General features: G+C 36.5%; 40 protein-coding genes, 13 pseudogenes and 1 riboswitch (1 of these 54 cut by a window edge). Of the genes and pseudogenes, 35 read left to right on the top strand and 18 right to left on the bottom strand.

Going from position 1 to position 57671, the window contains the following annotated elements; genetic code table 11:
* Positions 1-25: 25 nt before the first annotated feature.
* The 3 genes and pseudogenes from AC01GB_RS12185 to AC01GB_RS12195 all read right to left on the bottom strand — a co-directional run bounded on the left by AC01GB_RS12185 (position 26) and on the right by AC01GB_RS12195 (position 2596).
* On the bottom strand, positions 26-1177 hold the full coding sequence (locus tag AC01GB_RS12185; RefSeq protein ID WP_474452019.1) for a tyrosine-type recombinase/integrase: 1152 nt from the start codon (positions 1175-1177) through the stop codon (positions 26-28).
* Positions 1178-1388: 211 nt separating this feature from the next.
* A pseudogene (locus AC01GB_RS12190) lies at positions 1389-1677 on the bottom strand (tyrosine-type recombinase/integrase); the annotation flags it as partial.
* Positions 1678-2119: 442 nt separating this feature from the next.
* Positions 2120-2596, bottom strand: coding sequence for an OspG family effector kinase (locus AC01GB_RS12195; RefSeq protein ID WP_474452020.1), 477 nt, complete (start codon positions 2594-2596; stop codon positions 2120-2122).
* Between the two features lie 734 nt (positions 2597-3330).
* Between AC01GB_RS12195 and AC01GB_RS12200 the strand changes: the two are divergent.
* The 4 genes and pseudogenes from AC01GB_RS12200 (at position 3331) to AC01GB_RS12215 (ending at position 7048) form a co-directional block, all read left to right on the top strand.
* Positions 3331-3849: pseudogene (locus tag AC01GB_RS12200) on the top strand (lytic polysaccharide monooxygenase).
* 420 nt (positions 3850-4269) lie between these two features.
* Positions 4270-4653 (top strand): structural protein, encoded by a 384-nt coding sequence (locus AC01GB_RS12205; protein ID WP_474452021.1) that lies wholly within the window; start codon positions 4270-4272, stop codon positions 4651-4653.
* A 932-nt stretch (positions 4654-5585) separates the two neighbouring features.
* Positions 5586-6425: pseudogene (locus AC01GB_RS12210) on the top strand (N-acetylmuramoyl-L-alanine amidase).
* 401 nt (positions 6426-6826) lie between these two features.
* Positions 6827-7048: a hypothetical protein gene (locus AC01GB_RS12215; RefSeq protein ID WP_474452022.1), complete on the top strand. Its 222-nt coding sequence runs from the start codon at positions 6827-6829 to the stop codon at positions 7046-7048.
* 227 nt (positions 7049-7275) lie between these two features.
* Here AC01GB_RS12215 and AC01GB_RS12220 read toward each other — a convergent pair.
* Positions 7276-8357, bottom strand: a pseudogene (locus AC01GB_RS12220) (porin).
* A gap of 783 nt (positions 8358-9140) precedes the next feature.
* Here AC01GB_RS12220 and AC01GB_RS12225 point away from each other — a divergent pair.
* From AC01GB_RS12225 to AC01GB_RS12245, 5 genes and pseudogenes are all read left to right on the top strand, one after another.
* Entirely contained in the window at positions 9141-9359 is a 219-nt protein-coding gene (locus AC01GB_RS12225) for a hypothetical protein (protein ID WP_474452023.1), read from the top strand.
* A 566-nt stretch (positions 9360-9925) separates the two neighbouring features.
* Positions 9926-10483 carry a cytochrome b gene (locus AC01GB_RS12230; protein ID WP_474452024.1) on the top strand — a complete coding sequence of 186 codons (558 nt, stop codon included), beginning with the start codon at positions 9926-9928 and terminating at the stop codon, positions 10481-10483.
* Between the two features lie 27 nt (positions 10484-10510).
* Positions 10511-11072: pseudogene (locus AC01GB_RS12235) on the top strand (YceI family protein).
* A 297-nt stretch (positions 11073-11369) separates the two neighbouring features.
* A complete protein-coding gene (locus AC01GB_RS12240; protein ID WP_474452025.1) occupies positions 11370-11717 on the top strand; it encodes a DUF6694 family lipoprotein in 348 nt (115 codons plus the stop codon).
* Between the two features lie 174 nt (positions 11718-11891).
* Positions 11892-12064, top strand: a riboswitch (M-box (ykoK) riboswitch).
* Positions 12065-12137: 73 nt separating this feature from the next.
* Complete coding sequence (locus AC01GB_RS12245; RefSeq protein ID WP_474452026.1) at positions 12138-13202, top strand: magnesium transporter; 1065 nt, start codon at positions 12138-12140, stop codon at positions 13200-13202.
* A 26-nt stretch (positions 13203-13228) separates the two neighbouring features.
* On the opposite strand, the gene AC01GB_RS12250 is transcribed toward AC01GB_RS12245, so the two are convergent.
* Positions 13229-13735 carry a SprT family zinc-dependent metalloprotease gene (locus tag AC01GB_RS12250; protein ID WP_474452027.1) on the bottom strand — a complete coding sequence of 169 codons (507 nt, stop codon included), beginning with the start codon at positions 13733-13735 and terminating at the stop codon, positions 13229-13231.
* A gap of 190 nt (positions 13736-13925) precedes the next feature.
* Positions 13926-15080 carry a methionine adenosyltransferase gene (gene metK / locus AC01GB_RS12255; protein WP_474452028.1) on the bottom strand — a complete coding sequence of 385 codons (1155 nt, stop codon included), beginning with the start codon at positions 15078-15080 and terminating at the stop codon, positions 13926-13928.
* Between the two features lie 657 nt (positions 15081-15737).
* Between metK and speA the strand changes: the two genes are divergently transcribed.
* The 4 genes from speA (at position 15738) to AC01GB_RS12275 (ending at position 19989) form a co-directional block, all read left to right on the top strand.
* Entirely contained in the window at positions 15738-17645 is a 1908-nt protein-coding gene (speA, locus tag AC01GB_RS12260; RefSeq protein ID WP_474452029.1) for a biosynthetic arginine decarboxylase, read from the top strand.
* A gap of 148 nt (positions 17646-17793) precedes the next feature.
* Complete coding sequence (gene speB / locus AC01GB_RS12265) at positions 17794-18717, top strand: agmatinase (RefSeq protein WP_474452030.1); 924 nt, start codon at positions 17794-17796, stop codon at positions 18715-18717.
* Between the two features lie 358 nt (positions 18718-19075).
* Positions 19076-19642 carry an anthrax toxin-like adenylyl cyclase domain-containing protein gene (locus tag AC01GB_RS12270; protein ID WP_474452032.1) on the top strand — a complete coding sequence of 189 codons (567 nt, stop codon included), beginning with the start codon at positions 19076-19078 and terminating at the stop codon, positions 19640-19642.
* A gap of 17 nt (positions 19643-19659) precedes the next feature.
* Complete coding sequence (locus AC01GB_RS12275) at positions 19660-19989, top strand: hypothetical protein (RefSeq protein ID WP_474452033.1); 330 nt, start codon at positions 19660-19662, stop codon at positions 19987-19989.
* A 33-nt stretch (positions 19990-20022) separates the two neighbouring features.
* Here AC01GB_RS12275 and mutH read toward each other — a convergent pair whose 3' ends face one another.
* The 6 genes and pseudogenes from mutH to AC01GB_RS12305 form a co-directional block, all read right to left on the bottom strand.
* Positions 20023-20712, bottom strand: coding sequence for a DNA mismatch repair endonuclease MutH (gene mutH / locus AC01GB_RS12280; RefSeq protein ID WP_474452034.1), 690 nt, complete (start codon positions 20710-20712; stop codon positions 20023-20025).
* A 725-nt stretch (positions 20713-21437) separates the two neighbouring features.
* Positions 21438-22034, bottom strand: a pseudogene (leuD, locus tag AC01GB_RS12285) (3-isopropylmalate dehydratase small subunit).
* A pseudogene (gene leuC, locus AC01GB_RS12290) lies at positions 22031-23460 on the bottom strand (3-isopropylmalate dehydratase large subunit). The pseudogenes leuD and leuC overlap by 4 nt, the downstream one beginning before the upstream one ends.
* Positions 23461-23562: 102 nt before the next feature.
* Positions 23563-24148 (bottom strand): annotated as a pseudogene (locus AC01GB_RS12295) (isocitrate/isopropylmalate family dehydrogenase).
* Positions 24136-24555 carry an isocitrate/isopropylmalate family dehydrogenase gene (locus tag AC01GB_RS12300; protein WP_474452035.1) on the bottom strand — a complete coding sequence of 140 codons (420 nt, stop codon included), beginning with the start codon at positions 24553-24555 and terminating at the stop codon, positions 24136-24138. Before AC01GB_RS12300 ends, AC01GB_RS12295 begins: the two are co-directional and overlap by 13 nt.
* A gap of 149 nt (positions 24556-24704) precedes the next feature.
* Positions 24705-25712: pseudogene (locus AC01GB_RS12305) on the bottom strand (2-isopropylmalate synthase); the annotation flags it as partial.
* Between the two features lie 789 nt (positions 25713-26501).
* On the opposite strand from AC01GB_RS12305, the pseudogene leuO reads away from it, so the two are divergent.
* The 19 genes and pseudogenes from leuO to lpxC all read left to right on the top strand — a co-directional run bounded on the left by leuO (position 26502) and on the right by lpxC (position 49207).
* Positions 26502-27406: pseudogene (gene leuO / locus AC01GB_RS12310) on the top strand (transcriptional regulator LeuO).
* A 385-nt stretch (positions 27407-27791) separates the two neighbouring features.
* A complete protein-coding gene (locus AC01GB_RS12315) occupies positions 27792-29600 on the top strand; it encodes an AMP-dependent synthetase/ligase (RefSeq protein ID WP_474452036.1) in 1809 nt (602 codons plus the stop codon).
* 133 nt (positions 29601-29733) lie between these two features.
* Positions 29734-30741, top strand: a pseudogene (gene cra, locus AC01GB_RS12320) (catabolite repressor/activator).
* 647 nt (positions 30742-31388) lie between these two features.
* The gene (gene mraZ, locus AC01GB_RS12325) at positions 31389-31847 is read left to right on the top strand and encodes a division/cell wall cluster transcriptional repressor MraZ (RefSeq protein ID WP_032115232.1); all 459 of its coding nucleotides are present in this window, start codon (positions 31389-31391) and stop codon (positions 31845-31847) included.
* Between the two features lies 1 nt (position 31848).
* Positions 31849-32802 (top strand): 16S rRNA (cytosine(1402)-N(4))-methyltransferase RsmH, encoded by a 954-nt coding sequence (gene rsmH, locus AC01GB_RS12330; RefSeq protein WP_474452037.1) that lies wholly within the window; start codon positions 31849-31851, stop codon positions 32800-32802.
* Between the two features lie 2 nt (positions 32803-32804).
* Complete coding sequence (gene ftsL / locus AC01GB_RS12335; protein ID WP_474452038.1) at positions 32805-33122, top strand: cell division protein FtsL; 318 nt, start codon at positions 32805-32807, stop codon at positions 33120-33122.
* Between the two features lie 22 nt (positions 33123-33144).
* Entirely contained in the window at positions 33145-34914 is a 1770-nt protein-coding gene (ftsI, locus tag AC01GB_RS12340) for a peptidoglycan glycosyltransferase FtsI (RefSeq protein WP_474452039.1), read from the top strand.
* Complete coding sequence (murE, locus tag AC01GB_RS12345) at positions 34901-36388, top strand: UDP-N-acetylmuramoyl-L-alanyl-D-glutamate--2,6-diaminopimelate ligase (RefSeq protein WP_474452040.1); 1488 nt, start codon at positions 34901-34903, stop codon at positions 36386-36388. The genes ftsI and murE overlap by 14 nt, the downstream gene beginning before the upstream one ends.
* On the top strand, positions 36385-37767 hold the full coding sequence (murF, locus tag AC01GB_RS12350; protein WP_474452041.1) for a UDP-N-acetylmuramoyl-tripeptide--D-alanyl-D-alanine ligase: 1383 nt from the start codon (positions 36385-36387) through the stop codon (positions 37765-37767). The genes murE and murF overlap by 4 nt, the downstream gene beginning before the upstream one ends.
* Positions 37761-38843, top strand: a complete 1083-nt coding sequence (mraY, locus tag AC01GB_RS12355; RefSeq protein WP_474452042.1) for a phospho-N-acetylmuramoyl-pentapeptide-transferase — start codon at positions 37761-37763, stop codon at positions 38841-38843. Before murF ends, mraY begins: the two co-directional genes overlap by 7 nt.
* A gap of 2 nt (positions 38844-38845) precedes the next feature.
* Positions 38846-40151 (top strand): annotated as a pseudogene (gene murD / locus AC01GB_RS12360) (UDP-N-acetylmuramoyl-L-alanine--D-glutamate ligase).
* A 2-nt stretch (positions 40152-40153) separates the two neighbouring features.
* The gene (gene ftsW, locus AC01GB_RS12365) at positions 40154-41344 is read left to right on the top strand and encodes a cell division protein FtsW (RefSeq protein ID WP_474452043.1); all 1191 of its coding nucleotides are present in this window, start codon (positions 40154-40156) and stop codon (positions 41342-41344) included.
* Entirely contained in the window at positions 41341-42408 is a 1068-nt protein-coding gene (gene murG / locus AC01GB_RS12370; RefSeq protein ID WP_474452045.1) for an undecaprenyldiphospho-muramoylpentapeptide beta-N-acetylglucosaminyltransferase, read from the top strand. Before ftsW ends, murG begins: the two co-directional genes overlap by 4 nt.
* A gap of 103 nt (positions 42409-42511) precedes the next feature.
* Entirely contained in the window at positions 42512-43945 is a 1434-nt protein-coding gene (murC, locus tag AC01GB_RS12375) for a UDP-N-acetylmuramate--L-alanine ligase (protein WP_474452399.1), read from the top strand.
* A complete protein-coding gene (locus AC01GB_RS12380) occupies positions 43938-44858 on the top strand; it encodes a D-alanine--D-alanine ligase (protein WP_474452046.1) in 921 nt (306 codons plus the stop codon). Before murC ends, AC01GB_RS12380 begins: the two co-directional genes overlap by 8 nt.
* A 1-nt stretch (position 44859) precedes the next feature.
* Positions 44860-45666 (top strand): cell division protein FtsQ, encoded by an 807-nt coding sequence (gene ftsQ, locus AC01GB_RS12385; RefSeq protein ID WP_474452047.1) that lies wholly within the window; start codon positions 44860-44862, stop codon positions 45664-45666.
* Positions 45667-45715: 49 nt separating this feature from the next.
* On the top strand, positions 45716-46972 hold the full coding sequence (gene ftsA, locus AC01GB_RS12390) for a cell division protein FtsA (RefSeq protein WP_180558732.1): 1257 nt from the start codon (positions 45716-45718) through the stop codon (positions 46970-46972).
* Positions 46973-47026: 54 nt separating this feature from the next.
* Complete coding sequence (ftsZ, locus tag AC01GB_RS12395) at positions 47027-48193, top strand: cell division protein FtsZ (protein ID WP_474452048.1); 1167 nt, start codon at positions 47027-47029, stop codon at positions 48191-48193.
* Positions 48194-48289: 96 nt separating this feature from the next.
* Positions 48290-49207 (top strand): UDP-3-O-acyl-N-acetylglucosamine deacetylase, encoded by a 918-nt coding sequence (gene lpxC, locus AC01GB_RS12400; protein WP_474452400.1) that lies wholly within the window; start codon positions 48290-48292, stop codon positions 49205-49207.
* Positions 49208-49294: 87 nt separating this feature from the next.
* Here lpxC and AC01GB_RS12405 read toward each other — a convergent pair whose 3' ends face one another.
* The gene (locus AC01GB_RS12405; protein WP_474452050.1) at positions 49295-49819 is read right to left on the bottom strand and encodes a DUF721 domain-containing protein; all 525 of its coding nucleotides are present in this window, start codon (positions 49817-49819) and stop codon (positions 49295-49297) included.
* 34 nt (positions 49820-49853) lie between these two features.
* Between AC01GB_RS12405 and secM the strand changes: the two genes are divergently transcribed.
* The 3 genes from secM (at position 49854) to mutT (ending at position 53692) form a co-directional block, all read left to right on the top strand.
* Positions 49854-50357, top strand: a complete 504-nt coding sequence (gene secM / locus AC01GB_RS12410; RefSeq protein WP_474452051.1) for a secA translation cis-regulator SecM — start codon at positions 49854-49856, stop codon at positions 50355-50357.
* A gap of 134 nt (positions 50358-50491) precedes the next feature.
* Complete coding sequence (secA, locus tag AC01GB_RS12415) at positions 50492-53203, top strand: preprotein translocase subunit SecA (protein WP_474452052.1); 2712 nt, start codon at positions 50492-50494, stop codon at positions 53201-53203.
* Positions 53204-53290: 87 nt separating this feature from the next.
* On the top strand, positions 53291-53692 hold the full coding sequence (mutT, locus tag AC01GB_RS12420; RefSeq protein WP_474452053.1) for an 8-oxo-dGTP diphosphatase MutT: 402 nt from the start codon (positions 53291-53293) through the stop codon (positions 53690-53692).
* A gap of 105 nt (positions 53693-53797) precedes the next feature.
* Here the strand turns inward: mutT and yacG are convergent, their stop codons facing one another.
* From yacG to AC01GB_RS12445, 5 genes and pseudogenes are all read right to left on the bottom strand, one after another.
* A complete protein-coding gene (gene yacG / locus AC01GB_RS12425) occupies positions 53798-54010 on the bottom strand; it encodes a DNA gyrase inhibitor YacG (RefSeq protein WP_474452054.1) in 213 nt (70 codons plus the stop codon).
* Positions 54011-54018: 8 nt separating this feature from the next.
* A complete protein-coding gene (gene zapD / locus AC01GB_RS12430; protein ID WP_474452056.1) occupies positions 54019-54771 on the bottom strand; it encodes a cell division protein ZapD in 753 nt (250 codons plus the stop codon).
* Entirely contained in the window at positions 54764-55387 is a 624-nt protein-coding gene (gene coaE / locus AC01GB_RS12435; RefSeq protein ID WP_474452057.1) for a dephospho-CoA kinase, read from the bottom strand. Before coaE ends, zapD begins: the two co-directional genes overlap by 8 nt.
* 123 nt (positions 55388-55510) lie before the next feature.
* A complete protein-coding gene (locus tag AC01GB_RS12440) occupies positions 55511-56698 on the bottom strand; it encodes a type II secretion system F family protein (protein ID WP_474452059.1) in 1188 nt (395 codons plus the stop codon).
* Positions 56695-57671: pseudogene (locus tag AC01GB_RS12445) on the bottom strand (ATPase, T2SS/T4P/T4SS family) (it continues 462 nt past the right edge of the window). The gene AC01GB_RS12440 and the pseudogene AC01GB_RS12445 overlap by 4 nt, the downstream one beginning before the upstream one ends.

The following is a 57671-nucleotide window of genomic DNA, read 5'->3' on the forward strand; positions in this document are numbered from 1 at the left end:
TCGTTTTTCTCTTAGATAATCATACCTATCGTAGTGTTTTGCTAACACCCCCTGGCCTTTTGTGATTTTGAAGTCTATCACGCATTTCCGCACTAATGCCCATATCTCCTGCCAAGGTTTTAAAGGTACGGCGAATATCTCTGGGTGTGAATTTATCAAAACCGGTTAATTTGCAGAATTTACGGAGTTGTTTACTGTACTCAGCGGACAGCAAATGCCCTTCTTTCGTATTGCCTGGAAAGAGAAACACCGCGTCTGGATATTTTTTTCTCTGTTGTTCCAGAATCTCAGTAGCGCTTTGATTCAGTGGGATAATATGGAAATCACTATTTTTTGATATGTGAGGGGGTACTCTCAGGGTTTTATTTTTCTCATCCCATTGATTGCGAGTATTGGTCATTATTTCCCACGGGCGTTGCTCAGAGCTAAAGATACACAGCAGAGTCAATTGAGAAAAGTCTGGATGAATGGGGCAGGCTGATTCCGTGACCGCAAGCAATCGTAATAGCTCGCTGAGTTCGTCCCATGACAAAAAACGATCAAGCGCCTTATCTACACGTTTTTGAGGTGGAATGACGCTTACCGGGTTTCGGTCAAGCCCGTAAATGGTTTTTCCGTTAATGTTAGCCGGATCGTTGTCCGCGAATAGCCCAAAGTTGAATACGTCATGAAGGTTAGCTCTGATCTTATTTGCTCCGGCGTTTGCGCCACGCTCTATAAACTCTGCAAGAACACGTTTGATCTGAATGGATGTTATTTCCTTAGCGGGTGTAGCAGGATTAATGTACTTACTGGTTAACACTTGGTTGAGTCTGTTGTTTGTTTTGTCATAAGAGCGATTCCCCAGCTTTTTTTGAGTGCTGATGTAATCGTCAAACAATTGTTTTATAGTTGCATGTTCAGCAATAGACGTTTCTGGCGCGGTGATATTGGCAGAGGCGGTGAGGGCTTTTGCGGTTGCTTCTGCGAGGGTTACTGTGGGATAATCTCCCAGTGAAAGGAATTTTCGAGCACCATCTTTATGGTACTTGTAAACAAACATCTTTCTGCCGGAAGGGTAAATTTTTAGACCCAAGCGCCCTGTACCTCTGGTGGCTGATGACTGCCATACGTAATACGCTTGCTCTTTGGGTTTAATACCTTTGATCTTGCTATCAGTGAGTAATATTCCTGTCATTACGGGTGCTCTTACGGGTGTCGTTATGGTGAAATACTATGTTATAAAGTGAAATCATACAACATGTAAAATTCTTTTTATTATAGCAAGTTGAAACTGAATGAAATCATTTGTTATGAGTTAAAATAAGAAGTTATCGCCCTTCTAAGCCGTAGGTCACAGGTTCGAATCCTGTAGGGCGTACCAGTTATTTCAATGGGTTACATCAAATTTAACTTTTCAGTTTTTTAAAGTGGGACAAATTTGGGCCACGATTTTTGAATTTATTGAAAGCATCGTCGATTTGTTTTGCATGTTCAGTAAGATGATTAGGCGCCAGGGGAGCGTACCTACATCATCTCGATAGATTCCCAACCGTCCATCTCTTGTAATACTGAAAGCGGAACACCTGACTGAATTAACCAGCTAGCCCAAGTATGTCTCAGATCATGAAAGCGGAAATTTTCTATACCGGTTCGGTTTAGTGCTGCTATCCAGGCAGTGTTAGAATCAACAGGCATCCAAAAGTAGTCGCTGTGCTCACTTGATTTTTAATCAACTGCAAAAATATTTTTTAGTTGGCTATTTGCACAGAATGGAAAAAAGCTAATAAAAAGTTTGATTAAATCTATTGGTAGAGGTCGCAAGAATATAACGCCTAGTTTTAAAGGGATATTAATGGTTTGGATATTGTTAGGTTTTATTGTTGTTGGCAGTAATTTTACACTCTAATATGAAAGTTAATTGAATTGATATTATAGAACGCTGAGAGAGCAGTTTTACTATTGCTGATACTCAGCGAAATTGATAGTTGGTTATTTTAATTTTTGGCAAGTTAGCATGTAAGTTTAATAATATGTATGCTTAATAATATGTTTAAGTGCTCAATCATACATCATTTCTATTTTATCATTTAGTGAATCTTTGGTGTCATTCTCTCCACAATAGTACTCTGCATATTTGTTAGTAAAATCTATTGTTGGTTTCTTTATCATATAGAATATTATTACAGTGTAAATCATCATGCATTATCTCTTTATAGCCTAAATCACAGATCATATGTCGAAAACGTTCTTGTGCACTCAGCGGAAATATTTTATCTTTAATGCTAGTGATTGTTACTCCAGGTACTTTATACATTCTAATATAAAATGTATCACCACTTTCTATTAACGCGGCAGATCCTTCTCCGTAATATTTATTAAAACAGTTTACTTCTTCTCTGGTGCAGGATTCTGTTCTATGTCTATCAATTAAATTATATAGTTTTTTTAATATGACATTTTTATTATTGGCATCAAAATATGTTTTTCCGTAAAGTCCTTCCCCGATTAGTTCTCCTAATTTTACATTTTTATTTTCTATATCATTTTCTTTTTGTAATGCGACAGATATGCTGAACTGATTATGATTAAAAATACTCAATATTTCTTTTGGCATATATTCACCATTTATATAATTATGTGATTTTAATGGTAATTAATCATCACAAATGTTTTTTATGAAATAAGTTTATTTTATTAATCAACATTATTACAATTAATATATGATAATGATTTGTATGTGAATTTTTACAATTACACAATTAAATTTAATAGTAGCTGTTAATTGCAGTATGTGATGCCACATATTTAAGCGATATCGATAGTTAAAGTATTATAAGATTTTATTACTTATTACTTATTACTTATTACTTATTACTTATTACTTATTACTTATTACTTATTACTTATTACTTATTACTTATTACTTATTACTTATTACTTATTACTTATTACTTATTACTTATTACTTATTACTTATTACTTAGGTGTTGATAATTTTTTATTATCAATAAAAAATTTTTTTTGAGTATTTTATTTTATCTATACTTAAATAGGTTTATATGCTGTTAAAGCAAGTTATCAATTAATTTGTTATATGAAAATAAAAAATGTCTCAATAAAAAAATAATTTTATTTTACTTGATTAAGTGTCGCTATTAATTTAATAATCCCAATTGTCTTCTAATTACTTATATTTATTTTGTTAATGAAATGTTTTTCTGACAGATACTTTATTAAATCATATGATTAATTAAGGGATTTATAAGATGAAAAAATAATTTCTTATTAATGCTATTTATATTAATTGTTGTAACTGCATTTTCAAGTGTGAGTTCTAATCGTGAATCAATGCATGGATTTATTTATAGACCTAAAAGTCGGTCGGTTTTATGCTGGATAGAGCAGAATGATGATTGTGGTAGTGCTAGTAACGACCCAATGTCGATTGAAGGCGCGAGTGGTTTTCCAAAGCAGGGTGCTAAAGATGGTAGAATAGCTAGCGGTGATAATTTTTTGGTTTAGTCAATTAGATCAGCAAAATAGCGATCGCTGGCATAAAATAATATTAAAGTAGGTAAAAATATATTTGAATGGTTTTTAACTCAGCCAAATCATACGGTAAGTTGGGAGTTTTATATTACCAAGCAGGATTGGGATCCAAATGCACCATTGACGCGTGATTCGTTTGAATCAAAACCATTTTGTTTACGATCTAATGATGGAAAGAAATTAACTGTTGATGAGATGAATATTGAATATGATGTACCGAAACGAAGCGGTTATCAAATTATTTTAGGTATATGGACAATAGCTGATACGGGGTCAGCTTTTTATCAAGTTATAGATGTGAATATATCAGATATATAATAGTCAAATAGTTTGTAAGGTTTTGCTCAAATTGGATGACAATTTAACAAATTAGTGCTTATTCATTAATATAATTATCAGATATAAAATATCTATCTTTTTATAAATAAATTATAAAATTTTCTATTTTTTGTTTTTATCATTGAATTAAATTCTATGATAACCGAATGGAAATTTTTGTTGGTTTCACCATGGAATTTTTTAACAGCTTATATTAAATAAACAGTGAATAGTTATAAATATATTTTTTAGTAGCTAGCGTATGGAGCATGCTTAGTATACAAATAATATTTTTTAAAAAAATTTAAATTTGTTAATTTATTAGTTTTGTTTCGTGATGTTATTTATTTTAGAATAAAATTAAAGATATTCTTAACTCAATGTTAATATTATTTAAAATAAATATGGAGTAAATAAATTATGGCCATTCAACGTGGTCTGCGTAATAATAATCCAGGAAATATTGACTATAATCCTATTAATAAATGGCAGGGTGCAGTACCTTATGATCCTGCAATTGAAAAACGATTTTGTCGATTTGAATCACCTGAATATGGTATTCGTGCGATAATGTTATTACTTGGCACATATCAACAAAAATATGGTTTAAAAAATATATCTTATTTAATTAGTCGATGGGCACCAAACAATGAAAATAACACTAACTCATATATTAAACGCGTATCCAATAGTATGAATTTATCACCTAAGACAGCTGTTAATATGAAAGACAAAGCAACATTGATTAGTTTAGTGAAAGCAATAATACTTTATGAAAATGGTCAACAACCTTATAATGATTGAGTCTTTGATAAAGCTTATAGCTTAATATAATCAAATATTATTAATCCTGCTATTTTTTATTTTTGTTTGTATGGATTATTTAATGAAAATAATCATTGGTTATTAAAATAAAATTAAGTTAGCGCTCACTTCTATTGCTAACACCAGCATATCAAACCTATCAACTAGCTAATTTTATATAGAAAAAATTCCCACTATTATTAATTAGGCTATGAACGCCAGCATCGGCCTGATGAGTATAAAAAATGACAGTTATATAACAAAGCATAAAAATGAATATAAATGTTAATTAAACTAACTCAATAGCCTCTTTATTACTTTTTTAGAATGATTTTTTAATAAAATAGCGATAGTTATTATGTATCAAAAACTGTATGACTTGAAATGATATGAGTATGATAATCAAGTATAAAATTTATACTAAATTCTTTTTCAATGGATACTGTTGTAAAAAAGTTTTTTAAGAGCTATCTCTTACTATTTGATAATGTGGTTGACTTAAAATTGTACATAATTGATGAAAGCTGCTGTTCTACTATTAATTAATAATTTTATAAAATTACGGTCAAAATATCGATTAACCACAAAAACATTGAGTTAATAAAGCTACAATCCATTAAAAAAAATAATAATTACAATCAATTGTGAATTTATTATTAATTATATATAATTGTGGTGTTGCAACGCTTTGTTGATTAAGATTATTGCTATTATTTATTGTGATAATAAAAAAATAAATTATGTAAATGAGATGAGACATTATAAATAGTTTATTCTTTTAAATTATAAAAATGGAGATACAAATTAGCTGGTAATGAGAACTAAGCGTATAGCCAAAAGTTTTGACCTAAATTATTTAGGTGCATGAAGTAGAGTGTATGACAAGTAATACTTTTGTAAGGGTAGGTATCAAACACTTATATGGAGATGATATGCGAAAGTTGTTTATGATGTTATTGGTGCTAATGATAGTGGGTTGTTCGTCCAAAACCCCTATCGTTGATAGAGGCAATTATTATATCGATAAATCTTTTTCATCGATAAGCCAAAATGATTGAGTGAAATTTTTAATATTTCATTATACTGCAGTAAATGATGCTCGTTCATTGCAAATTTTAACTCAAGCTAAAGTAAGTGCCCATTATCTTATTCCGTCAATTCCGAAAATAAAAAATGATAAACCCGTTATATATAACCTTGTTCCGGAGGATAAAAGAGCATGGCATGCAGGATTAAGTAATTGGAACGGTAGGCTTAATCTTAATGATAGCTCTATTGGCGTCGAAATAGTCAATAAAGGGTTTACTGAGGATGAGGATATGCTTGGCGATAAGGTCTGGTACCCTTTTAATGAGCAGCAAATTTCCGCCATCATTGTTTTAGCTAAAGATATCATAAAAAGATATAATATAACTCCCGATAATGTCTTAGCCCATAGTGATATTGCTCCATTGAGAAAGTATGACCCAGGTAAACTTTTCCCATGGAAACGTTTAGCTGAGCTTGGTATTGGAGCTTGGCCGGATGAAATGACGGTTAAGAAATATCTGGCAGGGCGATCAGCTTATGCGCCGGCTAGTGTGTCAGTTGTTCAAAAATATTTGCAGAAATATGGTTATGATAAAATTCCACAATCAGGTGAACTTGATGAGGAAACACGAAGAACCATTAGTGCGTTTCAGCTTCACTTTCGACCAGCTGATATAAGTGGTAATGCAGATGCTGAAACAGAAGCTATTGCTCGTGCATTGGTTGAAAAATATAGGCGTTAAAGTTGTTAATGATTACCAATGATTAACGGTTTGATATAACGTAATTATATTTTATAAATTAAGCCCCCTAACAATTGAATATTCATTGAGTGGGCTTTTTTACAATCAATAGAGATAGATTGGCTGTATTCAATTCGCTTAATACCGGGTTGTCATTTAGTCGATTAGTTATTAAAAAAGTATTTTTATTATATAATGATAATCAACAATTTTGACTAGATTTTCCCCAAAAATGGTTTCTATGTTTTCTTATATTTACAGTTTTTTTCAAAGCTTACATATTCTAAATATTAACTAACACTACTAATAAATTTTATGGATAAAATAAATATTCATAACAGTAATTTATTTTTAATTTATTATAATGATAAGGTATCTAAATCAACTTAAAGGTAGTTATAATGAAATTTGTAAAATATACACTTTTATCGATAGCATTAATTTCATTTGGTAGTATGGCTGCTTCTACTCCAATGAATACAACTAGTCAAACCAATGTTGGACAGCAACAAGTCAAAACCAAACAAATATCTCATGCTGGTAAAGTAAAAGCGAAGAAAGCTGCTCATATTAAATCTGGAGCAAAAAAAGCACCTAACAAAATTATGCCTAAAGTAAATTAAATTTGTCATAATAGATATCAATTAAAATAGAGGCTGGCTATGAGAGCTGCCTCTATTTTTGTATCTGGTTATATAATAAATTAAAGAGTCTTTGTTGATAGTGACTAATGTTGATAACAATTGATTAATTTTTTTTATCTTATAAAATCAAACTGCTACTAGATAAGCTTAGGGCTAGTTATTTTTTTATAAAAATATCCCAGATATTTCTTATCTGGGATTATATATTAAAAATAATAGACTAATCCTATACCTAAAACATTATCAGTGCTAATGCCGTAATTTTCAGTAAATTTATTCTTATTTAATAAATTAATTTTATAATCTAACAGTGCAGCAAAATTTTTATTAAAATAGTAGAATGAACCTAGTGGTATGAATTTATTTAAGTAATTATTTCCATATTCACCAAGACCTTTCCCTTGAGCCTGAATATAAGCTAATGATGGTTTCAAACCATAATCAAATGTATATTGAGCGACAATTTCAACAGTTTCTGTTTTAGGTGCAATGTTGGTATTTGTCGAGCCAAAAGGTGTCGTATTACGTGTTTCAATATAAGTTGATGCCAGATAGACGTTATTGGCATTATATTTCGCACCAATACTCGAAGTTTCTGCGCGTTTACCATTGGCATAGTAATTAACCGTGTCATTATTGACATTGTGTGAATTGTTATAACTGCCGCCAAAATTTAGTCCAAAATCAGTATTATAAATCACTGATAGACCGTAGCCGTCACCGTTATTTTGCTTGGCTGTACTTACACTTGATTTATTATTATCCGTATTTTTTCCTTGATATTGTAATGCAATGTTTAATCCATCAATATAGCCAAATAAATTATTGTTGCGATAGGTAAGTAAATTTCTATTTCTACCGTTCATATAATTATCCGGCATTGATATGCCATCATTCCAAATATAGGCAGGACATCAATCCAGCCGTCAATATGATATAGCACGCCATAATTACGGGCGTAATCAATAGAACCTAAATATTTATGATTAATTTCAACGTAGGCTAATCGATTTTTATCGATATGGTTATCCTCTGTTTTATTAACCGTTGTTTCCCATTCAAATTGACCAAATCCAGTAAGGTTATCGGAAATTTCGGTGCTGTCTTTAATTCCAACCCGAACTCTTGAATCATCTCCGCCACTTTTACCTTTACCAATATGATTTCTAACATCAATTTTTCCGTAAAGATCTAGCTTATTTCCATCTTGATTATATATTTCAGCTGCGTTGGCAATATTAGTTACGGGAAATACTAACATTAACAATGCAATATGCCTTATTTTCATGCTACTCATCCTCTTCTCTTGTTTTGTTTTTGTTTCATGTAAAGACAATAAAAAATATATATTTATAATCAGTCGCAAAAATTATAGCTAATTAGTGTAATTTGCTAAATAAATAAATAAATAAATAAATAAATAAATAAATAAATAAATAAATAAATAAATAAATAAATAAATAAATAAATAAATAAATAAATAAATAAATAAATAAATAAATAAATAAATAAATAAATAAATAAATAAATAAATAAATAAATAAATAAATAAATAAATAAATAAATAAATTGTTAATATGGTGATAAATTATCTTTTACATCAAATAATATTGCCATTTTATATATATTTCCTATTATTTTTTAATAAATTATTTTATATTCTCTGTTTGGATTATAATAATTTTTATTTGGAATTAAAATAAAGTTTATTATGTATAAATTGACTAAAGGATAAATATGAAAGTTATTTTTTCAATATTTTTTTTCTTTTCTTCACAATAAAATATATTTTTATTTTTTACATTATTTGTTGGAAAATATTTTGCTATAAAGTATCAATAATGAAAATTTAATTATAATTTAAAATTGACTTTATTTTTTATATCTCTAATATTCTTTTTAGATAAAATTAGCAGGTTATTTATTTGATCGATTTTATTAATAATTAATTCTACCGGATAAATAATTATTTAAAAAATTTCGTTGTGCATGTTTTATAAATATATCGTATTTATTTTTGTTGTATTTTGGTTCTAAATTAGTCTCAAATGTTAATTTTAGGAGATAGTTTATGATGAAAATGAAAAATCTCATAATAGTGGTTTTTCTTTCTGTAGTTTCATTTGGTGTTTTCGCTCAAGAAGTTATTACTGCCTCAGCAATTAGTCTTAATCAGGCCATTAAAAATTTAGAGAATAAAGCAAAAGAGAAAGATTCCACTATTGTGAAAATAACTTCCGAGGGAGGACAAAATTACGTAAGAGCAAGTGCTATCATAGAGAAAAATTAATAATTAGTTTTGTGTGCCTATTATTTACCCTTTGTTTCTTAGTATCCTCTATAATAGAGGATACTATTTTCTAATTTAAATCATTCATTCTTATTACTATTACCCGAGCTAACATAGTTACTTATTTTAGATAACTAAGTTAATTAAATGTTAATTTTTTAAAGGCTATTGACTTCAATATTGAACAATAATATAATATTTTTAACCAACTACGGTAATTTATATGCTGTTACTATTGGTAGCAATGTAGCTAATACTATTAAATTATATTATTACCAATAAAATTTTACTCTGATAAAATACGAATAATCACTATTAAACAGCTTTCTTTTGCAAAGAAAATAGTAAAATAAAATATATTATAAAGATTTATTTTCAAATTTTATTTTTGTTTTGATCATCAATGATGAAACTATTTCACAGAGTAACATAATGATTTTTTTGATGATCTATAACAAATTATTTCTTCTTGTTTGGCAATTAATTACTCAAAAATTCATTTATTATTAATATTGCATCAAAATTGACTATTATTATTCTAAATCTTTAACGAAAGGAATATTGATATGCTTTGGAAGAATACCTCAACCCAGTTTGGGCATATATCAATTTTAATTCACTGGTTGGTTGCGCTTACTGTTTATGGAATGTTTGCGTTGGGGCTTTGGATGGTATCTTTAAATTATTATGACGTTTGGTATCACAAAGCGCCAGAAATTCATAAGAGCATCGGTTTTATTTTATTTTTGCTGATGGTATTTCGTGTTCTATGGCGATTTATTTCACCACCACCTAAGCCATTAGATAGTTATAGCAATTTAGTAAAAATAAGTTCTACTCTTGTCCAATTTTCCCTTTATTTACTTTTATTTGGCATATTATTTAGCGGTTATTTAATTTCTACTGCCGATGGTCAGCCTATTTCAATATTTGGTTATTTTGACATCCCGGGAATATGGTCAGATGAGAGAATGCAGGCGGATAATGCAGGTGTTATACATCTTTATTTGGCGTGGACACTTATTATTCTTTCTATTCTTCATGCGATTGCAGCATTAAAACATCATCTTATTGATGGTGATGTTACCTTAAAACGCCTGCTTGGAATTCATTCAAGAAAATAACTTGTTGGAGATAGTTATGTTGAAAAAATTTTGGCTTTAGTAACCACAATTTTGCTATCGAGCGTTAATTCAGCAATAGCTGCTAATTATAAAATTGATAATGAAGGTCAACACGCTTTTGTCCAGTTTCGCATTCAACACTTAGGTTACAGTTGGGTTTATGGTAGTTTTAAGAATTTTGCCGGTAATTTTACGTTTGATGAAAAGAATCCACAAAATGATCAGGTTAAGGTGGTAATTAATACTGCAAGTATTGATACTAATCATGCTGAACGTGATAAGCATTTGCACAGTGCAGATTTTTTTAATGTAAAAAAATATCCAAAGGTAACTTTTATTTCAACTAAGGTCAGTCAAGTCAAGGGGCTTATCATATCGAAGGGCAGCTGACGTTAAATGTGTAACAAAACCTATAGTCCTTAATCTATCTTAATGGGTAAAGGTGACAATCCATGGGGTGGCTATCGTGTTGGCTTTGAGGCAACGGGAAAAAATTAAATTGAAAGATTTTAACTTTAAAAAAGATCTTGGGCCAAAATCGCAACAAGCTGAACTTATTATTTCTCTTGAAGGTGTTAAATTACCATAAAATAAAAGTAATACTGAAAGAGCCAATATTGGCTCTTTCAATTATGTTGAAAAGTAACATTATATTAAGAAGATTATTTTTAATTTATGACTAGTTGATGAATAAAGTCACTTGATTATAATTAAATTTTATTTTATTCGGTAACAATTGATAAGCAATCAAGTATTGCTGTTAATTTTTTACCAGTAGTATGAAAATTTTTTTTACAATTATTCTATTTAAATTTTCATCATTTTTAAGTTTATTGGTTTTGATTTTGCTATGCTGATAATGAAAACAGAGAGAAGGGCGTTATATATGAGATTTCATCTATTAATTTTCTTCATCGATTTTTTGTTATTGGGCTGTGATCAACAATTAAAACTAAATGGCGAAAATAAACAATTATTACGTTCTTCTATTGCCGAAGTACGAGATTCTCTCTCTTTTGAAAAACAGCAACAATTTGATGAAGCTATTGATATTACTATGTTTAATAGCATTAATTTTGATGAGTATCGCCAACTTGGTGAAATAGCTGCCACTCGGTCATTGGAAAAACGGATTTGCCGAACGTTAGACGGTAAAACAGCAGAGCAAGTTATTAATGAAGCAAAAAAGATAAAAATAGATCGTCTGGCATTTGATGAAAATTTGCTTTTTTAATTAAATAACTTACGATTTTAAATATTATTTTTGTTTATTAATTTTGCCGATTGATTTTATTATTTATCAACTTAAACAAAAGCTAAACCATATGTAATGTTATAATTGGAAAAGCTATTTATCTTCATTATAATGCGCCCGAGTTAATATTATTTTTTTAATATTAAGCACGGTGCAGTATCTCGTTAGGCGAGGCTCCTATACAAACATAGGTTGCTGATCTGACGACGTCGAAAGACGCCCAAGATCAGGACAGGATATATCGAGTCAAGGTGTATCCCCATGTAACTTCCTGCTATTTTCAGGATACGTTGTATAGTGCTAAAACTGAGACGTTGAGATAGCTTAATATTCTCGCATCTGGTTTTGCCCCTATATTGAGAACTGTTTGCAGTTTATAACAGTGATAGGGTTTCGAAAATGAAGTTAACATCCCTACAAAAAACGGCTCCCAATGTGGTGTGTCCGGCCAATAGTCCTACAGAAAATTTCAATGAGCAACATCATAATAAATTTGATGAAGTGAAAGTTAGTGCATATATGAGCCAATCTTATATTGCAGTTTCTATGAATGATTCTGTTGCCGCTATTAAAAATAATCTGGCTAATATAATTACCGGCGATCAAATCCCGACTTATCTTTATGTAATTGATAAAAATAAATATCTGAATGGTTTGTTATTAATGAAAACATTATTAACCTCATCAGATGAATTATTTGTATCAGATATTATGCAATGTGATTTTTTTTCTGTTTCACCAGATCAATCACGAGAAGAAGTGTTTGCTCTTCTCAATCATTGTGATGTCGATTCTATTCCGGTTGTGGAGTTTTCTAAACTAAAAGGGGTATTACGTGCTCAAGACATCGCTGAATTAATTGAGGATGAGAATACCCAAGATGCACATCTACAAGGCGCCACGCTACCTTTAGAAGTGCCTTATATGTCAACCAGCCCAATAACATTATGGCGTAAACGTGTTGTTTGGTTATTGATGTTATTTGTGGCTGAAGCTTATACTGGCACAGTATTGAAAGCTTTTTCTGATCAGTTGGAATCTGCCATTTCATTAGCTTTCTTTATTCCTTTATTAATTGGCACCGGCGGTAATAGTGGTACTCAGATAACTTCTACTTTAGTGCGAGCAATGGCATTAGGGGAAGTCAGTTTACGTAATTTAGGTTCTGTGCTTAAAAAAGAGATATCTACATCATTTTTAGTGGCACTAACGATAGGTTGTGTTGGCATATTTCGTGCCTGGATCTTGGATGTAGGCTATCAAGTTACCCTGGTTGTCGGTTTGACTATGATGGTAATTACTGTGTGGAGTGCGATTGTTTCTTCGATTATTCCAATGGTACTGAAACGATTGAATATTGATCCTGCGATTGTTTCTGCTCCCTTTATTGCAACTTTTATTGATGGCACAGGATTAATTATTTACTTTGAAATTGCTAAGATGATTATGACTGATTTAGCTTGATCAACAAAGGAGAGTGATTCGCTCTCCTATTGATTTTGCCAAACAAGATATTGACCACATTTTTTGCAAATATACTCCCTTTTCCCGAGTTGGATTTTGTTGTGCCGGCGCAGGGTTAATTGATGGGATAGGTCGCACTTGCAATGGTAATGAAAAGTCTGCTTATGAATTGAGGTTAATGCAAACTGATGTGTTCTCTGTGGTGGAGCATCAAGGATTATTGCCATCATCCATTTCCATTCTTTACCATGAGGGGCTGTTTTGCCAACACAGTGATATACCAATAAATGGGCTAACTCATGTGGAATAACTTGATTGATAAAAATTTCACCATTTTCAATCAGTAAAATGGGGTTAAGACGTATTTCCCACGCCTCCAGGTGAGCACTACCAGCGATGGTTCCTCGTTGTCGGTAATTAATCAACGGTTCTGTAAAGGTTTTTCCCAATTTGGTACTCGCTGTAGCCAGTTTGTTGCGCAATACTCGCATGACAATCTGTTGTAAAGCGATAGGTACTCGATGTGATTTCATATTATTAATATGGTTAAATGGGCTAAGTGTGAGCTTAGGACAAGAGTAATTAATTTATTATGGTATTTTTAAAATAATCGTTAAAAAAATTTAATAACTAATTGCTATTTTTGCATAGTTCTAAAATAACAAAAGGGAAAGTTATTTAACTGTCCCTTTGCTGTTTTAACAAGATAAAATCGACGATTAGTTAGTTAAAACCGACGGCTGCGCGAAGTTCAGCAACTTTATCTGTTTTTTCCCATGGGAATTGAGAGCGGCCAAAATGTCCATACGCTGCAGTTTGACGGTAAATAGGCTGTAATAAATTGAGCATTTTGACTAGACCATAAGGACGTAAGTCGAAGATTTCATGCACTAAATGAACTAGTTTTTCATTGGCTATTTTTTCAGTACCGAAAGTTTCGATCATGATGGATGTCGGTTCAGCGATACCAATAGCATAAGAAATTTGAATTTCACAGCGATCAGCAAGCCCAGCGGCAACAATATTCTTTGCTACGTAGCGCGCTGCATAGGCAGCAGAACGATCGACTTTAGACGGATCTTTGCCAGAAAAAGCCCCACCACCATGGCGAGCCATGCCACCGTAAGTATCGACAATAATTTTACGGCCAGTTAAACCACAATCACCCATTGGGCCGCCTATAACAAAACGACCTGTTGGATTAATAAAATAGTTAGTATTTTGCTGTAACCATTCTGTCGGTAATACTGGCTTAATAATTTCTTCCATTACCGCTTCTAATAAGGTGTCTTGGCTAATTTCTTCAGCATGCTGAGTAGATAAGACAATAGTATCAATGCCCACTATTTTATTATTTTCATATTGGAAAGTGATTTGGCTTTTAGCATCTGGACGTAACCAGGGCAAAGTACCATTTTTTCGCACGTAGGCTTGACGTTCAACTAAGCGGTGAGCATAAGTAATTGGCGCTGACATAAGAACATCGGTTTCGTTATTAGCGTAACCAAACATGATCCCTTGATCGCCTGCGCCTTGTTCTAAAGGATTTGCACGATCGACTCCTTGATTAATATCAGGAGATTGTTTGCCAATTGCACTGATAACAGCACAGGAATTGGCATCAAAACCCATATCGGAGCTGGTATAGCCAATTTCGCGTATCGTGCGCCGCGTAATTTCTTCAATATCTACCCAGGCGCTGGTCGTAATTTCACCGCCAACCATTACCATACCTGTTTTTACATAGGTTTCACATGCAACGCGTGCTTTTGGATCCTGCTCAAGAATTGCATCAAGAACTGCGTCTGAAATTTGATCTGCAATTTTATCAGGATGACCTTCTGATACTGATTCAGAAGTGAAAAGATGTGTGGTCATAAATGTTTTATTACCTTAAAAATTCGGAGAAACTGAATTAGATGCATTACCATCCAGACGTCTATTCTAATGTTAATTTTGCGCTATTGCTAGCTGTTTTTTATCTTTGTTGATGGCAAAAATCTGATTTGCTAGATATAGATAAATATGTTGATGTTTTATTCAATTTGATTTTGCATTTTTCTTATAATAAAGGTATAAACAGCACGATAACTGATGAACCTTTTTTCTCATCAGGCGTTATGCGGTAGTATCGGTATTGATACTACTTCTCAATTTAAAGTGGTTACGTTCTGAGGCTGAATGTTATAACCATGTTTTTAGGTGAATGGGTAATGTTCCATTATCAGCAAATAGCAAATTACCAATCATCACAGCTTAATGTCTGTGTAGCCACTTCTATTTCCTTTCTCTATATTATGGCTTCTAGTCGAAATTATAGGTCGTACTCGAGACAGGCTAAAATCATTCATTGATAAGTTGTTTTGCAACTATTAAATAACGGAATGATTGCTGAGTTGTCATCTAATCCTTTTTTAAATAAAAGAAGAGTTATTGCTGTTTCCTGAAATTTTAAAATTTGCACAGAATATTATCTCATTAGATAGGATATGTTGGGGAAAAAGTTAAGCTCATACTCCATTTCAGGAGATAAGTATGAATAACAATATCGCGCGTAAAATGCAACAAACTTATAATATTGCATATTGGGGAGGCGGCTATTACCAGGTTAATGTACAAGGTAATATTACTGTGTGTCCTAATCTTGACCAACCAGACGCGAAAATTGATTTAGCCGCCTTAGTTGAACAAGTACAGGAAGAACAGCAACATCTACGTTTGCCGTCCCTGTTTTGTTTTCCGCAAATTTTACAACATCGATTGCGGTCAATTAATGCTGCATTTGAACGGGCGCGTCGTGATTATGGCTATCAAGGTGATTACTTTCTTGTCTACCCAATTAAGGTAAATCAGCAGCGGCGAGTGATTGAAACTTTAGTGAGATCAGGAGAACCTTTAGGTTTAGAAGCCGGCTCCAAAGCAGAATTAATGGCTGTATTAGCGCATGCAGGTATGACAAAATCAGTGATTGTTTGTAATGGCTATAAAGATCGGGAATATATTCGTTTAGCGTTGATCGGCGAAAAGCTTGGCCATAAAGTCTACTTAGTGATTGAAAAAATGACTGAAATTGCCCTAGTTTTGGATGAAGCTAAAAGGTTAGATGTTATTCCTCGTTTGGGAGTACGAGCGCGTTTGGCGTCACAAGGTTCGGGTAAATGGCAAGCGAGTGGTGGTGAGAAATCAAAATTTGGTTTGGCCGCCTCTCAGGTTTTGCAGTTGATTGATACATTAAGAAATGAAGGGCGTCTGGAAAGTTTGCAATTATTACATTTCCATTTAGGTTCTCAGATGTCTAATATTCGCGATATTGCCACAGGCGCTAGAGAGGCAGCTCGTTTTTATGTTGAGTTACATAAATTAGGTGTCAAAATTGAGTGTTTTGATGTTGGTGGTGGTCTTGGGGTTGATTATGAGGGGACTCGGTCGCAATCGGATTGTTCTGTCAACTATGGTTTAAATGAATACGCCAATAATGTTATCTGGGCGATAGGTGAAGCTTGTGATGCACATGGGTTAGAGCATCCAACGGTGATCACTGAATCTGGTCGAGCATTAACCGCGCATCATACAGTATTAGTTTCCAATATAATTGGTGTTGAACGTAATGAATTTACTAAGATCACGCCACCACCGAAAGATACCGAATTATCGCTGATTTCTCTGTGGGAGACATGGAATGAAATGCAACAGGGAAATAGCCGTTCATTACGTGAATGGCTGCATGATAGTCAACTTTCGTTATATGATGTGCATACCCAATATGCCCATGGCATGTTAAATTTGACAGAGCGTGCTTGGGCTGAGGAGCTTTATCTTAATATATGTCGTCGTATTCAGCAGGATTTAGATCCCAGTAATCGAGCTCATCGTCCTATTATCGATGAGTTACAAGAGCGAATGGCTGATAAGTTATATGTTAACTTTTCGTTATTTCAATCCATGCCGGATGCCTGGGGTATTGACCAACTTTTTCCAGTATTACCGATTCAAGGATTAAATGCGCCATTAGAGCGGCGGGCGGTTTTATTAGATATTACCTGTGATTCGGATGGTATTATTGATCACTATATCGATGGTGATGGTATCGCTGCTACTATGCCGATGCCTAATTATGATCCGGAAGAGCCGCCGATGATAGGTTTTTTTATGGTCGGTGCTTATCAAGAAATATTAGGCAATATGCATAACTTGTTTGGCGATACAGCAGCGATTGACGTCTATATTGATAATTCGGGTGAAGTCAGGTATTTACAAAGTGAAGAGGGAGATTCGGTGGCGGATATGCTCCATTACGTCAAGCTTGATCCTAACATGTTATTGACGCTTTTTCGTGATCAAGTCAATAGTAAAAATTTGACGAAAAGTTTAAAGGAGCAGTTTTTGGCTGAATTTGAAACAGGATTATATGGTTATACCTATTTAGAAGGTGAGTCAATATAAGTTAGCCAAGGTTATTGAGCAATAAAGGAATAAATCTTAACCGATGCATCGTCAATTTCGTCCTTTAAGGTAGGGAGGATGCCAGGCAGAAGCGCAGTAGCCTTAATAGTGAAAGTTATTCACTAATAAACAGTTTGAGATAAATTATATGATCAATAATACATTAAATAATCAAGAAGATAACTCTTTGGTTTCTAATGCCTTTGGTTTCATGCGTTTTCCACTCCATTTTTCACCTTATGATAGTGATGCACAATGGGTGATCACCGGTGTTCCCTTTGATATGGCGACATCAGGTCGGGCGGGCAGCCGTCATGGGCCGGCTGCTATTCGACAGGTATCAGCAAACCTGGCATGGGAGGGTAAACGTTGGCCATGGCAGTTTGATCTCAACGATCAGTTAAAAGTAGTTGATTGCGGAGATCTGGTATTTGCTTTTGGTGATGCACAGGATATGAGCGATAAGTTGCAGGCACATATCGAAAAGTTATTGGTATCCGGCAAAAGATGTTTAACCTTTGGTGGTGATCACTTTGTCACGTTACCTTTACTGCGTGCACACGCAAAGCATTTTGGCCCCATGGCGTTGGTTCATTTTGACGCCCATACCGATACTTATAGTAATGGTAGTCAATTTGATCATGGTACCATGTTTTACCATGCGCCAAATGAAGGATTAATTGATGCCACTCACTCAATTCAGATTGGTATTCGGACCGAATATGATAAGCACAATGGCTTTACAGTGTTGGTTGCGGCTTATGTGAATGACGCACCACAGGAAGATATTATTGCTCAGATAAAATCGACAGTGGGTGAATTACCGGTTTATTTAACCTTTGACATTGATTGTCTGGATCCTGCCTTTGCGCCCGGTACAGGAACGCCGGTTGTTGGAGGGTTAACCAGTGATCGTGCCTTAAAGTTGTTGCGAGCTTTACAACCATTGAATATTGTTGGCATGGATATTGTGGAAGTTGCTCCGGCTTATGATCAGTCACAAATTACTGCCTTAGCGGGGGCTACCATCGCACTGGATATGCTTTATATTCAGGCTAGCAAAAAGCGTTAACTAACCTATATAATTTTGCAACCAAAATGTGCCATTTATGGCACATTTTTATTTGCGCTTAAGTCAACTAATTATCCATCAAATTGAATGAATATTAGTTAAGGCATGCAATCAATCTGAATTTATTTTTTACTTATTAAAGTAAGTTATCTGACTGTTTTTCATGCAATAAAATAGGTAAAATATCACTCTTTAAATGGCAGGAATAAAGTATAAATGCACCGTATAACTAATAATTTAATCTTAAATGCTGCCTATCCTAGACAAATGGCGGAAAAACCTGCTCCTTCCTCTAGTTGTCAAAAAAATCAACTAAAAAGTGGTATTTCAGCAACGCATTTAAAAACCCTTTCTAACTATGCGATTCAAAAAAAATCTAATTTATGGTATTCGCCCCATTAGTCCATTTGCGACCTCTTTAATTGAAGCCGGTTATCCCACTAAGCCACTTATGATTAAAGGGAAAACTGCCGATTGGGGTCCACAAGCCGGATTTATTTGTGTTGATCAAAATTTTAGCAAGCTTGTTGGACAGTCAGAGCAGGTGCAAAAATACAATGCCTTGATCAGTAAAAATATACAAAATGGTGAAGCGATTAGTGTGCCTTTGACGATAACCCGCGATAGGATCAACGAACTGATCGAATTAGGTTGTCTTGAATTATCTCGCTCACGTGGTGATGGTATGATTTTGTTAGCGCGCTCACCAACTGGACAGGAATATCAATTTGACGCTATTTATCAATCTAATAGTAATAACCACTATAGAATAGAAATAGCCGGGAAACCGATTTATGTGTTGAGTGAACCGAAAATACACGAACCATTTGTCCCTGATTATGATTTATTATTGGTAGCTCCTCATATTGGTGATTATGGCACACTTGATACTGTGATACCGAGTGAGCGTAATGATCTAAATTAGGCACCGCAAATCATCGTTTGCTGAAATTAGCCGATGATATTCATCGTGCTTTGGATCGCGATGAACAGCATAAACTTATTCATCATGGTACAGATGTGAATAATGAGTCATCGGAATTGGCAGACAATTTTTCGGTGACACTATTTTTGCCTAAAGCGATCGAAAAATATGCCAAAATAGCGGTACTCGATTCAGCGGAGGCGCTGGCTGAATTTATTCAAGCCGCCAAAAATGAAGGCCATGTACCGCTCAATGTACGTTGGCAAGAAATGCACAATATTCGCCGCGCGTCTTATGAAGAGGCTCGTCAACCAGTTGAGCATTATTATCGTAAATTGTCACTATAAAGCCCACTCTCTGTAGATAGCTAGGTTAAGTTGTTATTTATGAGCTGGTAAATCAAAATGGCGTGCCAGTATTGGAGCAGTAAAATTTTTCTTCAGATAAAATCCACGCGGTAGCGTCATTATTGGTTGGCCATGTCTACCTATCCCTTCTGTCAAAGCCTTATTATTTGCAGCTTTAGGACGGATTTGTAGTACCTGGCCATGGCGTGCGGTGATGTTTTCAACCTGACCTAACACGATCATATCCATTAACTCTTCCCAATCTTTTTTAAGCAGCTGTTCTTCAACGGGATTGGGAGTCCACAGTAATGGTGAAGCAACTCTTCGCTTTGCTAATGGGATTTGGCGCTCACCTTCAATAGGTATCCATAAAACCCGTGATAGCTTATGACGTACATGACTTGAAAGCCAGGTTACTCCACAATTACCGGTTAAAGCTGCCACACAAATGAAGGTTGTTTCTAATGGCTCACCATAGCGGTTAATAGGGATGGTTTTAAGCTCAATACCAAGATGGGCAAAATCTTGTTCTGCTTTGCTACCAGCATTTGCGCCTAAACAATATTCTAATAACTGACCTGCCCAACCTTTAGCGCGTCTAAGGTCGTGGGGGACTGCGATACCTGCCTGATAAGCCAGTTCAGCCATGGTATAACCCGCTAGGTTGTTGGCTTTACTCAGTAAACTTTGTTCATCATCAGGGGGCAGGGGAGAAAATTGCATAAATCATGCCTGTATAAAAAACAGCCAGTTAAATTTGTACACACAGTGAAAATTTTAACATAGATCGAGTAAGTAAGAACAATCTATTTATAATAAAATCATTTTATTCAAGATCGATATATTTTTTTCTGTTATGAATTTAATCGAATAGGGAATAAACAGGATCTCAGCTATAGTTATCCACAATTTTATTGGATAACTCTAATAAAAAGCCTTTACTGGTTTAATTTACAGTCTTGACAGGATGGTTTATGTTAAAAAGACACCTGTTAGCTTGTTTAACAAAATAGCGTATTCTGTGGATAAAATGGATGTTGCTGGATCTTTGTTCATCCTGTTTTGATGGTTAGCTATCTGTTCTGCTTTGAGCTATGTTTAATCGATTAAATCGATTTATCTCTATGAAAAAAAGCTATTAATTTTTTATTTCGAAATCTATCGATTGAAAAACTTATGAAATTATACCCTGTTTACTCTAGCTTTTTTCACATGGATATCCACAGAAAAGGTGAATAAATTAATAAATATAGCCCTAAATGTGGATAATTTTTCATTATTAATAGATAAATTAAATTATTTTTCAGTAAATAAAACGCAATATAAGATTTAGGCATCTAATTAAATAGAATGTCATCACTTTTTCTAACATTTTAATTAATTTAAAATGAAAAGAAAAATAATCAGGCTTTGCCTACATAGTGAGGCAGTGCCTTTTATTTGAACTGTTATCGCAAAAATAGTGGTTGCTGCTCTTCATAACGGGTAATGAACTTTTCATATTGTAAAGTCAATCCAATATTATCTAACCCATTCATCAAGCAATAACGATGAAAATTATCAATGCTAAAAAAATAAGTTTTATCCCCAGTAATGACTGTTTGGGTCGTCAAATCAATGGTGAATTGACAACCCTCATCTTGTTCAACATAGTTAAATAACTGGTTAATTTCTTCTTCATTTAATTGGTAGTAATTGGTTGTTAAAGGCATTGTTATAGAAAATATCGGCAAAACTTGGCGCAATAATGGCGCAAAAGCCATAATCTGTTAATGCCCACGGCGCATGTTCGCGCGATGATCCACAACCGAAATTTTCACGGACTAATAAAATAGTGGCCCCTTGGTAACGTGGTTTATTAAGGACAAAATCCGGATTAGGTTGTGCCCGTTATCGTCCAGGAAACGCCAATCGTGGAAAAGGTGTTGACCAAAACCGATTCGAGTGACCTTTTGTAAAAATTGTATTGGAATAATCACATCAGTATCAATATTGGCAACATCTAAAGCAGCCACTAAGCCGGTGTGTTGGATAAATTTTTTCATTTTGCCAATTCCTGTTTTATTTGATTATTATCGATCTTACGTACATCGACAAAATGGCCGTAAATAGCCGCCGCGGCTGCCATTGCTGGGCTGACTAAATGAGTTCGACCGCCACGGCCTTGCCGTCCTTCAAAATTAGGGTTGCTGGTGGAGGCACAACGTTCGCCAGGAGCAAGGCGATCGTTATTCATTGCTAAGCACATAGAACAACCCGGTAAACGCCATTCAAAACCCGCATCGATAAATATTTTGTCTAAACCTTCGTGATCAGCTTGTGCTTTTACTGGCTCTGAGCCAGGAACAACAAGTGCTTGTACATTAGGGCCACTTTTTTGCCTTTCGCGATAGCGGCAGCAGAACGCAAATCTTCAATACGCGAATTAGTGCAAGAACCGATAAATACCTTATCAATCTTAATGTCGGTCAATTTGCTCCCAGCTTGTAAGTCCATATAATTTAATGCTTTCTCTGTAGAAGCATATTCAGTGGGATCGCGCAATTGATCTGGTGACGGTATGGGGCTATCGATCGCAATTACTTGTCCTGGGTTAGTTCCCCAGGTAACCTGAGGGGCGATTTCATTAGCATAGATAGTTTTGATAGCATCATAATGAGCACCGGGATCAGTCTTCAGCGTTTTCCAATAACTAACGGCTTGTTGCCACTGTTCTGTGCTTGGTGCAAATTGCCGGCCTTTAATATAATTAAAAGTGGTTTCATCAGGCGCAATAATACCCGCCTTAGCACCCATTTCAATTGCCATATTGCAGACAGTCATTCGGCCTTCCATAGTTAAGTTTTCAATTGCTTCGCCGCAAAATTCAATAACATAACCGGTGCCACCGGCGCTACCGATTTTGCCAATCATCGCCAGTACCATATCTTTAGCTGTGATGCCATTAGCTAGTTTACCGATGACTTCAATTTTCATGGTTTTAGCTCGAGCTTGTTTTAAGGTTTGCGGGGCCAAGACATGCGCAACTTCGGATGTGCCAATACCAAAAGCTAATGTGCCAAATGCACCATGGGTTGGGGTATGGGAATCACCGCATACGATAGTCATGCCAGGTAAAGTTATGCCTTGTTCTGGTCCCATGACGTGGACAATACCTTGGAAAGGGTGTTTTAAATCGTAAAGAGTAATAGCAAATTGTTGACAATTTTTTATCAAGGTTTGCATTTGAATGCGAGCCATCTCACCACTAGCATTAATGTCTTTAGTCTGAGTAGAGACATTGTGATCCATGGTAGCAAAAGTTTTGTTGGGTTGTCTGACCGAGCGGTTATGGGCTCTCAATCCATCAAATGCTTGAGGCGAAGTGACTTCATGCAGTAAATGGCGATCGATATAAATTAATGGTGTTTCATTTTCCGTTTCATGGACAATGTGTGCATCGTACAATTTTTGATATAAAGTTCTCTCCATAATCTAAACCTCTTGCATAATATGACTGGCAATAATACTGCCCATTTCATCGGTACTGACAAATTGCTTATCTAATGCCAAATCCTGAGTTCGATAACCTTGTCATAAGGTTTTATTGACGGCATTTTCTATCGTATCAGCAATATGTGGTTGGTGCAGGCTATAACGCATCAAGAGCGCTACAGATAAGATTTGCGCAATTGGATTAGCAATATTTTTACCGGCGATATCCGGTGCTGAGCCGCCAGCCGGTTCGTATAAGCCAAAATTTTGTTGATTTAAACTGGCGGAAGGTAACAGCCCCATTGTGCCGGTAATCATTGCAGATTCATCGGAAATAATATCGCCAAAAATATTAGAGCAGAACATCAAATTGAGCAGGATCTTTGATGAGCTGCATAGTGGCATTATCGATATACATATGATTGATTTCGACATCGGGATAAATTTTGGCAATATCATTGACAACTTCTCGCCATAAAATCGAACTTTGCAATACATTAGCTTTGTCTATTGATGTTACTTTATAGCTTCGTTTACGCGCTGCCTGAAAAGCGATATGCGCAATGCGTTCTATTTCAAAACGGTGATAAATCTCGGTATCAAAGGCTTTTTCATCAATACCAGACCCAACACGTCCTTGTCCTTTAGGTTGACCAAAATAGATCCCACCGGTTAATTCACGCACACAAAGAATATCAAAACCTTTTCTGGAATATCCGCCCGTAATGGACAGAAGTTATTTAAACTAGGGTATAGACGAGCGGGTCGTAGGTTACTAAATAACTGAAAATGTTTACGTAAGGGTAATAATGCGCCACGTTCAGGCTGACTAGCAGGCGGCAGGTGTTCCCATTGCGTGCCACCAACTGAACCAAAGAGTATGGCATCCGCTTGTTGGCAACCTGAAAGTGTTGCAGCTGGTAATGGCTGACCATGGCGATCAATAGCAATTCCGCCGACATCATATTCATGGGTTACGATGGTCAAATTAAACTGTTGGCCAATAGCAGCTAACACCTTTAAGGCTTGTGCCATAACTTCAGGGCCAATACCATCACCTGGTAAGACAGCAATATTATAATTACTAGCCATATTATTGAACTACCTCTGTATTGCTGTGATTTTTTTGTTTTTTCACTAATTCTGCGCGCCAAATGTTATTTAACACATTGATCATTGCCATAGCAGACGATTCGACAATATCGGTTTCTAGGCCGATACCATGAAAACGCCGGCCAAAGCCTTACCGCCGCTCGGCCAGAACGAGAAGTTAGATTTAATTGAGTCTCCCTTAAGCCAATGGATGCTGGTGTCATAATTTCATAAGTTTCTCGATTCTTTAGTACACCATCTTGATGGATACCTGAAGAATGTGAGAAAGCATTACTGCCAACGATCGCTTTATTAGCAGGGATAGGGGCATTACATAACTTGCTGACTAATTGGCTGGTACGGTAAATTTCTTGATGATTAATATTTGTTGTGACGGCCAACATTTTTTGGCGCACTTTAATTGCCATAATAATTTCTTCTAAGGCACAGTTGCCAGCGCGTTCTCCTAAACCATTAATCGTTCCTTCTACTTGTCGAGAGCCGGCTTGAATTGCAGTAATAGAATTGGCTACCGCCATACCTAAATCATTATGACAGTGGACCGAAATAATGGCTTTATCGATGTTTGGTACTCGATTAAAAAGATCTTTAATAATATTGCCAAATTGAAAAGGGATAGTGTAACCGACAGTATCAGGGATATTAATCGTTGTTGCACCGGCATTGATTGCTGTTTCCACGATCCGGCATAAATTATCGGGATCAGTGCGCCCATCATCTTCACAGGACAATTCTATGTCATCAGTATAACGTCTGGCATGCTTAATAGAGTGGCTAGCGAGGGCTAAAATATCGTTAAATGAACGTTTTAATTTATGTTTGATATGCAATGACGAGGTTGCTAAAAAAAGGTGCAACCTGAAACTATTGGCAACTTTTAATGCTTCAGCGGCGATATCAATGTCGCTATCAATACAGCGTGCCAAACCACATATACGGCTATTTTTAATTTCTTTGGTGATGGTTTGCACAGATTTAAAATCTCCCTGTGAGGAGACTGGAAAGCCGGCTTCAATAATATCGACGCCTAAACGTTCCAAAGCATAAGCAATTTGTAATTTTTCTTTGGCGCTTAAACTTGCTTGTAAAGCTTGTTCGTCATCACGTAATGTTGTATCAAAGATAATGATATTTATTGCTCATACTGTTTGTTCCTTTATCGTGTTTTTGCTTGTTATTGGTTCTTTTATTAGTAAGTTTATAGAAAGTGCTATTTAGTTAGATTGTGGGCATAAAAAAACCGCGCAGATGCGCGGTTTTTTTATTGCGGGTGGATATTAATAACTTCGTTCACCCATAAGCATACCGCGCACAGAAAATGAGAGAAGTAGTAGGCTTAGTAGGTGAATAAAAAGATACATAAAACGTTGACCTTATTAATATCAAAAATATTACCTTTATAGCTACCTGATCTTTATCATTATGTCAACATTAAATAAAAATTTATTTTGTTAATGTTTCTTAATTGTGAAGTATAAAATTAATTTAATAAAAATATATTAGGAAGTGTTTGTTATAAAAATGAGTAAAGGAAATATTGAATAAGCAATAATTTATTCTGTGATGAATCTGATAATTTGTTATGAATAATAGGAATTGAATAACTTTATTATGATTCTACCATGCTTTGTTTTATCATCTAATTGAAGGATTAATAGATGGATATTTAATTTTATTATTCATTGATTATGTGAATGTTGAAGAGTAATAATTCTATAATTAGGGTTTTGGTGACATGATTTTTAAACTGATCAGTTAATGTTAAGGCATGGAAGCTAAAATTATTTAAAAAATTAAATGGTTCGCTTAATTTATTTTAATGAATTTAATAATAAAACAATATACCTAAGTTAATAATTAATTGGGTTAATCTTTTATTTTTATTCATTGAACATACATATATATCAAGCGGAGTAAAATAATGACTGAACTACAACACAGTTTCAGCAACGAAAAAAGAGCGAAGCGATATTCATTTGCGAAATGTTGATTTAAATTTATTAACGGTTTTTGATGTAGTTATGCAGATGCAGAATGTGACCCGTGCAGCGCAAATTTTAGGTATGTCACAGCCTGCTGTCAGTAATGCTGTATCGCGTCTGAAAGTGATGTTCAATGATGAGCTTTTTGTTCGTTATGGCCGAGGTATTCAGCCAACTTCACGTGCTAAGCAACTATTTGGTCCAGTTAGACAAGCATTACAACTAGTGCATAATGAATTACCAGGTGCAGGATTCGAGCCAGAACAGAGTGAAAGAGTATTTAAATTATCAATATGTAGCCCGCTAGATATTCGTTTGGCAGCTAGTATTGTTGCTCTAGTTAAAGAGAATGCACCAAATATTGACGTAATTATTCAATCCTATCTTGATGATAATATTGCCCATAAATTAAAATATCAGGAAACAGAATTTGTTATTAGCTATAACGAATTTGATAAACCTGAATATTATCACCATCCATTATTTAATGATGAATTAGTTTTAGCTGTCTCTAATAATCACCCCAATATTAAAAATACAATTTCTGGTGATATATTACAGCGTGAAAAACATGCTGTTGTCTCCATGGATAATATGGGCTCTTTTAGTAAACCCTATTATCATAATAGAGATCTTTTTCATTCTATTATTTACCAAGGAACAGATTTAAATAGTGTATTAAATATTGTTTCTCAAAATCATTTTGTTGCTATTACTCCAAAATGGCTTGTTGAATATTATTCAAATCAATTAAATTTAAGATCAGTTGAATTAAACTGGGAAAAACAGCGCGTCCCTGTTATTTGATCTGGCATGAATCCACAACTCGTGACAAAGAGCATAAGTGAATTAAAACGCAATTAGGACAACTGAGTAACTAATAAATAGAATATTTTTTCGTATATTCTGCAAATAAGTCGACAGGAATAGATAATAACGTTTGAATTAAAGATAGTTTGTAAATTATCCCATTACAATTATCAAATTGATATATAAAATATTTTCTTTTATAAAAGCACTTTTATGCCAAGTCATTGATACGTTAGTGTGGATTTGGCGTGAACGTGTTTTTTAATTTCATTAAAGCCTCTTTTTTTATCCAGCAATTATGTATAATGGCGCTATTAGCTAACAGCTGTACGCTGAAATTATTTTTTATAACTTTAGCATATATAACCTGTTGTCATTAAATAATTATATTTGGTAAATAAAAGTTCACTAAGGGAAGATATTTTGACTATTGAGAATTTGCATTCTTATCATTTAGTTAACCAGTTTCAACAAAAGATTAATTCGCCAACTTTGGCTAAAAGAGTTGCTTTTAGAGAATGGTCAGCAGCTCATCAAAGACAATTAACATGGCAAGAAATTGGACAAAAAACAGAATCTATTTCTTTAGCATTACTTGAATTAGGCGTGAACGTACAAGAAAATGTCGCTATTTTTGCCGATAATGGTATGAATTGGTCTTTAACTGATTTGGCTATTTTACAACTTCGGGCAGTGACAGTGCCTCTCTATTCAACCAGTAGTGTCACTCAGGCTACTTATATCTTAAATGATGCTAATATTCGCATTCTATTTGTCGGTGATCAGGTTCAATATGATATAGCTAAGTCGTTATTTGAATTTTGCCCTAAATTGACTGATATTATTGTTTTTAATGAAGATATTGATATTTCTGATTGCCCAAAAGCTTCCCCTCTATCTGCATTAATAGCGAAATCTTCAACCCTATTTTTGGCAGAATTGAAACAGCGGATTGCACAACATCAATTAAGTGATTTATTTACATTAATTTATACTTCAGGTACCACCGGTGAGCCGAAAGGTGTGATGCTTGATTATGCCAATATGGCGGCTCAACTTTATTTACATGATAAACGCTTAACATTAACTGAGTCAGATATTTCACTCTGTTTTTTACCACTTTCTCATGTTTTTGAGCGAGCTTGGAGTTTCTATGTTATGCATATTGGCGCACAAAATGTCTATTTAACAGATGCTCAAAGTGTTAGAGAAGCTATGGTTGCAGTAAAACCCACGGTGATGTGCGCAGTGCCCCGTTTTTATGAAAAAGTTTATGCTGCCATAAATCAAAAAGTTGCCAAAGCGTCTTGGCTTCGTAGACAGCTTTTCAATTGGGCGCTTAGTCAAGGTAAACGTCATGTAGCACTGGCTCAACAAGGAAAAAAAGGCAATTGGTTGCACCGTTTTTTTTATAGTAATGCGGATAAATGGGTATTAACTAAATTAAAAATGATTTTAGGTGGTCGGTTACGTTTTTTACCTGCCGCTGGCGCTCATCTTGATGATAAAGTTATTAGTTTCTTTTTGGCTGTCGGTATCAATATCAAATATGGTTATGGTATGACAGAAACTTGCGCAACAATTTCTTGTTGGGAAGAGAATAATTATTGCTTAGGTTCGATTGGTACACCGCTATCTGATATTCAGGTGCGTATTGGTCAGGAAAATGAGATCCAGGTTAAAGGGCCTATTGTAATGAGAGGCTACTTTAATAAGCCAACTGAAACAGCACAGGCCTTTACCCAAGATGGTTGGTTCAAAACAGGAGATAGCGGTAAGCTTGATGCAGTCGGAAACTTGTTCATTATTGAACGGTTAAAGGATTTAATGAAAACCTCTAATGGTAAATATATTGCTCCTCAGTTGATTGAAGGGACATTAGGTCAAGATCGTTTTATTGAACATATTGCAGTAATCGCTGATGCGCGTAAATTTGTTTCCGCACTAATCGTGCCTTGTTTTGATTCACTGGAAGAGTATGCCCATTCAATTAATTTGAAATATTACTGTCGATTGGAGCTATTACGTAATAGTCGTATTGTTGAACTATTTGATTCACGCCTTAAAGAAATGCAAAAGAATTTTGCCAGTTTTCATCAAGTAAAACGTTTTACTCTGTTACCTATTGGTTTTTCTATGGAAAATGGTGAATTAACCCCGACTTTAAAATTAAGGCGTATGATCATCGCACAACGATATCAGCGTGAAATTGAATCCATGTACCAAGACTAAATTCTAATAGGGTTTTCATGGTGAAAAAAAGCAAATTTTGCGGTGAAAATATCTCTTCAGCAAGTTAAAATGGAGCAACATTTATTGTCTCAAGTTTTTGAGACTTTTCCTGTTTGTAAAAGGGGTCATCAACGTGAAATTGGATGAAATTGCCCGTCTAGCCGGAGTTTCTCGCACAACTACCAGTGATGTTATCAATGGTAAAGCTAAACAGTATCGAGTCAGTGATAAGACTGTTGAAAGAGTGATGTCTGTTGTTAAGGAACATAACTATTATCCAAATGCGGTTGCTGCAGGTCTTCGAGCTGGCCGTACCCATTCAATTGGTTTGGTGATCCCAGATTTAGAAAATACCAGTTATAAACGGATTGCAAATTATCTTGAGCGTAAGACACGTCAATGTGGGTATCAGTTACTTATTGCCTGTTCTGAGGATCAACCAGATAACGAAACTCGGTGTATCGAGCACTTACTAAAGCGTGAGGTGGATGCAATCATTGTTTCTACCTCTTTAGCCCCGGAACATCCCTTTTATCAGCGCTAGACTAACCGTTCCCTATCCATTATTGCTTTAGATCGCGCATTAGAACAACAGCATTTTATTAGTGTTGTTGGTGATGATTTACAAGATGCCAAAATGTTAGCAACTGAATTACACAAATTTTCGGTTAAAAAAGTTCTCTATTTAGGTGCGCTGCCAGAGCTTTCTGTTAGCTTATTACGTGAACAGGGATTTAGAGAATCTTGGCAAGATAATTCACATTCTGTCACTTATTTATATGCGAGTAGTTATGAATGTCATGCTGCTGAAGAAATTTTTGCGCAGTGGTTAAATCATAATTAAATGCCGGAAGTGTTTTTTACAACATCATTTTCTCTGTTACAAGGAGTAATGGACGTGATGTTAAAGCGTAATGGGCAATTAGCAAATGATATTGTGATTGCAACTTTTGGTGATAATGAATTGTTAGATTTTTTTACTTGTCCAGTATTATCGGTTGTTCAACGTCACCAAGCTATTGCTGATAAAGTAATAGAACTGGTATTAGCCAGTTTAAGCGAAAATAATAAGCCAAGCCTTGGTGTAACACGTATCCAGCATGACCTATGTAGAAGAGGTAGCTTAAGCCGTAAAATTTAACTTAAGTTAAAAATTATTTAATTAAATTTAAAAAATGCGCTATTAAAATGGCATATTTTTTAAAAATTAATAAACTAATAACAATAAATAGTAATAATTCGGATAATTCCTAATAAAATTGTTTTGAATAATAAGATTTACACATAAAATAGTCACGGACTGATTAGAATATTTTTCTATTCAAAGTATAGACTTTGTACGATAAGCGATATAAAAAATTACTGTATATTTATCAGAATGTGCAATATACTGATAAATAATATAATTTTTAAAATTTTATGACAAATCATTTTTGGGAAGTTTGATTAATTGTTATTTGTATGGATAAAGTGTTATCTGAAGGTTGATTTAAAATGAAGCATTGGTTGTGTATTTTAGTTTTTATTTCATTTTTTGCGAAATAAATAAGTTTCGGCAGTGAATATAAGTATAAAAATTAATTTATTCAATTTTATCATAATGTTAATTGTTTTTAATTTTTTACTCGTCAGAAAACCCACCCAATCATCTTCCAACATTATTCTGTAAATAAAACTAAAGCACCGTGCTGTTGCTTGACAAGATTTTCATACCCTTCGTAAACTCTATAGTAAGTGGGAAATTGTGGTGTAATGTGGTGATTTTTGTAATATAAGGGTTGAAGAGATATGTTTCGTGGCGCAACACTCGTCAATCTCGACAGCAAAGGGCGATTAACCGTGCCTACGCGTTATCGCGGTATGCTGAACGAGGAGTCTGAAGGTCAGATGGTTTTTACTATCGACCTTCATCAGCCGTGCCTATTACTTTATACATTACCTGAATGGGAAATTATTGAAAAAAAACTATCACAACTTTCTACTATGAATCCGGCTGAACGTCGTGTTCAGCGTTTATTACTTGGGCATGCCAGTGAATGTCAGATGGATAGTGCAGGTCGTCTTTTGCTCGCCAATACTTTGCGGCAACATGCCGGGCTCAAAAAGGCAGTTATGCTGGTTGGTCAAATTAATAAATTTGAGTTATGGGATGAGCAGACTTGGTATCAGCAAGTACAAACGGATATTGAGGCTCAACACAGCACAAATGAACCATTATCAACGAGGTTACAGGATCTATCTCTTTAATATGGCAGACAGCCGGTTTAAACACATCAGTGTGCTTCTTGATGAAGCAGTCAATGGATTGAATATAAAAGCAAATGGAATTTATGTTGACGGTACTTTTGGCCGGGGAGGGCACTCGCAATTAATTCTCTCCCGGTTAGGCAGTGAAGGGCGCCTGATCGCGATAGATAGAGATCCGCATGCAGTGGCAGCCGCTGAGAAAATGATCACTGATGACAGATTTTTAATTAAACATGGTTCTTTTTCTCAGTTACAGACATTTATTGCAGAAGAGGAATTAGTTGGCAAAATTGATGGCGTACTGCTTGATTTAGGTGTTTCATCACCGCAATTAGATGATCCAGAGCGAGGCTTTTCTTTTATGCGTGATGGACCATTAGATATGCGAATGGATCCGACGATAGGTCAATCTGCCGCTGAATGGCTGATGAAGGCGGAAGAATCGGATATAGCCTGGGTATTGAAAACTTATGGCGAAGAACGATTTGCAAAAAGAATTGCAAAAGCGATTGTGGCTCGTAACCATCATGCAGCGGAAGAGCCATTAACACGGACAAAACAACTTGCAGAATTGATAGCACAAGTTAGTCCGTTTAAAGAGAAACATAAGCATCCAGCAACGCGATCGTTCCAGGCAATTCGTATTTATATCAATAGTGAATTGGAAGAAATAGCAAAAGCATTAGAGGGTTCATTGAAGGTATTGGCACCGCAGGGACGGTTGTCGATTATTAGTTTTCATTCATTGGAAGATAGATTGGTTAAGTGTTTTATCCGTGAGCATAGCAGAGGACCAAAAGTCCCGGTCGGATTACCATTAACTGATGTGCAATTAAAAGCAATTGGTAGCCCGATATTGAAAGTGTTAGGCAAAATGAAACCGACAGCAAGAGAAGTTATCGAAAATCCACGAGCAAGAAGCTCAGTTGTACGTTTTGCTGAAATGTTGGAATGATAATGACTGCGGAAAAATATAGCTTAATTAGGATCATTGGTTACGATATTTTTCGGCACGGAGTTGTCCCGTTGATTCTATTGATAGTGATTATTATATCAGCGATTTCAATTGTCACAGTCAGTCATCAAACACGATTATTAACAGCACAAAAGGATTTGATGACAGAAGAAAAAGAATCTTTAGATATAGAATGGCGCAATTTGATTTTGGAAGAGAACTCATTAGGAAATCATAGTCGAGTTGAACGCCTTTCGCTTGAAAAGCTACAAATGGTCCATGTAGATCCGAGACAAGAACATATTGTGATTGCAAAATAGTTTTAGTCAATAGGTAAACAACATGAAGCCTGCGCGCTCAGTGAAGTATAGAAGACGGTACGAAGAAAAAGTTAGCTATGTTAGCTGGCGTTTCTTGCTATTGTGTGCGGGCATAGGATTGGCATTAATTGGTCTCATTATTCGTGTTACTTATCTACAAGTTATTAACCCGGAAGAGCTTGTTAAAGAAGGTGATATGCGTTCGCTTCGCGTTCAGAAAGTGACGGCTGCACGGGGCATGATAAGTGATCGTGAGGGGCGTCAGCTAGCAGTAAGTGTTCCGGTTTATGCTATTTGGGCTGATCCGAAAATAATTTACGAAAATGGTGGATTAACCAATGATGAACGTTGGCAAGCATTAGCGGATGAGCTAAGGCTCCCGCTTGAGCAAGTGAACCATAAAATTAGTCTTAACCCTAACAGTCGGTTTGCCTATTTAGCGCGCCAAGTGAATCCATCTGTTGGTGAATATATTAGCAAATTAAAAATAGCGGGTATTTATTTGCGTAAAGAGTCTCGCCGCTATTATCCATCTGGTCCAGTAGCCGCGCATTTAATTGGGGTAACAGATATTGATGGACAGGGAATTGAAGGAATTGAAAAAAGCTTTAACTATCTATTAACTGGGGCTCCAGGCGAAAGGATAGTGCGTAAAGATCGTTATGGGCGAGTTATCGAAGATGTTTCTTCCATTGATAGCCAGGTTGCCTACGACTTGGTATTAAGTATTGACGAACGCATACAGTCATTGGTTTATCGTGAATTAACACGCAGTGTAATGGAGAATAAAGCCGAGTCGGGTACTGCTATTTTAGTCGATGTTCATACGGGTGAAGTATTGGCGATGGCTAACAGCCCCTCCTATAACCCGAATAATCTTGCTGGTACTTCAACTCAAGTGATGCGTAACCGCGCGATCACCGATGTATTTGAACCTGGATCAACAGTTAAACCGATGGTAATCGTTAGTGCATTGAATAATGGAATTGTCAAAGCCAATAGTGTGCTAAATACTCAACCCTATATAATTAGTGGTCATGAAATTAAAGATGTAGCAAGGTATGGTGAGTTATCGATTACAGGTATTTTACAAAAATCAAGTAATGTTGGTGTTTCAAAGTTAGCGTTAGCGATGCCTGCCGATGAACTGGTAGACGTTTATGCTCGTTTCGGTTTGGGTAAACCAACAAATTTAGGGTTAATTGGAGAAAGTAGTGGCATCTTTCCTAATAAAAAAATGCGGTGGTCTGAATTTGAAAGGGCCACCTTTTCTTTTGGTTATGGGCTAATGGTAACACCATTACAGTTAGCGAGAGTTTATGCAACAATTGGTAGTTTTGGTATTTATCGCCCGCTATCAATTACAAAAGTTGATCCGCCGGTATCTGGAGCTCGTATTTTCCCTGAGGCGATTATGCGGACGGTGGTTCGCATGATGGAAAGTGTTGCATTGCCTGGTGGCGGTGGTGTTCGAGCCGCAGTTAAGGCTTATCGAATAGCAATTAAGACAGGGACAGCAAAAAAAGTTGGTAATGATGGCCATTATATTAATCAATATATTGCTTATACGGCTGGCGTAGCACCGGCAAGTAACCCTCGTTATGCCCTGGTTGTGATTATCAATGAGCCTACTGCGGGGAAATATTACGGTGGTGCTGTTTCTGCGCCCGTATTTGGAGCCATTATGGGCGGCGTTTTACGTTTAATGAATATAGAGCCTGATGCATTGACCTCAGATGATAATGAATTAGTAATTAACAAGATAAAAGAGGATACAGGTGGCAGATCGTAATCTACGCGATTTACTTGCACCACTGGGTGTTAACGCGCCAGATAAGGTGTTACGAGAAATGACGCTTGATAGCCGTAAGGTAGCGGCAGGAGACCTATTTTTAGCAATTAAGGGCCATCAAACAGATGGACGACAATATATTTCTCAAGCGATAGCGCAAGGTGTCGCCGCAATTATTGCTGAAGCACAAGGCGAGACAGAAGCTGGAGCGATTCGATATATGCATGGCGTCCCTGTCATTTATATTAATGATCTGAATAATCAATTATCACTGTTAGCGGGAGAATTTTATCAACATCCAGCTGCAAAATTGCGATTAATTGGTGTAACAGGAACAAATGGTAAAACAACCACTACTCAGCTAATTGCTCAGTGGGCTAAAGGACTGGGCGAAGTCAGTGCCATAATGGGCACGGTGGGTAACGGAATATTAGGACAAATTGTACCTAGTGAAAATACCACCGGCTCGGCGGTTGATGTTCAGGCTGAATTGCAGTTGTTGGTTGACAAGCAGGCAACCTTAGTGGCGATGGAAGTTTCCTCCCATGGCTTAGTGCAAGGTCGGGTTGCTGCTATTCCTTTTACCGCTGTTGTGTTTACTAATTTAAGTCGTGATCACCTTGATTATCATGGTGATATGCAAAATTATGCAGCGGCAAAATGGTTATTATTTTCAACCCATAAATTTGATAAACAGATTATCAATGTAGATGATGATACCGGTTTGCAGTGGCTTGCAAGATTACCACAAGCATGTGCAGTTTCGATGGAGGATCGCATACCTACCGATTGGCAGGGTGCTTGGGTGCTAGTGGAGCAAGTTGATTATCATGATCGTGGGGCGACTATTCATTTTAATTCGACTTGGGGAAAAAGTTCGCTAGAAAGCCCACTAATGGGGGCTTTTAATGTTAATAATGTCATGTTAGCCATGGCGACACTTTTAATGATCGGTTACCCATTTGATACGGTGATAAAATCATCACATGCTATACAACCGGTCTGTGGACGAATGGAAATCTTCACCTCACCAGGACGGCCAACGGTTGTTGTCGATTATGCTCATACTCCGGATGCACTCGCAAAAGCATTAATTGCGCTCGGTCCCCATTGTAGTGGCAAACTTTGGTGTGTATTTGGTTGTGGTGGTGATAGAGACAAGGGTAAACGTGCATTAATGGGCAGTGTGGCTGAACAGTATGCTGATATTGTGGTGGTAACCGATGATAATCCACGTAGTGAAGAGCCAAAAGCCATAATCGATGATATTTTAAGCGGTTTTCTTGATGCTGGTCGGGCAATGCCGATTGTTGGGCGAGTGGAAGCGGTCACTAGTGCGATTATGCAGGCCGATACTGATGATGTCATATTAATTGCCGGTAAAGGTCATGAAGATTATCAAATTATTGGTGATCGTCGACTCGATTATTCCGATCGCTTGACGGTAGCCCGGCTATTGGGGGTGATGGCATGATCCCTATTTCATTGAAGCAATTGGCTACTGTAACCCAAGGTGCTTTACAGCAAATAAATGATCAGCAGGCAGCGAGTTTATGGCTGGATACGGTAACAACCAATAGCCGCCAGCAACCCATTAATGGTTTATTTATTGCTTTAAAGGGTGAACATTTTGATGGTCACCCTTTTGCTAAAGAGGCTATTGCAGCTGGTGCTACGTCATTATTAGTTGAGCGGCCGTTAACTATTCACTGCCCACAAGTTATTGTTAAAGATACGCGTTTAGCTATGGGGAAGTTAGCCGCTTGGGTTCGATCACAAAGCAAAGCTAAGGTTATAGGGCTAACGGGCTCTTCTGGCAAAACTTCGGTTAAAGAGATGGTGGCCGCCATTCTATCACAATGTGGTACAACACTTTTTACTGCAGGTAATTTCAATAATGATATTGGTGTGCCGTTAACGTTATTTCGATTGACGGCAGAGCACCAGTATGCAGTGATTGAAATGGGAGCCAATCATATCGGTGAAATTGCCTATACCACTAATATGGTTAGACCGGATAGTGTATTGGTTAATAATTTATTTGCTGCTCATCTTGAAGGTTTTGGTTCATTAGCGGTTGTTGCTAAGGCAAAGGGCGAGATTTTTCAGGGATTAGCGGAAACAGGAACGGCAGTTATTAATTTGGCTAGCCATGATTGGAAAAATTGGCAATCTTATTTTAAACAACAACAAACCATTTGGCGTTTTTCTATAGAGAAACAGCAACAGGCTGATTTTTATGCGGAAAATATTACCACGAAATCAATAGGTAGCGAATTTGAGTTGCATACACCAATCGGTATTGTCTCAATATTATTACCCTTAGCCGGTAAACATAATGTTGCTAATGCATTAGCGGCTAGTGCTTTAGCTATGTCTGTTGGTGCGACGCTTAAGCAAATAAGACTTGGATTGGCAGTTGTTCAGCCGGTATCAGGTCGTTTATACCCAATTCATTTAGCGCCCGGTAAACTTATTTTAGATGACACCTACAATGCCAATACCGGCTCTATGATTGCTGCTGCTGATGTTTTATCTCAAATGCCTGGATACCGTATTTTGGTGGTCGGTGATATGGGTGAATTAGGCGATCAGACCGAAAAATGGCATCAAGCAGTCGGCTTGGCGACTCAGCAAATGAAGCTTGACAGAGTGTTAAGTATTGGTCAACAAAGTGTCGTTATTAGTCAACAGAGTGGCTGCGGTGAGCATTTTGCTTCTAAAAAAGAGTTAATTGCAAAACTGATCCCATTGATAAAAGAACACGAAACGGTATCAGTTTTAGTTAAAGGTTCGCGCAGTACAGCAATGGAAGAGGTTGTACACGCCTTACAGGAGTGCTTTTTATGTTAGTCTGGTTAGCCGAATATTTAGTTAAATATTTTTCTGGCTTTAATCTTTTCTCCTATTTGACATTTCGGGCTATTACCAGTTTGTTAACGGCTTTGGTGATTGCGCTATGGATGGGGCCCCATTTGGTTTCCTATTTGCAAAAATTACAAATAGGTCAGATTGTGCGTGATGAAGGTCCCGAATCGCATTTTAGCAAACGTGGCACACCTACCATGGGCGGTGTGTTGATTTTATCTTCTATTGTGATTTCAGTCATGCTATGGGCGCGGTTAAATAATCCATATGTTTGGTGCGTATTAGCCGTTTTATTGGGATATGGTGTTATTGGCTTTATTGATGATTATCGTAAAGTGGTACGTAAAAACTCTAGAGGGTTGATTGCTCGTTGGAAATATTTCTGGCAATCCGTATTGGCTTTGGGAGTAGCATTTGCTCTATATAGCACAGGTAAAGATACGGCAGTCACTCAATTGGTTGTACCATTTTTTAAAGATGTCATGCCACAACTTGGTCTGTTTTATATTTTACTGACTTATTTTGTCATTGTTGGCACAAGTAATGCAGTTAATTTAACTGATGGACTAGACGGTTTAGCGATTATGCCAACCGTTTTTATTTCGGCAGGTTTTGCATTAGTGGCTTGGGCAACGGGTAATTTCAATTTTGCCAACTATTTAAAAATTCCTTATATCAGCCACGCAGGTGAATTAGTCGTGGTTTGTACGGCAATTGTTGGTGCCGGTTTGGGATTTTTATGGTTTAACACCTATCCTGCGCAAGTTTTCATGGGCGATGTTGGCTCATTGGCATTAGGCGGTGCATTGGGAACGATTGCGGTTTTATTACGGCAAGAATTTTTATTATTGATTATGGGTGGTGTGTTTGTTGTTGAAACCTTATCGGTAATTTTACAAGTTGGATCATTTAAACTGCGTGGTCAACGCATTTTTCGGATGGCGCCGATCCACCATCATTACGAATTAAAAGGATGGCCTGAACCTCGAGTCATTGTGCGTTTTTGGATCATCTCATTAATGCTGGTATTGATTGGATTAGTAACATTGAAGGTACGTTAATAATGGCTAATTATCAGGGTAAAAAAGTTGTCATCATCGGGTTAGGCCAGACAGGTCTATCTTGTATCGACTTTTTTCTCTCGCCAGGTTGTGCCACGCGTAATTGATACCAGAATAACACCGCCAGGTAAGGATAAATTGCCGGCGGAAGTCGCCTACCACTGTCGTAGTTGGAATAGTGAATGGTTGATGACGGCTGATTTGATCGTTGCAAGCCCCGGTATTTCGCTTGCTACTCCAGAATTAAAAAAAGCCGCAGATAAAGGTATTGAAATTATTGGTGATATTGAACTTTTTTGTCGTGAAATAGATAAACCGATAGTTGCTATCACCGGTTCTAATGGTAAGAGTACGGTTACAGCATTAGTTGGCGAAATGGCAAAAGCAGCTAATTGGCAAGTGGCAGTTGGTGGCAATATTGGAACGCCGGTGCTGACATTATTAGCAAAAGATTATGATTTGTATGTATTAGAGCTTTCTAGTTTTCAGCTTGAAACAACATCAAGTTTAAAGGCTGCGGTAGCAACCATATTAAATGTGGCAGAGGATCATATGGATCGGTATCCGACAGGTGTTGAACAGTACCGCGCGGCTAAGTTACGAATTTATGCTGGCGCTAAAGTTTGTATTATTAATGAACAAGAACCACAAATTTGGCCACTATTGGGCCGTGATGCACGTTGTATCAGTTTTGGCATTAATAGTGGGGATTATCAATTAAATACACGTTGCCAAGAACTACAAATAAAAGGGCAACCGATTATTGATACCGCTGAAATACGGTTAGTTGGGCAGCATAACTATCTTAATGGCGCGGCTGCGCTGGCTTTAGCGGATGCGGTGAAGATTCCAAGAAAAGCAAGTTTAACGGCATTAACTCAATATGCAGGCTTGCCTCATCGTTGCCAATTAGTTCATCAGAATCAAGGTATTCAATGGGTTAATGATTCTAAAGCAACGAATGTTGGCAGCACAGAAGCAGCTTTAAAAGGTTTACAAGTAGCTGGAACGCTTTATTTATTATTGGGTGGGGAGGGAAAGTCAGCAGATTTTTCACCTTTAAAACCCTATATCTCAGCAAAAAACATTAAATTGTGCTGTTTTGGCCGTGTTGGTTATCAATTGGCACAATTAAAACCGAATAGTTTGTTACTAGATACAATGGAGCAATGTCTGCGCGCCATCGCACCAGTATTGAAAGCCGGTGATATGGTACTTCTTTCACCTGCTTGTGCTAGCTTCGACCAATTTCGTAACTTTGAACAACGAGGTGATAGGTTTAGCCAATTAGCAAAGGAGTTAGGTTAAGAATGATATTTAACTTCAAACGACTAAAAAATTGGGCTAATGGTGAGCCGGATAACGATGTTCTGGATACGATCCTTTATGATCGTACTTTGGTTTGGCTTACATTAGGTCTGGCTATAATTGGTTTTATTATGGTGACATCAGCATCGATGCCAGTTGGGCAGCGTTTAACGCAAGATCCTTTTTTCTTTGCTAAACGCGATGTTATCTATCTTATTTTATCATTTGGTTTAGCTTTATTAGTCTTAAATATTCCAATGGTGTGGTGGGAAAAATATAATTTTTTATTATTGATAACCTCCCTAATATTGTTATTAGTGGTATTGGTTGCCGGAAGCTCAGCTAATGGAGCTTCTCGTTGGATTAATACGGGTATTGTCCGTATACAGCCGGCTGAGATCGCAAAATTAGCTTTGTTTTGTTATGTATCCAGCTATTTAGTCAGAAAAACCGATGAGGTGCGAACGCGGTTTTTGGGCTTTATCAAACCGATGTGCATTTTAATATTAATGGCTATTTTACTGCTATTGCAACCTGATTTAGGTACAGTAATTGTGCTGGTTGTGACAACTTTAGCACTGCTATTCCTTGCAGGTGCTAGATTAGCACCGTTTATTATCGGTATTGTTATTTGTGCGGTAGGTGTTATTGGCTTGATCTATTTTGAGCCTTATCGTTTGCGTCGAATAACCTCTTTTCTCAATCCATGGGCGGATCCTTTTGGCAGTGGCTATCAATTAACACAATCTTTGATGGCGTTTGGGCGTGGTGAATTATGGGGCCAAGGTTTAGGTAATTCTATCCAAAAATTAGAATATTTGCCTGAAGCACATACTGATTTTATTTTCTCAGTTTTAGCGGAAGAACTTGGTTATATCGGTGTTGTGTTAGTGCTTTTAATGTTATTTTTCGTTGCTTTGCGCAGCATGATGATTGGCAAACGGGCATTAGATGCAAAGCAACATTTTTCCGGTTATCTAGCCTGTTCAATCGGTATCTGGTTCACTTTCCAAGCGTTGGTTAATGTTGGCGCTGCAGCCGGAATGTTACCAACTAAAGGGTTGACACTACCGTTAATTAGCTATGGTGGCTCTAGCTTATTAATTATGTTTATTGCCATTGCTATCTTGTTACGTATCGATTTTGAAACACGCCTTAAGAGAGCACAAGCATTTGTAAGGAGAACGAAATGAGCCAACCAAAACGCCTCCTGGTGATGGCAGGCGGTACTGGAGGACATGTTTTTCCCGGACTGGCAGTGGCTAATTATTTAAAGCTACAAGGTTGGGATGTTCGTTGGTTAGGAACTGCTGACCGGATCGAGGCAGATTTAGTTCCTAAGCATGGCATTGAGATTGAATTTATAAACATTTCTGGTTTACGTGGTAAAGGTATCAAAGCATTGCTGGTAGCTCCGTTTAAAATTATTAAAGCAATAAAGCAGGCAAAAGTGATTATGCAGCGCTATCAACCTGATGTCGTATTAGGCATGGGAGGATATGTTTCTGGCCCGGGCGGTATTGCTGCCTGGTTATCTAATATTCCAATTGTACTGCATGAGCAAAATGGGGTAGCAGGTTTAACCAACCGGTGGTTAGCTAAAATTGCTAAGCGTGTTTTACAAGCATTTCCAAGTGCATTCCCTAATGCTACGGTAGTCGGAAACCCAGTTCGTGAGACGGTATTAGCCTTACCTGAACCTGAAGAACGTTTAATCGATCGTGAGGGCGCTATTCGAATTTTAGTGACAGGGGGTAGTCAAGGGGCAAGAATTTTAAACCAAACATTACCCGAAGTAGCAGCTCAACTAGATGGAAAAGTGACTATTTGGCATCAAGCGGGTAAAGGTGCTCAGCACATGACGGAAACTTTATATAAAAAGTTATGTGGTAAATCAGATAATTATAAAGTAACTGAATTTATTGATGATATGGCTGAGGCTTATGCTTGGGCTGATATCATCATCTGTCGAGCAGGTGCTTTAACGGTAAGTGAAGTTGCTGCTGCCGGCTTACCAGCAATTTTTGTTCCTTTTCAGCATAAAGATCGGCAACAGTACTGGAATACATTACCGTTAGAGAAGGCTGGAGCAGCGAAAATTGTTGAGCAGCCGCAATTTTCAACGGATGCGTTGGTGAATCTATTAAATCAATGGTCGCGTCCGCAGTTATTGGATATGGCAAAAAAAGCACGAGCGACATCGATTACTGACGCAACTAAACGTGTAGCGGCAACCTTAATTGAAGTTGCTAAATGAAACCGATTTTACATTGCAGAATGTTGAAATCAGCGATAGAAATAGTGAAGAGAGTAAATTGAATACACAACAATTAGCCAAATTAAGAGCAACAGTGCCTGAAATGCATCGGGTTAGGCATATCCATTTTGTTGGTATCGGCGGTGCTGGCATGGGCGGTATTGCTGAAGTATTGGCTAACGAGGGTTATGAAATTAGTGGTTCTGATTTGTTACCTAATACGATTACTGAGCAATTAATAGACCTTGGCGCAAAAATTTATTTTAATCACCGACCAGAGAATGTGGCAAATGCTTGCGTTGTTGTCGTATCTACGGCAATCGCTGTCGATAATCCAGAAATTATTGCAGCACGAGAAGCTCGTATTCCGGTTATTCGACGCGCTGAAATGTTGGCTGAATTAATGCGTTTTCGTCATGGAATTGCTATCGCAGGAACCCATGGCAAAACAACGACTACCGCAATGATTGCCAGCATCTATGCGCAAGCAGGGTTAGATCCAACTTTTATCAATGGCGGATTAGTGAAAGCAGCAGGAGTTCATGCACGTCTAGGGACTAGCCGCTATTTAATTGCAGAAGCCGATGAGAGTGACGCTTCTTTCTTACATTTACAACCACTAGTTGCTGTTATAACAAATATTGAAGCAGATCACATGGAGACTTATGATGGTGATTTTGAGAAATTAAAACAGACTTTCATTAGTTTCTTACATAATCTGCCATTTTATGGTCGAGCAATATTATGTATCGATGATCCTGTGGTGCGTTCGCTGCTACCGCAAATAGGTCGTTATATTACCACTTATGGTTTTAGTGATGACGCAGATGTGCGCATTAAATCCTATGAGCAACGAGGCAATCAAGGTTTCTTTACTGTAGCGCGAGAAAACCGAACTGATTTAGCGTTTATCTTGAATGCACCAGGTCGTCATAATGCATTAAATGCAACTGCGGCTATTGCGATGGCGATGGAAGAAGGAATTGATGATAGTGCTATCTTGACTGCGCTAGAAAAATTTCAAGGCACGGGTCGACGTTTTGATTTCTTAGGTAATTTCGCTTTAGCTGAAGTTAATGGCAAAAAAGGTAGCGTTATGCTGGTGGATGATTATGGTCACCATCCAACAGAAGTTAATGCTACTATTAAAGCAGCAAAAGAAGGATGGCCAGATAAACGTATCGTGATGGTTTTTCAACCTCACAGATATACTCGCACGCGTGATTTATATGATGATTTTGCCAATATTTTAGAGCAGGTTGATGTATTGATAATGCTAGATGTCTATCCGGCAGGAGAGGAGCCTATTCCTGGTGCAGATAGTCGCTCATTATGTCGGACAATTCGCAATCGAGGCAAATTGGATCCTATTTTTGTCGCTGAACATGAGCAAATTAGCGAAACATTAGCACAAATTATCGAAGATAACGACCTGATACTTATACAGGGAGCTGGTAATATCGGCAAGATAGCACGTAATCTGGCTGACACAGATTTACGGCCAATGCTAACAAATGAGGGAAAGGATCATGGCTGATAAAGTTGCCGTGCTTTTAGGCGGAAATTCAGCCGAAAGAGAGGTGTCACTGCAATCTGGTGAGGCGGTAGTAAATGGCTTGCGTGATGCTGGAATAGATGCCTATCCAGTTGATATTAAATATTTTTCTGTCATCAAATTAAAAGAAGCTGGTTATAATAGAGTTTTTATTGTTTTACATGGACGCGGTGGTGAAGATGGCACGGTGCAAGGTGTTTTAGAATTTTTAGGTTTACCCTATACCGGTAGTGGTGTTTTAGCTTCATCACTTTCGATGGACAAGCTACGTACTAAACAGTTATGGACGGGGATAGGTTTACCGATTGCACCCTATATAGCACTGGAGAAACAACAGTTAGCAATGATGTCAGATGAAATGCTTTTTGAGTCTGTTTATCATTTGGGCTTACCGCTTATTGTGAAGCCAAGTCTTGAAGGTTCAAGCGTTGGTATGAGTAAAGTAACCACTTTGCCTGAATTAAGAATAGCGCTCGAGTTTGCTTTTCGTTATGACAAAGATGTGCTGATTGAGAAATGGCTAAATGGGCCTGAATATACCGTGGCAATTGTAGGGGAGCAGGTACTGCCTTCGATTCGTATTCAACCGGTAGGCGTTTTTTATGATTATGATGCCAAATATCTCTCTAATGAAACACAATATTTTTGTCCTAGTGGGTTGAAAACTAAAGAAGAACAACAATTGAATGAATTAGCGTTAGCGGCTTATAAGGCGGTTGGTTGTACTGGTTGGGGACGCGTTGATGTCATGAGGGATAACAATGGTATTTTTTATTTATTAGAAATTAATACCTCACCGGGAATGACCGGTCATAGTTTAGTACCCATGGCTGCGAAACAAACAGGAATGAGTTTTTCACAGTTAGTTAAAAAGATTTTGGAATTGGCTAAGTAATATGCCGCAGGCATCATTGAACGTTCATAATAAAGCGCCTAAAGCGCCTAAAGAGCGTCACAACGATGGCGGCCGAAGTAATGGTTCTTATTTGGCAGGTATTATCTTCTTCTTGATAGTATTGGGTACTATTATATGGAGTGGGTGGATGGTATTAAATTGGATGAAAGACGTTAATCGATTGCCTATTTCCAAGCTGGTGATCACTGGAGAACGCCACTACACCCGTGATGATAATGTTAGAAAAGCAATATTGGCACTATGTATGCCGGGTACATTTATGACTATTGATGTGAATGCGATCCAGAATCAAATAAAAACCATGCCATGGATAAGGCAAGTTACGGTACGTAAACAATGGCCGGATGAACTAAAAATTCATTTAGTGGAATATAAGCCTTATGCCAAATGGAATGATACCTTTTTTATTAATGCAGAAGGCTCTGTTTTTAGCTTACCAGCGTTACTAAATGTTAAAGGTAATTTCCTAATGCTATATGGTCCACAAGGCAGCCAGAAAGAAGTATTAGAGATGTATCGTGTTATGCAACAGCAACTAGCGCCACATAATTTTAGCATTAAGTCAGTATCAATGACTGCACGACGCGCGTGGCAATTAGTTTTAGCGAATGATATTCGATTAAATATCGGTAAACAGGATATTAAAGAAAGATTAAACCGTTTTGTTGAGCTTTATCCACTATTAAAACAAGTGACAGATAAACGTATTGGATATATAGATTTGCGATATGGTAGCGGTGCTGCGGTAGGTTGGTTACCACTTTTAGCCGAACCTGTTACACACTGAATTGAAATAGTTTGAGACTGCTGATTGATCAGATACAGGCAAATTAACGATGATTAAAACGACGGACAGAAAATTAGTAGTTGGTCTTGAAATTGGAACTTCCAAGGTTTCTGCGCTGGTTGGTGAAATTCTGCCTGATGGGATGGTAAATATTATTGGTGTCGGCAATTGTCCATCTCGAGGGATGGATAAAGGCGGTGTGAATGATTTGGAATCAGTCGTTAAATGTGTGCAGCGAGCTATTGATCAAGCAGAATTGATGGCGGATTGCCAAATATCATCGGTTTATCTGGCGCTTTCTGGCAAGCACGTTAGTTGCCAAAATGAAATAGGTATGGTGCCTATTTCTGAGGATGAAGTTACTCAAGATGACGTAGATAGCGTAGTTCATACTGCTAAATCTGTCCGGGTCCGTGATGAGCATAGAATTTTACACGTTATACCACAAGAATATGCGATTGATTATCAAGAAGGAATTAAAAATCCAGTAGGACTTTCAGGTGTACGTATGCAAGCTAAGGTACATCTAATTACTTGCCATAATGATATGGCCAAAAATATTGTCAAAGCAGTTGAACGTTGTGGTTTAAAAGTAGATCAATTAATTTTTGCCGGTTTAGCGTCAAGTTATTCCGTTTTAACAGAAGATGAACGTGAATTGGGGGTATGTGTCGTCGATATTGGCGGAGGAACTATGGACATAGCCGTTTATACTGGCGGTGCACTGCGCCATACCAAGGTTATACCCTATGCTGGTAATGTCGTGACAAGTGATATTGCTTATGCATTTGGTACTCCCCCTAGCGATGCGGAAACAATAAAAGTTCGCCATGGATGCGCATTAGGTACTATTGTTAGTAAAGACGAAAATGTTGAGGTACCAAGTGTAGGTGGACGGCCGCCAAGAAGTTTACAACGTCAAACATTAGCTGAAGTTATCGAGCCACGTTACACAGAGTTGCTAAACTTAGTAAATGACGAGATTTTGAAATTGCAAGAACAATTACGCCAGCAAGGTGTTAAACATCATCTGGCAGCGGGTATTGTCTTAACAGGAGGCGGTGCTCAAATTGATGGTCTAGTCGAATGTGCCCAAAGAGTATTCCATACTCAGGTACGCATCGGTAAGCCATTAAATATAACTGGTTTAACGGACTATGCACAGGAGCCTTATTACTCCACAGCTGTCGGGCTCCTGCATTACGGTAAACAGACTCATCTTGGGAATGAAGCCGAAATGGATAAGCGTACATCAGTGAGTAGTTGGTTTCATAAAATCACTAGTTGGCTGAGAAAAGAATTTTAATTTTGTAAGAAGCAAATCTTCGCTTCTATATAAGGCACAAAACGGAGAGAGATTATGTTTGAACCAATGGAATTAACCAATGACGCGGTGATTAAAGTCATCGGCGTTGGCGGTGGCGGTGGCAATGCCGTTGAACACATGGTGCGTGAACGCATCGAAGGTGTTGAATTCTTCGCTGTTAATACAGATGCTCAGGCATTACGCAAAACAGCAGTAGGACAAACTATTCAGATAGGCAATGGTATTACTAAAGGCTTGGGAGCAGGAGCGAATCCTGAAGTTGGTCGTAATGCCGCTGAAGAAGATCGTGAAGTCTTGCGCAATGCGCTTGATGGGGCAGATATGGTCTTTATTGCTGCTGGTATGGGTGGTGGTACGGGCACCGGCGCAGCTCCTGTTGTAGCCGAAGTTGCTAAAGAGCTTGGTATACTGACGGTAGCGGTTGTGACCAAACCTTTCAACTTTGAAGGTAAAAAACGCATGGCATTTGCTGAAACAGGGATCTCAGAACTGTCTAAGGATGTTGATTCCTTGATTACCATTCCGAATGATAAATTATTAAAAGTGCTTGGACGCGGTATTTCTTTGCTAGATGCATTCGGTGCCGCCAATGATGTGTTGAAAGGAGCGGTTCAAGGCATTGCTGAGCTTATTACTCGTCCAGGTTTAATGAATGTCGATTTTGCAGATGTTCGTACCGTCATGTCTGAAATGGGTTATGCTATGATGGGATCAGGCGTAGCACGAGGTGAAGATCGAGCTGAAGAAGCGGCAGAAATGGCAATTTCCAGCCCCTTGTTGGAAGATATCGATTTATCGGGCGCTCGTGGTGTATTAGTTAATATTACCGCAGGTTTTGATTTACGGCTTGATGAATTTGAAACAGTGGGTAATACCATTCGTGCATTTGCCTCTGATAATGCAACAGTTGTTATCGGTACTTCACTGGATCCTGAAATGAATGATGAGTTACGGGTGACCGTGGTTGCTACAGGAATTGGTATGGATAAGCGACCAGAAATCACATTGGTTACTAACAAAACAGCCCAAAAATCATCGCTAGAGCAGCGTTATCAGCAGATGCAAGGCTCAATGCCGGCTATGACGCCGTTAACAGAGGAAAAATCTGCTGCTAAAGTGGTGAATGAGCAAAATATGCAATCAAATAAAGAGCCGGACTATCTTGATATTCCAGCTTTTTTAAGAAAACAGGCTGATTAGTTAACAATTGATTGGTTTCTCTGCTTTTTGTGCTAAAATATCTTGCTAATCTTGGAGTGAGGATTAGCAAGACTGTTAACGATGTGAGAGAAAATGATGATCAAACAAAGGACACTAAAACGTATTGTTCAAGCGACGGGCGTCGGTTTACATACTGGCAAGAAAGTCACTTTAGCATTGCGTCCAGCACCGGCCAATACTGGGGTCATCTACCGCCGTACAGATTTAAATCCACCGGTTGATTTCCCGGCTGAGGCAAAATCGGTACGTGATACTATGCTATGTACCTGCTTGATCAATGAAGATGATGTACGTATTTCAACGGTAGAACATTTGAATGCTGCATTGGCAGGGCTAGGAATTGACAATATTATCATTGAGGTAGATGCACCAGAAATTCCAATAATGGATGGAAGTGCTGCGCCTTTTGTATTTTTATTGTTAGATGCAGGCATTGAAGAGTTAAACCGCGCCAAGAAATTTCTTCGTATTAAAGAGAGTGTCCGAGTTACAGATGGTGATAAATGGGCTGAGCTAGCACCTTATAACGGATTTAGCTTAGATTTCACTATCGATTTCAATCATCCTGCTATTAATAGTAGTACTCAACGTTATAAACTAGATTTTTCGGCAAAATCTTTTGTTAGAGATATTAGCCGTGCGCGTACGTTTGGCTTCATGCGTGATATTGAGTATTTACAATCTAAAGGGCTATGTTTGGGAGGTAGCTTTGATTGTGCGATTGTTGTTGATGATTATCGCGTATTAAATGAAGATGGCTTGCGTTTTGAAGATGAATTTGTGCGTCATAAAACGCTAGATGCTATTGGTGATTTATTTATGTGTGGTCATAATATCATTGGTGCTTTTACCGCGTATAAATCAGGCCATGCATTGAATAACAAATTATTGCAGGCTGTTTTAGCGACGGAATCTGCTTGGGATATGGTGACGTTCGAAGATGAATCTGAAATGCCAGTCGCATTTAAAACACCTTCGACAATAATAATCTGAAATATATTATTTTAAGCAGGATATTCTAACTATGGTACATCAGTGGATTATTCTCTCTCTTACGTTACTTGCTTTGATACTTTTTATTCAACACTCATCTTTATTGCTAGTTGCTTTGGTATTCTCTCCGGCCAATGCAGCTAGCCGCTCTAATTTTTCCTTTAGTTTTTTTGGACTTCTTTTTGCTAGGTTACGAATTGTCTTTGCACTTTCTTTGCTTAGCTGGCTTATTATCTGTTTTGATGGTTTTATAGCTATTTGCTGAAATGATAAGCAATTTTTTGAATTTTTAGATGATAATGATGGATTAATCATTATATTGATTGAGGATAAAGATGGTAAAATAGTGTTACGTAATGTTGAGAGTAGCGTGGGAAGTTCATAGTTTAGTCGTACTTTTCGGCTAGCATTTGTAACTTCTAGAATAAGAATATGTTGACGATAATTAGCGACTCGACACCAAGCCTTTAACTCGATAGGTAGTAGGCTGATAACAGTATTATTGAGTTTAATTAATGCCTGCGCGCGTTGTTGAATGGTTTGTAAGGTATTGGACTCAAGGTTGCTCTCTTTTAACAAAATATTTAAAGATTGGGGATAACTATCGCGCATTTTTTACTCCAACTCTTATATTATATGATATTCAATGAATATATTAGATCTTTGGCGACATTTTGGTAAGCGATATTTTTGGCCGCACCTGTTATTAGGTATTGTAACGGCTAGTATTGGTATACCTACAACTTTGGCAAAAGTGACTGAAAATATGTCATATACTAGCCAGTTATTACCCCATTATCAGCAAAATTTAGCATTAGATTATCTAATAGCTGCCAGTAAATATCGTATTTTTTATAATTGTGGCGCAAATTATTGGCATCAGCATGCTTTACGTAATATGATCCGTCAGCTGACTTTTGTTTTTTCAGCCCAAGAGACACAAAAGCAGCTGGATGCCAACTTAAGTGCGCACAACAAACCAATTTCGCTTTATAATATGCTTGACACTCTTTACTCTATGATTAATTTGAGTGTTTTTCATCCAAATGAGCAAAATTTCAGCTATTTATTAACACAATCTTCTTACCACATTACCTACCAAACTGCGCTATGGGTTGCTTGGGGTCAGGGTATTCGAGCTGGGCCTTAACACAAATTTCATAGACTTTTCGTTGAGTCTTATAGCAACCATTGTTCAACTGAATATATTAATTATATCGATTGAAAATAGATAATATAGGCGGATTCTAACAAGAACACTGCCTTAATTGAGAAAAAATATTTATGTTAACTAAGTTACTAACAAAAATTTTTGGTAGTCGTAATGATTGTACTTTACGTCGTTTAGGTAAATTTGTTGATATTATTAATCAGTTAGAGCCTGAATTTGAAAAATTTTCCGACCAAGAACTTAAAGCCAAGACTGATGAATTTCGCCAGCGCCTTAAATCAGGTGCAACATTAGATGATTTAATCCCAGAGGCGTTTGCCTCCGTTCGCGAAGCCAGTAAACGGGTATTTAATATGCGGCATTTTGATGTTCAGTTGCTAGGGGGGATGGTACTCAATGAGCGCTGTATTGCAGAGATGCGTACTGGTGAAGGAAAGACATTAACATCTACATTACCTGCATATTTAAATGCTTTAACGGGTAAGGGTGTCCATATTGTTACTGTAAATGACTATTTAGCTAAGCGTGATGCAGAAAATAATCGGCTATTGTTTGAATTTCTTGGTATGACAGTCGGTATTAATTTACCCGGTATGCCTGCTACATTGAAGCGTGAAGCCTATGCCGCGGATATTACCTATGGGACTAATAATGAATATGGTTTTGATTATCTGCGTGACAACATGGCTTTTAGTCCGGAAGAGCGTGTGCAGCGTAAACTCCATTATGCATTAGTCGATGAGGTTGATTCTATTTTAATTGATGAAGCTCGTACCCCATTGATTATTTCAGGACCGGCAGAAGATAGTTCAGATCTATACAAAAAAGTGGATAAACTAATCCCTAATCTTAAGCAGCAAGAAAAAGAAGATTCAGACACTTTTCAAGGAGAAGGTCATTTTTCTGTTGATGAAAAATCACGTCAAGTTACATTGACAGAACGTGGATTAGAATTAATTGAGCAATTATTAGCGAAAGCGAATTTAATGGAAGAGGGTGAATCATTATATTCTCCAGCTAATATTATGCTTATGCACCATGTCATGGCTGCCCTACGTGCTCATGCACTTTTCAGTCGGGACGTAGATTATATTGTTAAAGACGGCCAGATTATTATTGTTGATGAACATACTGGACGGACAATGGAAGGACGCCGCTGGTCAGATGGATTGCATCAAGCCGTTGAGGCAAAAGAAGGTGTTGAAATACAAAATGAGAATCAAACATTGGCATCAATTACCTTCCAAAATTATTTTCGGCTATACGAAAAACTCGCCGGTATGACCGGTACTGCTGATACGGAAGCTTTCGAATTTAGATCTATTTATAAATTGGACACAATTGTTATTCCAACTAATCGTCCGATGATCCGTAATGATTTACCTGATTTAGTTTATATGACTGAAGCGGACAAATTTGCTGCCATTATTGATGATATTCGTGAATGTACTAGCCGAGGCCAACCGGTATTAGTAGGTACTATTTCAATCGAAAAATCAGAGCTAATTTCTCAGGAACTAACTAAAGCTAAAATTGAGCACAATGTTTTAAATGCTAAGTTCCATGCAATGGAAGCAGATATTATTGCTGAAGCCGGGCAGGCGGGTTCAGTGACTATTGCAACTAATATGGCGGGGCGAGGTACAGATATTGTATTAGGAGGCAACTGGCAAGCAGAAATCAATAAACTAGAGGACGCTAGTCAGGAGGAAATTGATAAAATCAAGACAGCATGGCAAGAGCGGCATGAAGCGGTAATTGCTGCTGGTGGTTTACATATCATTGGTACAGAACGCCATGAATCCCGTCGTATTGATAACCAATTACGTGGGCGTTCTGGACGCCAAGGTGATCCCGGATCATCCCGTTTTTATCTTTCAATGGAAGATGCTTTGATGCGTATCTTTGCCTCCGATCGAGTGGCAGGAATGATGCGTAAATTGGGTATGAAACCTGGTGAAGCGATTGAACATCCTTGGGTAACGAAAGGAATTGCTAATGCACAACGTAAGGTTGAAAGTCGTAATTTTGATATTCGAAAACAACTTTTGGAATATGATGATGTTGCTAACGATCAGCGTCGAGCTATCTATTCACAGCGCAATGATTTATTAGATGGTGGTGATGTTAGTGAAACGATTGACAGTATTCGTGAAGATATTATAACCGCAACTATTGATGCTTATATCCTTCCCCAATCTTTGGAAGAAATGTGGGATATTGATGGTTTACAAAAGCGATTAAGCAACGATTTTAGTTTAGAATTAGCTGTTCAAGAGTGGTTGGATAAAGAACCCGAATTACATGAAGAAACTTTGCGTGCACATATTCTAGAAAAAACGGTTGCAGCTTATAAGGAAAAAGAGACAATTGTAGGTAGTGCGATGATGCGTAATTTTGAGAAGGGCATCATGTTACAAACTCTTGATACATTATGGAAAGAGCATTTGGCTGCAATGGATTATTTGCGCCAGGGTATTCATTTACGAGGCTATGCACAAAGAGATCCAAAACAGGAATATAAGCGCGAGTCATTTGGTATGTTTGCCAATATGCTAGAAACTCTGAAATATGAAATAATTAGCACATTAAGCAAAGTAGAAGTTCGATTACCAGAGGAAGTAGCTATACTTGATCAGCAAAGACGTGAAGAGGCAGAACGTCTTATGAAAAAGCAGCACCTGAGTCATGAAATTGAAAATGAAGCATTGATGTCAAAAACAGAAGCTCAAATGGCGGCCTCAGGCCATAAAATTGGTCGCAATGAACCTTGTCCATGTGGCTCAGGTAAAAAATATAAGCATTGTCATGGTAGCTTAGGTTAAAGCTCAGTTGCTAAAACAATTAAAAACAGGAGCGGAAAATATATCCGCTCTTTTACTGTAAATTTCAAAAGTAATTAAATTATTTTTATGGAAAAAAAACAATTACATATTGCTGTTGGTATTATTAGAAATACGAAACAAGAAATTTTTATTACCCAACGGGCAGCTAATTCACATATGGGCGGTTTTTGGGAATTTCCTGGTGGTAAATTAGAAATAGGCGAAACACCAGTAGAAGCATTGTTGCGTGAACTTAAAGAAGAAATTGGGATAGATGTTATTAACAGTCAATTGTTGCAGGTTGTTGAACATGAATTTCCAGATCGTAGAATAACATTACATTTTTTTCTGGTAGAGCAGTGGGATTGCCAGCCTTATGGAAAAGAAGACCAATCTTCACGTTGGCTTTTGCAAAAATCGCTGGTAGCCGAAGAATTTCCACCTGCCAACCGAGTAATTGTTGATATGCTAATCAACAACGTGATTTGAGTTGCCTCTCCCATAAATAAGTTAATATAACTAAGTTTTTGAAATTATCTTACTAAGGGTTATATAATGGTACAGGCAAGATTTATAGCATTTTTGACTTTAGGCTTATTTTTTAATGTCATGATCATCGGATATTTCACTCCAATCATCTATTTCGGAAACATTTCGTTGACTTGAAATCCTTTTTTCCTCACCAACCCATTCACCAAGATCGATTAATCGACATCGTTTGCTACAAAAAGGACGATAAGGGCTACTCTCTTGCCAAATAACAATTTTATGGCAAGTCGGACATTTTACCGTGAGCTTATCTGGCATAATGACTCCTAACAACAGGCTAATTTAAATGGTAATTCATCAGGTACAATACCATTTTCACTGCCTTCATGTAAGAATCGGATAGCAAAACGTGTTTTATGTCCAGAAATCTGAGGATATAGAGATAGATTTATCGGTAACTTTATTCGGATCAGATCCGCATTTTCTACACTACCTTGATAGAAACCATTATAACTTTTTTGACTGGTGAATGTATTAGACTTGCGGATCAAATTTAATAGCATATTTAAAGCGGAACGTAACGGAAGGATGCCGTCAATCCAAAAGTTAATTCTAGTTTCTATTTCTTTTTTAGGCGTATTTAACCATAAATGTAAGGCTGGTAAATCAAAACTACAACAACCTCCGGGTATACTTAACCGCTGGCGAGCAATACTAATAACTTTATCTCCCCGTAAGTGTTGACCAATGCGTGGTGGTTCTCTTAATGAAGTGAGATTTTCTTGCAGTTCTTTTAGAAGATTTTTAATCAAAGTTTTATCTGCATGGGGATCACTGCACCATTGATTAAGTTTGTTTTTTTGTTTATCTAATTCTTTAATAATGTCTGCACGTATATCGCTGCGATCTAATACTTCGATTAATTCAGAAACGGCACGAAAAAAAGCTAACCCACTAGCTAATGAGTTGATGTTTTTCAAGTCAATGAGTTGCTGAAGCAAACATTCCATGCGCAGCCAAGAGCGAATTTTCTCATTTAATGGATGTTCATAAATAATGGAAGAAATAGTATTACTCATTGTGTGTTTCCTGAGAAGCATTCATAGCTAATTGCAAATATTTCTGATGTAATTTCGCTAAAGTTTCATCAAGTCTTAAGTTATTATCGTGATTATTAATTATATCATCAGCTTTTTCTAAACGCCTTGTTCGGCTAACTTGGTTAGATAAAATATTTTTTGCTTCTTGTTGGTTAATTCTATCACGTTTCATTATACGAGCTATTTGTTCTTTAGGTGTTACGTCAATGACTAGCACGCGGTTGGCAAGGTGCTCTAGATTATTTTCAATTAACAACGGGACAACCCAAACTACATAAGGGGAATTAACTAAAGTTAGTTGGCGTTGGGTTTCTTGATGTATTAATGGATGAAGCAAATTATTTAACCAATTTTTTTCTCTTGGATCGCTAAATATTTTTTTTCTTAACTTGTCGCGATTTAAAGAGCAATCGTTATTGAGAATAGTTGAACCAAAATGTTGTTTTATCATGTTAAAAGCATAAGTATTAGGCATAACTATTTGTCTTGAAATGATGTCTGCATCAACAATTGGTACCCCTAAGGATGTAAATTTATCTGAAACGGTACTTTTGCCGCTTCCTATCCCGCCTGTGAGAGCAACAATATAGCTCATGCATCCTCTCTTTCAGTAAATTTAAATGGTAAATTCCAGGCAAAGGTCTGATAATTTTTTTTATGTTTATTATAACGGGTTTTAACATAATAATATTTTTTATTTTATTGTTACATTGATTACTTAATAAGTAATATTACCTAAATTAAAAACCGGCAAATGCATAGTGAATAATAATCCAGTAATTACAACTACGAGTAATAGTATTAGCATTGGTTCAATTAATTTTATATTTTTATTAACATAGTTTATTAGGTTATCTTGATACCAATTAGCTAGTTTTTCTAAAAATAATACTAAATTGCCAGATAATTCTCCGGCTGTAATAAATTGCAAGCATAGATATGGGAATAGTTTTTCTCTTTTTATAATGTCGCTAAAAGAAATACCTCGTTGAATTTTTTGATATATAGAATGGATGGCATCATGATAAACGGGATGTTTTAGTGTTTTTAATACACATTCGAATCCTTCTAATAATGTTAATCCTAATTTTTGGGTAATATGTAATGTTTGAAAAAAATAGTAAAGTTGTTGCCAACCAATAAGCTTATTGAGTAATGGCAAATGTAAGATAACCTTTTGTTCTTGTTTAATTAAATTTGGCGTATGTTTTCTATATGTAAAATATCCTAAACAAATGCAAGCTAAGGTAACAACGATATATAGAGCATTGTCAGCAATTTTATCAGAAATGGTAATAAGTAACCTAGTCGCTATTGGAAATTGAGCATCAAATGTTTGATATATTGCTTTAAATTCAGGTAAAACGAAAAATAACATTAGCGAAACCACGACTGAAGCGATAATTAAAATAATGCATGGATATTGTAGTGCTTTAGCTATTTTTTTTAATATTTGTTGTTGAAGTTGTTGGTAAATAAGTTGGCAATTTTTTTCCAGGTTATTGGTTTGTTCTCCAATTTCTACTAATTGATAAATTATTTCTCGAAAAAGTTTAGGATAATGTTTTAATGCCGAAGAGAATGCTTCCCCTTGATTAATACGTTTAATGATTTCTGTTAATATACATTTCCAAACGGACATATTACATTCTTTTTGAATAATGTTTAGACTTTGAATTAAAGAAATATTGGATTTAAGTAATACACTAAGTTGATACATAAAATGCAAGCGATAGCTAAGAATTTTTGTGGTATATAGAGCAATTTCTCTGATTTTAATTGAAATAGGTATTAAATTTCTTCTAAGAATATATTTAAAAACCTCTTGGTTAGAATGAGATATTTTATAATTTTCTATTAATATTCCCTGAGCATTAATTGCTCGATATATATAGATAAAATTCACTGAATTATCTCTTGTTCTGTTACTTCATACAATTCTTTTAGTGTTGTTATGCCGCCTTTGACTAGAAGTAATCCAGAAGCAAATAAACTAACGAAAGGTATTTTTTCTGTTTTTATTGGTAGCTGATAAAATTGCGTAGCAAGAGTTTCTTCCTTAAGTTCTAAAAAATCATAAATTGCGGTTCGACCTAAATATCCACCGAAACAATGGTCACATCCAACCGCCCGCCAGGTTGTAATTACAGTTTCAATATTATCATATTGAATAGTAAAAGGATTTTCATCATGACGTTTATAGCTAGGACATAGTTTTCTAACCAGTCTCTGAGCAATAATTAATTTCACACAAGAATTTATCAAATGTGGTGATATGCTTAAATTTTCTAGTCGTTCTAGTGTACTTTTCGTTGAATTTGTATGGAGGGTTGATAATACTAAATGGCCGGTTTGGGCAGCTTTTATAGCAATTTCGGCTGTTTTTTGATCGCGGATTTCGCCTACCATAATAATATTAGGATCTTGGAGAAGTAATGCTCTTAAGATGGCTGAAAAATCTAATCCTATTTTTTCGCTTACAGTTATTTGATTAATCCCTTTTATTGGTATCTCTACTGGATCCTCAATCGTTGAAATATTTAATTCACTGTGATTAAGATATTTAAGACAGCTATAAAGCGTTACTGTTTTACCACTTCCAGTTGGCCCAGAGACAAGAATCATTCCTTGTGGCAGAGAAGGTTTTTGTTTTAAAATGACAAGAAAATTATTTTTTATACCTAGTTGTTCTAAAGAATAATGGTTTTTAGTATTTAATATCCTTAAACTATTTTTTCACCATAAAGTGTTGGTAATGTTGAAATGCGAATAGCATAGTGGATATCACGGCTGATCCATTCAAGTTGCCCATCTTGAGGCAAGCGCTTTTCTGCAATATTTAATTTTGCCAATATTTTTAATCGGGCAAATATTTCTGC

It is taken from the genome of Candidatus Arsenophonus phytopathogenicus (genome assembly GCF_056113345.1).

What these genes read in the sequence shown, in the direction of transcription:
- AC01GB_RS12270 (WP_474452032.1), top strand. Translation starts at nt 19,076, where the DNA reads ATGCGATTCAAAAAAAATCTAATTTATGGTATTCGCCCCATTAGTCCA.
- secA (WP_474452052.1), top strand. Translation starts at nt 50,492, where the DNA reads ATGTTAACTAAGTTACTAACAAAAATTTTTGGTAGTCGTAATGATTGT.
- ftsI (WP_474452039.1), top strand. Translation starts at nt 33,145, where the DNA reads ATGAAGCCTGCGCGCTCAGTGAAGTATAGAAGACGGTACGAAGAAAAA.
- ftsQ (WP_474452047.1), top strand. Translation starts at nt 44,860, where the DNA reads ATGCCGCAGGCATCATTGAACGTTCATAATAAAGCGCCTAAAGCGCCT.
- AC01GB_RS12250 (WP_474452027.1), bottom strand. Translation starts at nt 13,735, where the DNA reads ATGAAATCACATCGAGTACCTATCGCTTTACAACAGATTGTCATGCGA.
- murG (WP_474452045.1), top strand. Translation starts at nt 41,341, where the DNA reads ATGAGCCAACCAAAACGCCTCCTGGTGATGGCAGGCGGTACTGGAGGA.
- lpxC (WP_474452400.1), top strand. Translation starts at nt 48,290, where the DNA reads ATGATCAAACAAAGGACACTAAAACGTATTGTTCAAGCGACGGGCGTC.
- ftsW (WP_474452043.1), top strand. Translation starts at nt 40,154, where the DNA reads ATGATATTTAACTTCAAACGACTAAAAAATTGGGCTAATGGTGAGCCG.
- AC01GB_RS12380 (WP_474452046.1), top strand. Translation starts at nt 43,938, where the DNA reads ATGGCTGATAAAGTTGCCGTGCTTTTAGGCGGAAATTCAGCCGAAAGA.
- AC01GB_RS12245 (WP_474452026.1), top strand. Translation starts at nt 12,138, where the DNA reads ATGAAGTTAACATCCCTACAAAAAACGGCTCCCAATGTGGTGTGTCCG.
- AC01GB_RS12225 (WP_474452023.1), top strand. Translation starts at nt 9,141, where the DNA reads ATGATGAAAATGAAAAATCTCATAATAGTGGTTTTTCTTTCTGTAGTT.
- mutT (WP_474452053.1), top strand. Translation starts at nt 53,291, where the DNA reads ATGGAAAAAAAACAATTACATATTGCTGTTGGTATTATTAGAAATACG.
- AC01GB_RS12205 (WP_474452021.1), top strand. Translation starts at nt 4,270, where the DNA reads ATGGCCATTCAACGTGGTCTGCGTAATAATAATCCAGGAAATATTGAC.
- ftsA (WP_180558732.1), top strand. Translation starts at nt 45,716, where the DNA reads ATGATTAAAACGACGGACAGAAAATTAGTAGTTGGTCTTGAAATTGGA.
- AC01GB_RS12195 (WP_474452020.1), bottom strand. Translation starts at nt 2,596, where the DNA reads ATGCCAAAAGAAATATTGAGTATTTTTAATCATAATCAGTTCAGCATA.
- secM (WP_474452051.1), top strand. Translation starts at nt 49,854, where the DNA reads ATGAATATATTAGATCTTTGGCGACATTTTGGTAAGCGATATTTTTGG.
- murC (WP_474452399.1), top strand. Translation starts at nt 42,512, where the DNA reads ATGCATCGGGTTAGGCATATCCATTTTGTTGGTATCGGCGGTGCTGGC.
- speA (WP_474452029.1), top strand. Translation starts at nt 15,738, where the DNA reads ATGAATAACAATATCGCGCGTAAAATGCAACAAACTTATAATATTGCA.
- AC01GB_RS12300 (WP_474452035.1), bottom strand. Translation starts at nt 24,555, where the DNA reads ATGGCTAGTAATTATAATATTGCTGTCTTACCAGGTGATGGTATTGGC.
- speB (WP_474452030.1), top strand. Translation starts at nt 17,794, where the DNA reads ATGATCAATAATACATTAAATAATCAAGAAGATAACTCTTTGGTTTCT.
- AC01GB_RS12405 (WP_474452050.1), bottom strand. Translation starts at nt 49,819, where the DNA reads ATGCGCGATAGTTATCCCCAATCTTTAAATATTTTGTTAAAAGAGAGC.
- mraY (WP_474452042.1), top strand. Translation starts at nt 37,761, where the DNA reads ATGTTAGTCTGGTTAGCCGAATATTTAGTTAAATATTTTTCTGGCTTT.
- AC01GB_RS12185 (WP_474452019.1), bottom strand. Translation starts at nt 1,177, where the DNA reads ATGACAGGAATATTACTCACTGATAGCAAGATCAAAGGTATTAAACCC.
- rsmH (WP_474452037.1), top strand. Translation starts at nt 31,849, where the DNA reads ATGGCAGACAGCCGGTTTAAACACATCAGTGTGCTTCTTGATGAAGCA.
- mutH (WP_474452034.1), bottom strand. Translation starts at nt 20,712, where the DNA reads ATGCAATTTTCTCCCCTGCCCCCTGATGATGAACAAAGTTTACTGAGT.
- mraZ (WP_032115232.1), top strand. Translation starts at nt 31,389, where the DNA reads ATGTTTCGTGGCGCAACACTCGTCAATCTCGACAGCAAAGGGCGATTA.
- ftsL (WP_474452038.1), top strand. Translation starts at nt 32,805, where the DNA reads ATGACTGCGGAAAAATATAGCTTAATTAGGATCATTGGTTACGATATT.
- AC01GB_RS12240 (WP_474452025.1), top strand. Translation starts at nt 11,370, where the DNA reads ATGAGATTTCATCTATTAATTTTCTTCATCGATTTTTTGTTATTGGGC.
- yacG (WP_474452054.1), bottom strand. Translation starts at nt 54,010, where the DNA reads ATGCCAGATAAGCTCACGGTAAAATGTCCGACTTGCCATAAAATTGTT.
- murF (WP_474452041.1), top strand. Translation starts at nt 36,385, where the DNA reads ATGATCCCTATTTCATTGAAGCAATTGGCTACTGTAACCCAAGGTGCT.
- ftsZ (WP_474452048.1), top strand. Translation starts at nt 47,027, where the DNA reads ATGTTTGAACCAATGGAATTAACCAATGACGCGGTGATTAAAGTCATC.
- coaE (WP_474452057.1), bottom strand. Translation starts at nt 55,387, where the DNA reads ATGAGCTATATTGTTGCTCTCACAGGCGGGATAGGAAGCGGCAAAAGT.
- AC01GB_RS12215 (WP_474452022.1), top strand. Translation starts at nt 6,827, where the DNA reads ATGAAATTTGTAAAATATACACTTTTATCGATAGCATTAATTTCATTT.
- metK (WP_474452028.1), bottom strand. Translation starts at nt 15,080, where the DNA reads ATGACCACACATCTTTTCACTTCTGAATCAGTATCAGAAGGTCATCCT.
- AC01GB_RS12230 (WP_474452024.1), top strand. Translation starts at nt 9,926, where the DNA reads ATGCTTTGGAAGAATACCTCAACCCAGTTTGGGCATATATCAATTTTA.
- zapD (WP_474452056.1), bottom strand. Translation starts at nt 54,771, where the DNA reads ATGAGTAATACTATTTCTTCCATTATTTATGAACATCCATTAAATGAG.